Genomic DNA, 56,426 nt, shown 5'->3' with positions numbered 1-56,426 from the left:
TCTAAACCAAGGTAAGGTTCTGCGTTTTGTGCCGCAAACATGCACGCGAAGCTCTTGTTCGCACGTAAGAGCCGTCTTTGACTGTCAAAGATACAAAGACCTTGAAGCATATTATCGAGCGCTGTTTCAAATAGCACATTCTGCTGAGCCAGTTGCCGCTCCTGCGTACTAAGCTGCACATTCTTAGTATGTAAGCTAAGGCGGAGGCTGTCACGCTCTTCCACCGCACGTTGCATTTTTGCGGCCGCTCTGGCGATGTCCCCCACTTCATCCGAGCGCTGCGTCGCTTTGATATCCCGTCCATAATCCCCCTCTGCAACGGCCGCAATAACGCGTGTTACATCTTTGAGAGGCTTTGCGATGTTCCGAGCAAATGTTACTGCAGCGAATATTGTAAACACAATGACGATGACGCCAAGTCCAAGCACCCGCTTGGTGGTTTTTGCAGCTGACGCATCTGCAATTGCGCGCAGCCTTTCTTGAAACCTTTGCAGCTCTGCAAAGGTTTTCATCGTACAAAAATTTAGGTCAAAGCTGCGCTTTTCACAAAGAACAAAGTAATCGCCAATCCGCGTCAACTTACCCGTTGCCTGTTCGGGATATTGAAGGGCTTCGTTGTTTAGGCTTCCACCGCGTGTATCCGCAACGATTTTTCCATTATGGATTAAAACGGCGTCGACATTGGCAACATCTTTTAAATCCATGAGGAGTTCTTGGTGAAAACGGAACCATCGCTGAGCGACAATGATTGCCAGTAGGTTTTTGTCGGCATCAAGAATTGGCGCAATAATCATCTCTGAGAGCGCCCCCTCCGGTATGCCCGGCAGCAGTGAGCCCACCCTGTCATTGGCCACTAGGCCAAAATACTCCAGAAATTCATTTGTGCTGTTTCTGCGGATTATTTGGGCCAGCTCCTCGAAAAACCCGAAGGCCCCTAGCTGTGTCGCCACCTCCGCAGGCGAGATAAACTCTTTTGACGTTCCAAGTATCTGCCCTTCACTATCAAACACAATCATTGCATCGATAGTGGAGCGTAACTTGTGATCGCGCAGCACCAATGAAGTGCTGAGGTAAGAACCAGAGTCCAACGCAGACAAAAAATCGGGCTCCCGCGCCAAGGCGCTGACTTCGCGCGCCGCACGGGACATTTCTAGATTAAATTTTGAACTCAAGAACGAGATGTTACTTTGCTGAAGCCTAGAGAACTGCTGCCGCGCGAGTTCCTCCAAATTCAAAGAGTGCTCCTTGAAGGCATTCTCCAATTGATAGGGAACAAGAATTGACAGCCCTGTAAAGGTTATCAAGATCAGCAGGATCGCAGAGCTTGCAATCTTGATTGTGATTGTAGGGCGGTAGGCAGGCAAAGCGCAGTCTCCAAGCGCGTTTTCCGCTTTTTGCGGTATAGTTGCACCAAGGAATTACCGTAGGGTTAGAATTGTAAGAAAAGCTTAAAACTTCTCTTAGCCGGGCACAGACTGCTTCCCTGAAAATTGCTGATTGAGACAATTACGAATGCTCTCACTGTCCTCTATCAAGTTGGCCAGTGACACGCTTCCCAACTCACTCATAAAGAGGTCGAGCGCATTCTTTAGCACAAGACGAAACTGGCAAACCTCTTGCAGGGGGCAAATGTCTCTTGAGAGGCCTACATTTTCGTTACACCCGAAGCAGGGCGTCAGTAAAAAATTTTCTTCAACATGATGCACAAGCTTGCCAACATTTATGGAAGATGGAGAAAGAGCCAGCATCAAACCACCCAAGCGACCTCTTCGCGACTTAATGTAGCCCGCCTTACTTAGTATCTGAACGACTTTTGCAACTTGGGGTCGAGGCGTGCTGCAGGCAATTGTCAGCTTATCAATTGTCCACTTGTCGCTACGTTGTACAGCCATAAACATCAAGATCCGCAGAGCGACGTCAGCCATGCCAGTGAGTTTCATCCCGCACCTCTTGATTGTGTAATTTCTACTTCAAATTTATAAATATTCTAAGTATTTTATTAGGACGACAGTTTGCAAATTATAGTGAAATCTTCATTCCAAATATTCATTGATTCAAATCAAGGATACTTTTTCTAGAAATGTAATAAACTTGACTGAACAAACTATTATTAACCCCAAATAGTTGAAGTGATATATTTACAGTCATTCCTCTTAGTTGTTTGGTTGTTATTCGTTGCTCTTTGACTGTCTATCTCCAGTATAATTTTATGAAAACAGATATCTCAGAAAGACTCAAATTTCATGGTATTACACCAGAGGATCTAAGTTACCTCGCGGACCATGCAGCTGGATTGCGTAGGGTCGTGCCGCAGGCTCTTGATGTATTCTACCAACACGTACAAAACTTTGAGGAAACAGACAGGCTTTTCAACTCTGGTAGCCATCGTGATAAGGCCAAGAGCAAACAGCTTTTACATTGGGAGCTCATCTGTACGGGTAAACTTGATCAAGACTACGCGGAGTCTGTACTCAAAATTGGAGAGACGCACAATAGGTTGGGGCTCACACCAAGATGGTATATCGGCGCTTATAGCTTCTTGCTTGCAGAGATGCTTCGTGGCTTAGAACGCCAATTCAAAACCACGATCACTGGCGGAATTAGCAGATCGGCAAATCGTCTCAGCCGCGTTCTAACTCAGGTTGTTATTCTGGATATGGATCTTGCAATCGAGGTATATGAGCAAGCAGCTCAACGGGATAGACAATCCCTCATTGCTTCTGTGGCAGGTAAGCTGGAAGCTTCAGTTGGGCAAGTTTCCGAAAAGATCAATGCCTCGGCGCAAGATCTATACAGCGTTTCGCAGAGCCTGTCGTCAGCTGCGGAACAGACATCACAATCGTCAAAGAACGTCGCATACGCTTCCGGAGAAGCTAGCAGCAATGTCTCTATGGTTGGCGCGGCGGCTAATGAGCTAACACTCTCAATCCGAGAAATTGCGGAGCAGGTGTCAAAGGCAGCGGAAACCGTCGATGAAGCTGTCGGATTATCCAGTGCGTCAATTGCACAGGTCAGCGAGCTGGACAAGATGGCCGATGAAATCGGCAACATAGTCGAGCTTATCAATCAAATCTCCTCTCAGACCAATCTCTTAGCGCTTAATGCAACCATTGAAGCAGCTCGTGCTGGTGAGGCAGGCAAGGGCTTTGCAGTGGTTGCACACGAGGTGAAATCCCTTGCCGAACAGACAGCCAATGCAACGGTGCAAATTTCAAGCGAGATTGGCGCTATTCAAGACGCAACGACGGAAGCGCGCAACTCCATCGAGAGTATTGCAAGCATAATCGAACGCATTAGCGGGATTGCTCAAGCCATATCCGGAGCTGTCGAAGAGCAAGGCGCCGCCACTTCTGCGATCACGCGAAACATAGATGAAGCTGCAAAAGGCACCGAAGCTGTATCAGCAAGTATCCAAGAGGTTAGCAAAGCTGCAAGCTCTACTGGCTCAACGGCGACTGGTGTTCTGCATTCCGCAGAAGGACTTAAGGCGCAGAGCGAAAGCTTGCGCAAAGAAACCACAGCCCTCCTTACCAAACTTGCGCATGAGGCATAAAGTGTGAAGCGGACTTAACTGCGCCACATGCTGGCTCTGCCAGCTACGGCGGTAAAAATGGACCGGCAAGCGCAGCTGCCGGTTCCGCTTGCTTACTAAGGCGCATCCATGCTGAACATATTTTTCAGGTCTGTCGCCAGAAACTCTTGGAAGCTTTGCGACGGAAAATTGCGGGGCACCACCTCTGAAATTCTGTCTCGCCAGTACTCTAGATACAGCGGTGCAAAGCAGTAGCTTTCACGCAGCATTTTCGCCTTTGTTTCTCTGAGAGAATTTGGGGTAAGCTGCGCCCAGTTCTCCACCTGTAAAATCGGTAGGCCGTCGTAGAGCCTGCTCAAGCTAGACCGCTTGACGATTGGCACTGACCCAAGCAAAACGGCCTGCCAAATTGCAGCACCATCGTGCCCTGCCTCTTCGGGTAGGACAAAGAAGCTATCAGCCATTGAGACCATAAACTTTTCGTAGGTTGTCTCTCGCGACGTACGCAGCACTGTTCCAGCAGGAATGCGCTGGCGGTAGTATGCTTCGGTGGATTTCGCGGCATCAATAACCGTAGTGTTTTGTCTCATTTGCAAACTGGTTTTAGAAACAAGGCTTATTGAGGGTGGGCGTTGCTCTTGAGCTGTGAGTTCTCTTCGCAGGTATAGTGTTTTTAGCTCACACGCTACCGGAGAGGCGAAATCGCCCTGATCACAACGGACGTTCCCGAGCAAAGCAGAGTAGTAAGGACCTGTTGGCAATGGGTGCATTTTTGGATGTTCGATCGCTAGATTTTGCCCATACCACTTACACAGGTGCTCGTTGTTAGCTAATGCCTCAAAAGCTCCTGCCCCTATCTTCTCGGGTGTCACCAGCTCCTCTTCGCAACTGGTTACAAGCACTGTCGGGGTTTTGAGTTTAGGGAGCACCGTTTCCGCAAAGCTTCCAATTAGGCTACTGGGCAGATGCAGCGCTTGAGGACCATTGCCATGGTGTTGCATCTGCTTTTCTAACGCGCGCAAATCACCAGCCGTCTCAATTAAAATGTCGCAACTACGGGAAATGCCATCAATGGTTGCATACAAGCAATCACGTTTGTGGCTGTCTCCAATCGAGAGTTGATAGGCCGCCTTCTTCATGAGCGATAGTATGTATGTACTTTTTACCACAACGATGCCTTAACGCAATAACCTTGCGTCAAGCAAAGCACTTATCTGTTTTATCGACAATATCTTAGTTATCTGTGCAGAAAAGCGACGGGATGAGGCGCTACGTAGCCCTAGATATCGCCGAGGCCCGCATCGCGCGCAGCTTTTTCCTTTTCTGGTGTCCAGCCGGCGCGCTCCCGCAGCCACTGAAACGCCGTATAGAGCGTGGGAATCAGGAAAATCCCGAGCGTGAACGACGTTACCATCCCCGCCAACACCGGCACACCAACGGCGATCATCGCACCGGCACCGGGCCCCGTCGATAATACCAGTGGCACAAGACCTGCCGAAAACGCCAAGGACGTCATCATCACAGGGCGAAAGCGCAGACGCGCGCCCTCGATGGCAGAGTCAAACAGGCTTAGCCCATGCGTGCGCTTCTCCAGTGAAAACTCGTTCATTAAAATTGCGTTCTTACCCGCAAGCGCAATGAGGATAACCAGCGCAATCTGCGCATAAACATCAAAAGCCAAACCAAGCAACCAGATTGCAGCCAACGCGCCAGCTATTGCAGGTGCAACAGAGAGCAACACCGGTATGGGTGTGTTCCAGCTTTCGTACAAAGCGACAAGAAACAGATAGGCAAATAGGAACGCCAATGAAAGGACGATGGTTGTTTGGCCAGCCGCCTCTTGTTGTTCAAGGGCCAAACCGGTCCATTCAAAAGCGTAACCCTCAGGAAGGGTATCCTTACTTACTGCCGCCATTGTCGTCATCGCTTCACCCAACCCTGCGCCCGCCGGGGCGTTGCCGTTGAAGCTGACAGCGCGGTAGTTGTTGTAGCGGGTGATAGCGTTCGCGCCGCGTGTTAACACAGTTTGCAGCACCGAGGACAGTTCAACCATCTCGCCGGTGTTGGTGCGGACATTAATTTTTCCAATATCGCCTATTTGCGAGCGAAAGCCTTGTTCCGCTTGCATGCGAACGGTCCATGTCCGGCCGTAGAGATTAAAATCATTGATGTAATAGCCACCAAGTGTCGCTTGCAGCGCTGTGAAGATACTGGAGATCTCAAGACCCAAAATCTGGGCTTTGTCACGATCCAGCTCGATATGGATTTGCGGGGTCGCGGCATCAAACGTTGTGAAAAAGCTTGCGATATTAGCTGTTTGGTTTGCCGCGACGGTGAGAGCCTTACCAATGGCCTCTAATTCTGTCGGATCCTGCCCTTGAAGGGCTTCCATTATGTATTCAAAACCACCGACAGAACCGAGGCCATCAATTGCCGGAGGGTTTACAGGGAAATAGGTTGCATCTGGTAGGGAGGAAAGTTGCGGGTACATCCTGTAGATAAAGGCAAAGGACGAGAGTGCCCTTGTGCTCCGCTCTTCATAATCTTTCAGCTTCACAAAAATGACACCCGCATTAGATGTGGTGCCACCACCGCCAAGCAAGTTGTAGCCCGGTACCATCGTGGTTGCGAACACGGCGGGATCTTTACGGATGATGTTGTCGGCCTTAATCATGGCCTCTTCCGTGCGGTTTAAAGATGCCCCGGGAGGTAGGTTCACCAAGACCATCGCATAGCCTTTGTCCTCGGCAGGAACAAAGCCATCCGGGGTGAACTTAAGCACCAACACTGCAAGGCCCGCAAATGCGACAACAGCGACCACCGAGAAGGCCGACAGATGCACTGTCCGCTTGATGAGGCCGGCATATGTGTGGCTGAGATTGTCAATGGCCGCGGTTATTTTAGCCATAAGACCCGTCAACTCACCCGGACGCATGAAAATCGCGCAAAGAGCCGGAGACAAGGTTAAAGCGTTGATGGCTGACAATACCATCGCCGCGGAAATCGTAACCGCAAATTCCCGGAACAAAACCCCAGTCGAACCGGGGAGAAAGGCGACAGGAACAAACACAGAGAGCAAGACAAAGGTGATCGCCAGCACCGGCCCTGCAATTTCAGAGACTGCCTTACTTGTCGCTTGGGACGGCAACAAATCAGGCTCTTCGTGCATAATGCGCTCGACATTCTCTACCACGATAATCGCATCATCAACGACAATGCCGATGGCCAAGACAAGCGCCAGAAGAGAAATCGTATTTGCTGTAAAACCAAGCATGTATGACACGGCGACTGCGCCGATAATGGCCACAGGAACCGCGATAAGCGGAATAACTGTTGCGCGCATGCTGCCCAAGAAAACATAGACAACAATGGTCACCAGAACAAACGCCTCGATCAGCGTATGTAAGACCTTCGAGATCATTTCATTCACAAACAGCGAAGTATCGAAAACGGATATGTAGCTGAGGTCCTCCGGGAAGCGCTGTGAAAGCTCCTCCAGACGCTTGTTGACGCGCTCGGCAACGGCCACAGCATTAGCACCGGGGGAGAGGAATATCCCGATCATCGCTGAATCCTGCTGATTAAAGAGCGCAACCGCATCATAGGATGCTGAATCCAAATCTATCCGCGCAACATCTCTAAGGCGCACGAAAGATCCATCTGTATTGGCGCGCAGGACAATATTGCTAAATTCCTCTGCGGAATTAAGGCGGCCTTTCGCTGTCACGGTGAATTGTAGCTGCTGGTCCTTCGAGACAGGCGCAGAACCGACACGGCCAACGGCGGCTTGCTTGTTTTGCCTTTGCACGGCGTTGATTACGTCTTCAGCAACCAGCGAATAGGACCGTAACTTGTCTGGATCGATCCAGATACGCATCGAGTAGTCTTGCGCACCCATAACTAGCGCATCGCCAACACCGTTAAGGCGTTTTAATTCATCGATAATATTGATCGTCACAAAATTTGAAATAAATAGGCCATTATGGGTTTCTTCGGGAGATATAAAGGCGAAGGCCATGAGCATGTCGCCTGCCTTTTTTTGCACTGTTATCCCGAGATCCCGCACCTCTTGAGGCAGCTTAGATTCAATTGCACTAATGCGGTTTTGCACGGTTACCGAGGCAATGTCAGGGTCGGTAGTGAGATCAAAATAGACGGTAAGCGAGTAGGTGCCGTCACTTGCGCTTGATGACTTCATATAGCGCATACCATCTACGCCATTCACCGCCCCCTCTATCGGCTGAGCGACACTTTCTTCTACTGTCTTTGCATCGGCGCCGATGTAAGTCGCGGCAACCTGCACTGTGGGCGGAGCGATGGTGGGATACTGCGAAACTGGGATAACGGTAATCGAAATGAACCCGATCAAGACAATCAGGATCGAGATCACCAACGCCAACCGCGGGCGACGAATAAAGACATCATAAATCATCGCTTATTGCCCCGCGAGCTTGGGGTTTACAGGTTGACCAGGTCTCACCTTTTGAATGCCGTTGGTGATCACAAGGTCTCCTTTTTTCAGCCCCTCAGAGACCACCACGAGGCCGTTAATCTGCTCGCGTATTGTGATGCGCTGCTGCTGCGCGACGTTGTCTTTGTCGACCATAATGACGAACGGCCCCTTCTGATCGATAAGCAGCGCCGCCTGCGGAACTGTAAGCACCGGCTGGGGATCTTTCTGACTTACGCTAATGTCGATCAACTGGTTATCAAAAAGCAGGCCATCAGGATTAGCGAACAGGGCTCGAGCGGTAACGCTATCGGTGCTCGCATCAGCAGCAGCGTCGAGATAGTCAATTTTGCCGGAGTGCTCGTAGGTGGTTCCATCTGTGAGAATGATGTTTACCTTGAGTTTGTCCGAAGAATCGAGACCTTGTTTCTTTCCCGCGAGCAAAACGGCTTGCGGCACGGGAAATGCCACACGGATCGGATCCATGGAGGTGACTGTTGCCAGTGTGCCGCTTTGCGCTGTGACGTAGGCCCCAAGCTGGTAGTTGCTTTTGCTGATGCGCCCTGTGACCGGAGCAGATATTTCCGCGTAGCTGAGATCTAGTTGAGCAAGGTCCAAATCGGCTTTGCGTAGCTCAAGTGTTGCCTCGGCTTCTTGTAATGTTGCGCGGGCCGTATCCAGCTCAGACACCGAGATGGTGTCTTTTTTTACCAGCGTTTCTTTCCGTGAAAAATCAACCTTAGCGAGATCTACTTGTGCTTGGGCCGCATCCACACTGGCCTTGGCGCGATCAACGGCAAATTTATAGGGTGCTTTCTGGATCGTATAGAGCAGATCCCCCTCTTTAACGAGCTGCCCTTCCTTAAAGCTTACCTTGTCGAGAAACCCCCCAACGCGTGCAATCAGCTCGACCCTGTTCAGCGCTTCAGTGCGCCCAGCGAACTTTTTTGCAGAGTCGATGGTTTGCATTGAAGCTGCTTCAACAATTACAGCTGGCGGGGGCACCTTGGCAGCGGCATCTTTCTCCTGTGCAACCGCACCCGAGCCCAAAAACAACGCCAATACAAATGGGGTAATGCGCTGGCATATCGTTATCATTCGTTGCTTCTCCGCGCTAGAGCACCGGTTTTGCATTCGATCCTAGAAGCCGGAGGTAACTAATTGTGTAATGGTGATCTATGAATTCTAGGGGGTTTATTGGCTATTTCGGTGCGGCTTTGTTATCTGTCGATGCGATTTGCTAGATTGGAATGCAAATCAATTTGCGCTTGCCTTGGCGTGGCTTACCTTGCCAAAGAGCGGTGATTTGAAAAAACTGGAATTGGGAACGTAGCATGCAATTGGAAGAACAAGGGTGGCGCACATCACTTCGACGGCTGTATTTTGGCGCGGATGAGCCGGGCCAGCACTGGCGCATAGCATTGCTATTATTTGACCTTGTTACGGTTTGCTATTTCCTTGTCAGCTCTCTCATCGACCTGCCTCGATCTTTCATCGTCGTGGATTATGTTATCGGCGCGATATTGCTTTGTGACTTGCTGGCAAGACTAATCATAAGCATTCGCCCATTGCGGGCATTGCTTAGCTTCCACATACTAATTGATGTTCTGGTAATTATCTCTTTATTCGCAGCGCTTTACATAGAGAACCTTGGCTTTTTGCGCGTTGTAAGGATGCTGCGCCTGCTGCGCTCTTACCATGTTCTCAAAGAGCTGCGGGAGCATTTCAAGTGGTTCAAGCGACACGAGGACATTATCTCGTCTTCAATGAACCTGCTTGTGTTTATCTTCGTGGTAAGTGCGGTTGTCTTTGTCTTGGAAGTCCATGTAAATCCGAGCATTAACAACTTCTTTGATGCGCTGTATTTCACTGTGACCACACTGACAACGACCGGTTATGGCGATATCACGATGACCGATAGCGTCGGCCGACTGCTGACAATCTTGATCATGGTGTTTGGGGTAGCTTTGTTCTTGCGCTTGGTGCAGACGATTTTCCGCCCACAAAAGATCAAGGTTACCTGTAAGACGTGCGGGTTAAAACGCCACGATCCGGATGCGGTGCATTGCAAGCATTGCGGGGCAACAATCCATATTCCCAATGAGGGGGATACACTTTAATGAATCAAGTTATCTGATCATCTCAAGCAGCTGGTCGAGCGAATGAAACACGCGCTCAGTTGGCGCGGTATTCTTGGGTTGATCGACAAGGTAGAGAGGTAGAGAGAGGTGGCGTGCTGCGGCAATCTTGTTGTAACCTGCGCTACCACCACTGTTTTTTGCCAGAACAGCATCGACCCGCAAGGATCTCAGCAAGTGGATCTCATCTTCGACACGCGTGCGCGGCTTCTCGATTATCACTTGGCATGTGTCGGATACCTTGGCTTCCAACTCGGCATCAAGTGCCCGAACGACCCAGAAAACGTCTGGTCTTGATGAGAGGCGCGCAGCTTCCTTGCTGCCAATGGCAGAAAAGACACGCGCGCCTGCCGGTAAAGCTGCGATGGCTTGCGATAGATCAGCGAACTGGTACCAAGTATCTGCGTTGCTTGGCTGCCAAGGTGGACGGGTTAGCCTTAGGTACTCAACATCGCTGGCTTCACAGGCATGACGTGCATTGGCGGTTATTTGCGTGGCAAAGGGGTGCGTTGCATCGATCAGCGTGGTTATCTGATGCTCTTGCAGATATTTCTTTAACCCCACAACGCCACCAAAACCGCCGCTGCGCGCTGTTACAGCCAGCGGGAGTGGAGCTTTTGTAGCCCCTGCTAGCGAGGCGGTTGTTTCGACATTGTCACATAGTGCGAGGCGGTCGATTAGCTCTCTCGCTTCCTTTGTACCTCCAAGGACTAGGAGTTTTTTGCTCACACTCCCTCCTTACGGCAAGGGGCTGAACCAAGCTGTTTCCCTTGTCTGTCAAATACGAAGACTTCTACCTGTACAGGTGCACCTCTAAGAATTTTTTGGCTGGCTTCCTTTGCACTCTCGGCGATTTCATCCCCCAGATTATAGCCAAGCTCTACCGCTTGGTCGCTAATTTGCTTCACCGTGTTAGCCTGTGCGGCCTGTGCGGCAAGCTCAGCTGGGGCACTGCGCTGCGTTAAAAAATTCGAGAGCGCTTTGAAATCCACTTGTGAGCGGGCGGAATGCAGATCCATCGCCCCTTGGGCCAGCTTGAGGAGTTTGGCAGGACCACCTGCCAAGGTCAGACGGGGAACAGGGTGCGCCCGCAGGTATTTGAGTAGTCCACCTGCGAAGTCACCCATATCCAGATAGGCGTGTTCTGCCATATCCGGATAGACTTGCCGCAAGGCGTCTTCGGATGTTGCTCCAGTGGCCGCAAGCACGTGTTGTATGCCACTTGCCCGCGCGACATCAACCCCGCGATGAATAGAGGCAATCCATGACGCGCAGGAGAATGGCCTCACAACACCTGTTGTGCCCAAAACGGATAGCCCGCCGACGATACCCAGCCGCGGGTTCATGGTTTTGAGTGCAAGCGCCGCACCGCCTGCGATGCTGATTGTAACCTTCACATCTAATGGGGCATCGGGGCCAATCACATCTCGCAGTGCTTGTTCGATGATCTTTCGCGGCATCGGATTGATCGCGGGTTCTCCAACAGGGATAGGCAACCCGGGCCGTGTGACCCTCCCTACCCCTTCGCCTGCGCAAAACTGCAAGCCACTGCCCGCTGGCAAAAGATCCACCCGCGCAGACACATGAGCGCCGTGGGTCACGTCAGGATCATCGCCTGCATCTTTCACTATGGTTGCCTCAGCCCATAGCGGGCTCTCCCCCTCCCCGGCCAGCTCGCTGCATAACGGGAAAAACGGTTCATCACCGCGCGGCAAACATATGGAAACAGGATCAGAAAATTCGCCATGCCGCAGCCGAGTGAAGGCAGATTTGGCTGCGGCGGCGGCACAGGCGCCCGTTGTCCAGCCACTGCGCAGAGCTGAGGACGCATTGCCGCGCTCTTCCATTTGCTTTTGCCTGTTTGAACTCATGAATTTGTTATAGCGCAGGCAGGTAAAAAACCTAGATGCAAACCATAGGAAAGATTGGAATTCCTTAGGTTTATCGGATGTGATGACTTGGCGATGCTGCTTGGAACCGGTAAAGTCTCTCTATGGAATTTGAAGATGCTTTTCCCCTTTCCGATTACAGCTTACCTACGCTAGACGCTGGGTGGGTGTGGCTGGCTGGTGCTGGCCCCGGCGATCCGGGCTTAATGTCTGTGCATGCGTTAAATGGCCTGCGACAAGCCGAGGTTATTATTTACGACGCACTGGTAGATGAGCGCATTTTAGGCTGGGCTTCAAGCGCTGCCACGCTTGAATATGCTGGAAAGCGCGGCGGCAAACCTTCGCCCAAGCAGCGCTCCATTTCTCTGCGGCTGGTGGAGCTGGCCAAGCAGGGCAAAAAGGTCTTGCGGCTCAAAGGCGGAGATCCATTTGTCTTTGGCCGTGGCGGGGAGGAAGCGCTGGCCCTTGTGGAGGCAGAGGTGCCTTTTCGCATTATCCCGGGCATTACCGCTGGTATCGGCGGCCTTAGTTATGCCGGTATTCCCTCCACGCATCGCGGTATCAATCAGGCTGTTACGTTCTTGACCGGACACGATCAAAACGGCCTCACGCCCGATGCGCTAAATTGGGAAGCGCTGGCGCAGGGCTCCCCCGTTTTGGTGATGTATATGGCGATGAAGCATCTTGCCACCATACGGGATAAACTGTTGGCAGGCGGGCGGCGCCCAAAAGAAGCAATGGCCTTTGTTTGTAATGCTTCTTTGCCATCACAAACGGTGCTGGAAACAACATTGGGCCGGTGCGTGGAAGACACCAAAGCAGCAGGTATTTGCCCGCCAGCGATTGTGGTTGTCGGCGAAGTGGTGCGTTTGCGCAATGGCCTTGACTGGCTGGGAGCCCTCCACGGGCGCAAGCTTGAGGCCAATCCTCTTGCGCAACCTCCTGCAGATGCGCCAGCTGAGGCGGCACAATGATGCCTGCAAAAGGGCTGATGATCGCCGCGCCTTCATCTGGCGCCGGAAAAACAACTGTAACACTCGCCTTGTTGCGCGCCTTACGTAATGAGGGTTACTGCGTCCGCTCGGCAAAATCGGGCCCAGATTACATAGACCCTGCATTTCACTCAGCGGCCAGCGGTGCGGCATGCATTAATCTGGATGCCTATGCGATGGACGGCGCACAAATCCAGTCCCTTTCTCGCCAACACTGCAAGGGTGCGGATGTTTTCCTGCTAGAGGCGGCAATGGGGCTGTTTGACGGGGCTGCCAATGGCGGCGGCTCCAGCGCCGATCTTGCTGCATTGCTAGGCCTGCCAGTTCTGCTCGTTATCGATTGCCAGAAGCAAGCTCAGTCCGTCGCTGCCCTTGTGCATGGGTTTGCAAGCTATCGCGCGGATGTGCGGATAGCCGGCGTCCTACTCAACCGCGTTGCCTCGCCAAAACACGAAGCCATGCTGCGCATGGCCCTTGCGCCCCTCGCCATACCTATTGTTGGAGTAATTTACCGTGATTCAGAGCTCGGCCTGCCTAAGCGCCATTTGGGGCTGGTGCAAGCGGGAGAGCACGCCAACCTTGAGGCTTTTTTAGAAAATGCTGCCAAGAAGATAACCCAGCAAGTTGATTTACAGGGGCTTTTTGGCACCAGCCGCCCGCTGGCGCAAGCACCAGTCCCGGCCGGGGCTAACGGGATATTGCGCCCATTGGGACAACGGATTGCAATTGCGCGTGATGTTGCCTTTGCCTTTTGTTATCCGCATGTGCTGCGGAGCTGGCAGCAACAGGGGGCGGAGCTCTCTTTCTTCTCCCCTCTTGCGAATGAAGCCCCCAATATAGCTGCCGATGCTGTCTTTTTACCCGGCGGCTATCCTGAGCTGCATGCCGGTCAACTGGCCGGTGCCCATGTTTTTCGGCAGGGTATGAAGCGGGCTGCCGAGCAAGGAGTGGTGGTCTATGGTGAATGCGGCGGGTATATGTGTCTTGGCGATACGCTTGTTGACAAGGATGGCCACGCCCATGCGATGCTGGGGTTATTGCCCCTGCAAACCAGTTTCCAGCAGCGCAAACTGCATTTAGGCTATCGGCAATTACACCTCTGCGCCAATAACTTCCTGCCATGGAAGAGGGCGCTTATGGCCCACGAGTTTCATTATGCCAGCACTGTGGGCACTGGCAATGCCCCAGCTCTATTCACTGCACAAGATGCCACTGGCGCACACCTTGCAGACATGGGCTTGCAACGCGGTCGCGTTGCCGGCTCTTTTGCGCATGTAATATGCGAAAAGACGCGAAAAATGTGAGGGGCGGAACGCCCCTCGCCGCTTACTTTCCCCTTTACAGCGCTGGCTTAGGCTGTAGCTTTTTTCTTCGGGCGCAGCACATGCACATGCTGCGCATCATAAAGCGCGCTGTCGCGAAATTCTTGCCCAGCCTTTAAGGCAGGACCGACGAAGATCAACGCTGTCCGTGTAATCTTCTTCGCTTTGACCTTGTCTTTTATGGTTGCCAATGTGCCATGAATGAACTGTTCATCGGGCCAGCCCACACGGTAGGCAACAATCACGGGGCACTGCTCGCCGTATAGCGGCGCAAGTTGCCGGTGAATTTCGCCCAGATTGCGCACAGAAAGGTGAATGGCCAGCGTGGCGCCGGATTTACCCAGTGTAGTAAGATCTTCCCCCTCCGGCATTTTTGAGGATTGCATCGCTGTACGCGTCACAATAATTGTCTGCGCGACTTCCGGTATGGTAAGCTCGGTCTTTAACGCGGCGGCTGCAGCAGCAAACGCTGGTACACCCGGCGTGACATCATAGGGTATTCCCAAAGCATCCAGTCGGCGCATTTGCTCAGCTGTGGCACCATAGATTGACGGGTCGCCAGAGTGAACCCGTGCGACATCCTCGCCTTTTTCATGGGCTGCGACAATTTCATCAATAATCTCATCCAGCGTCATCGGCGCGGTGTCGACAACACGGGCACCTTCCGGCGCTGCTGCAACTATCGCCTCAGGCACGAGCGAGCCAGCATAAAGGCATACAGGACAGGATTTGATCAGGTTTAGGCCACGAACGGTGATCAGATCTGGATCTCCAGGTCCAGCCCCAATGAAGTGTACGGTCATAATTTGGCTTCTTCCTTTGTCTGTTCCTGCTCCAGTTGGGCATCTATTTTTTTTGCGTAACCCCGCGGGGTGTAGACAAAACAGCCGTTACCGCCAGTTTTTGATTGTGAGCTGCCAACGAGCACAGTGGTCAGCATATCCACTTGATCAACCTCTAAAGCGCCTAGGCAGGTAATAGTGAGCTTTTCCTGTGGCCGACCGATATTACTGCCAAGGACAACAGGCGTTTCAGCGGGGCGATACTCCAGCAACTTATCTCTAGCCCATGCCAATTGCGTGCGCCGGCGCATGGAGACTGGGTTGTAAAAACCGATGGTGAAATCACCTTGGGCAGCGCCTGTCACACGCTGCTGAATTGTCTCCCACGGGGTTAGCAGGTCTGAAAGCGAGATCGCGCAGAAATCGTGTCCCAGTGGCGCGCCGATGCGGTTTGAAAGTGCCACCATAGCTGACACACCTGGCGAAGAAGCTACCTCGATACGGCGAGCCGCATCGCTCACACCGCCATTGTTCTCATCGCGGTCCAACAGCTCGTAAACAAGCGCTCCCATTGCGTAGATACCGCTGTCGCCCGAGCAGACCAGAGCCACATTGCGCCCCGTTGCTGCACGTTCCAGAGCAAAGCGGACCCGCTCCTCCTCAGCACCTAAAGGGAATGCATGGCGTTGTTTTCCTTTGATGAGCGGCGCTACCAAATCCAGATAAAGGCCGTAGCCAACGACTTCATCGGCCGCGCTGAGCCACTGTGAGGCCTCTGGCGTACGCCAATCATCACGCCCCGGACCAATGCCCACAACATGCAAGCGGCCACGGGCGCGACCAATACTGTTGCTGCTGATCGGCGTTTGACAGGAGGCAATCGCAATTGTCGCATTTGCGGTTTTTTGCTTTGGCAAAACCAAATGCCCATTTGTACCGACAGCGGCAAGCGCAGCGCCTTCACTCACGCCGTGGCAACCAACCTCAGCGAAAACCACATCGGATGGGTTTTGTAAGCGCGAGGCTTGCTTTTCCAGTTCTACCGCTGAAAACACACGCAGGGGAATGCCATATTTCTGCGAGAGCCCGTTAAAGGCCGTTTCATCAGCTTTCAGATCAATCGACGTAAAGGCTGCCACAGCGCCGATGGCTATGTTTGCTCGCTCAAGTGCGCTAAGCAGCAGGGCTTCCACTTCCTCCAAAGGGCAGCCGCGCGCACAACCAAGACCAACAATATGGGTTTTGGGGTGAATAATCAGCTCACCGTCCGCCGCGGTTTTCGCTTGTGGTGTCACTGTGAGCTGCTGCGACCCACTGTCGCTGATTGGTAGATCGCTGCCAACAAGCCAGCCAGCTTCCCCATTGATTTTCAACTGCTCTCCAGCAAGCAGCGCCGCCATCACAGGCTTTGCAGCTTGCGGATTGCCTATGCTGTAGCCCTCTGGCACTTCATCCAGCGCCGCAGAAAAGGCTGTATCTCCTGCGGTGGTAATTGCCGCTGTACCGTCCAATGCTTCCGCAAGTTGTTTTGCTAGACGATTGGCACCATGGTGACCACCCAGCAGTGGCACAACGGCAGAGCCATCCTCGGAAACAGCCAAAACGGGGGGCTCGCTCTGTTTGTCACTTAGCAGCGGCGCAAGCGCGCGGATGATAATCCCCGCTGCACAAACCCCGATAATAGGCCGGCCGGCCTCAAACAAGCCGCGCATATGCTCTGCTGTGTTGGAAAAGGTCAGATCATACTCTGCCCCACTCTCGCCTTCGCGCAAGAATCCGTGAATAAGTGCGGCGTCCAGCTCCTGCGCTATTTTGCGCGCGGTTTGGAGGGCGACGGGCGAGACAACTAGGATTGCCGGGGCAGTTGCCATGGCTCTTCTCCCTTGTAGATAAGAATAACTGAGAAATAAGGCGCTTTTTCCGCCTTTAGGTCTGCTAACGGCATTACCCGCATATTTGGCAGGCTTGCCCGCTCGACATAACCTGCTGTGTGCAGAAGATCCATTTCAGCCAGCAGCGCTTTTAAACGTGGCAGGTGGCGGCCAACTTTCATAATGGCGACCGCTTCTGCGGCCTCGATCAACGGACGGATTCGCGCGTTTTCCAGTGGCCCGGGCACAATGGTAAGAACATCATTGCGCGCAGCCAGCGGACGGCCAAGCGCGGCTGCACAAGCTGGCACAGAAGAGACGCCGGGCACAACTTCGCAGGGGAAGTCGGCGGCCAAACGCTCATAAAGATACATAAAGGAGCCGAACAGGAATGGGTCTCCCTCGCACAGCACCACAACATCTTTGCCTTCGACCAGATGAGATGCGATGATTTTTGCGGCTCTATCGTAAACCTCTATGGCTGGAAAACGGTCTGTCCGCATGGGCATTTCCATGGGAATTTCTTCAGTGCCAGCGCCAATGGCCTGCGCCGCAATTTCGCGGGCAAAGCTGGGCACACCAGTAGCGGCTGGATAGGCAATCACCGGAGCTGCGGCGATAAGGCGGTGGGCTTTGAGCGTCATCAGCTCCGGATCACCCGGGCCAAGGCCAACGCCATACAAGGTCCCTATCATTGTTTGGTCCAATTCCATTGTGTCACTGTCATCAGCGGGCGCCAGCCGGTGAGTGTTCCAACTGGGCTTGCCCGCGAGACTGCAAGGCGGCTCAACTCGCCGCCATATTTTTGATAGGCGCTTAGCAAGATGGCCTCCCCCTCAAGAGTTACCGCATTGGCGACGAGACGGCCCGATGGCTTCAGCCGTGCGCTACACGTCTCGATCATCTGCGGTGCTGTAAGGCCACCACCAATGAAGATTGCGTCCGGCTCTGGCAAGGCGTCAAGGCCCTCTGGTGCGCGGGCCTCAAGCAAGTGTAGTTGCGGCACGCCCAGCGCCGCAGCGTTAGCCAACGCCCGGGCCCGGCGGGTTGTATCCGGCTCCAGCGCATAAGCGATGGTGCGCGGCGCGGCGCGCAACCACTCAATGGCGATTGAGCCGCACCCTGCCCCCACATCCCAAAGGGTTTGCCCGGGCAATGGGCGCAGTTTTGCCAAGGTAACCGCGCGGGTTTCTTGCTTGGTCAACTTGCCATCATGATTGAAGGCGGTATCCGGCAGGCCCGGCGTACGACCATAGCAAGGCGTAAAGGCGCCTGCCTCCAGCTCCACTGCGACAATGTTCAGATCTGCCACATTTGCTGTAAAATGCTCAGCCAGATCTGAATGTAGATTTTCCTTTGGCCCGCCCAGATGCTCCAACACTGTCAAGCGTGAGCGGCCATACCCTTCATCAACCAGCAGATCTGCGATTTGCGCGGGGCTTTCGCCATTTGCTGTCAGCAGCAAGAGCTTGCCGCCGGGGTAAAGCGCGGCCCGTAAAGCATCTAAGGGGCGGCCATGCACGGAAAGACAGTCAACCTCTTGCAGGCCCCAGCCCAGCTTGGCTGATGCTAGCGAAAACGCGGAGGAATGCGGCAGGCACAGCATTTCTTCAGCCGGAATATGCCGGGATAATGTCGCACCAATACCAAACCACTGCGGGTCACCTGTTGCCAGAACCACCACCGGAGAGCCGCGCCGTTTTCCAAGCGCCTCTATGCCTGCTTTAAAGGGCGAGGGCCAAGGATGTTGTGCCGCCTTGGTGTTGCCAATCAACTGGAAGTGACGGGCTGCACCGTAGATATGCTGTGCATTTTCTAACGCAGCACGGGCAACATTGGAGAGGCCAGCGGGACCATCCTCGCCAATGCCTACGATGGTTAGCCATGGTGTAGGCAGGTTGGGTGCAGGCAGGTTGGCCATTAGCCCTGTTCCTTTCTCGGTTGCTCTTCTGGCAGACCCGCGGCCATGGCATTTACCGCAGCTGCGGCTATGGCAGAGCCACCGCGCCGTCCTAAAAGCGTGAGATAGGGCAGCCCCAAGCTGTTTGCCGCCAAAGCAGCTTTTGATTCTGCCGCACCGACAAAGCCCACAGGAAACCCGAGAATGGCAGCGGGGCGCGGGCCGCCACGTGCGACCAATTCCATTAGATAGAACAGAGCCGTTGGCGCATTCCCAATGGCCACAACAGCGCCTTCCAACCGCTCGTGCCACAGCTCAACAGCCGCCGCCGAGCGCGTATTGCCGATGCGGGATGCAATGTGCGGTACATCCGGCATATTCAAGCTGCAAAACACCTCGTTTTGCGCTGGCAGATACCTTCGGATGATGCCATGAGCAACCATCTCCACATCACACAACACAGGCGCGCCCTGACGTAAGGCAGCATGGGCAGTGGCAACCACGCCGGAGCTGAAGCGCAGATCCGCTGGCAGGTCTGTCATGCCACAAGCATGGATCAGACGAATGGCAACCGGATGCAGATCCGCTGGCAGGTGATCCATGTTGGCCTCCTGCCGGACAATCTGAAAGGATGCCTCGTAGATCGCTTTTGGATCACGGATGTATTGATAGTTCTCGCCGCTGGTATCGCTCACGAGGGCCTCTTTGTCCGATGCTCTTTCAACATCGAGCGTGGCCCGTGCGGGTGATCTGCATGTGGATACGGATGATGGTGATGGCCGTGGTCGTGATCATGGGCGCGATCGTGGTGGTGATGCCCGTGGGCATGGTCGTGACTATGCGTATGCTCGTGCGCGTGGTCATGGTGATGATGGCCCGAGACATCCTCTCCAAGCGCTGCTTTATCGCAAGCTCCTGAGCACGTGGTATCACACAGCTTGCATTCGGCTTCATCGCCGAGGCCTTCCACATGGTGGTGGTGGCTTTCTTGCGGCGAGCCGATTTCGTCTTCAAACCCCAACACCTGTTCGCGATATTTGCAGAGCTGGCAATTCATGTTGTTTTCGCCGCCGAGAATCTCAGCAAGGCGTTCTGCCATAGTATCGAGCACCAAGGGATGATCGTTCAGATAGCTTGCCTTGATGAATTCGATTTGTGGATGCGCCGCTGCCACTTCATCTGCAAAATTGTAGATACGCTGCACCAATACCCCGTTAAACAGGAAATACGGGAAAACGATGATGCGCTTGTAGCCTAGCTTTGCCGCATGCTCCAAGCCCGGCTGAACAAGCGGAAAAGTCACACCAGAATAGCAGGTTTCCGCCCAGCCAAAGCCCATGCCCTCCCAGATCAGCCGCGTGATTTTCGCAACATTGGAGTTTGCATCGGGATCTGATGCACCACGCCCGACCACCATAAGAAGCGTATCTTCATTGGCCACTTCGGTTGGCGCTGCATCTATGGCTTCTTGAATACGGGCGCTGGCAGCACGCACCATGCGCGTGTCAACAGCCAGTTCTCGGCCGTAGTCGATAGTGATTTCGGGATGCTTGGCCTGATAGGTGTTCAGCACAGACGGGATATCGTTTTTCGCGTGGCCAGCAGCGAACAGCATGCCCGGCACAGCCAAAATACGCGTGCACCCCTGAGCGCGTAGCTCATCCAGCCCGGAATGGATCACAGGGTTGGCAAATTCCAGATAACCGTAGTCTACCGGCACATGAGGGAAACGGGCACGCATGCCCTCTGACAAGCGCGCAAATTCGCTCACAGCACCTTTGTTTCGGCTGCCATGGCCACAAACCATGATGCCGATTTTTTCGTTATTCGCAGTGTATTCAGGGATCATTTAAACGGCCTCGGCTTCACCGGCTTCCGGTGTGGCTGCGGTGTCTTCTGCGGTTTCTTCTACTTCTTGTTGCTTGGTTTTTTTGCGCTCACGCGCAACAAGGCCAGCAAGAATGGCCGCACCTGCCAACGCAGCGGCACCGACCCAGTGGGCATGACCTGCCAATTCGCCAATATGGCCGCCATGGGCGAATGCCACCGTTGGCAGTGTAGTAAACACACAGCTCAAAAAAGCACGGGAAGAAAAGCTCATCAGTATCTCCGTTTGCAGCCAAAGAAGGACAGTTGCCCCACAAGGCGTGGCTATAAGAGACGTCTGGTGATTTTAAGAAAGGCCAATGCAAGGCAACGCGCATCAAGCGCAATCGCATATTGCTAGACAGCTCCAAATTAAGTCCCCGATTTGGGTCAACCGCTTTTAGAATCTCTTTCAGTCCATCACAGGACGCCGTCGAATTTCACCGCCACGCTATAGACAGAGCCTGACAAAGGCAAGCCGCGTTTTCTTGTTTTTTGGTTTAAGGCGTTTAGTGCCGTCTGTCGTGCCATAAAATCGCAAATACCTAGTTGATTTAAAGGGAAAAACCAGCAAAGCTTCGGTCAAAAGTAGCGTGGCCTGTGCTGCCAAAGGCGCACAGACCTGCCAGACAAGGAGGAAGCTGATGAAAACCGAGATTGTCCTTACCGCGGTGGCGGAAGACCGGCCGGGGCTCGTGGGCGAGATTTCCGCAGTTGTTGCTGCCCATGGAGGCAACTGGATTGACAGCGCTATGACGCGCCTTGGCGGCCAGTTTGCGGGGGTCGTGCGTGTTGGCGTTGCGCAGGAAAGTGCCGCGGCGCTCGAAGTAGCACTAAGTGCGCTGGATAAAAAAGGCATCAGCATCGGCCTGCATGCCCACGAAAACGAGAGCCAGCTTATCGGCTCTGTGGCCTCTCTTTCGCTCATAGGACAGGACCAACCGGGAATGATCTCGCAGGTTTCCGCCGTGTTGGGTGCGCACGGCGTCAGCATTGACAGGTTGGACTCTCTGGTGGAGCCGGGATCGATGAGCGGTGAACCGATGTTTAAGGCCACTGCACAGATCATCCTGCCAGAAACGCTCGACATGGATAAACTCCTCGAAGCTCTTGAGGAAATTGCCGGCGATCTCATGATCGAGATCGAGCAGGATGTAACAGAGGGTTAACGCCTCTTGCGCCTTAACGATCTTAAAGAGCAACGTGAAAACACGCTGGATTTCACGCTGCGGCTTTAGTAGGCTGGGGTGTTTTTTGTGCAAAACGAGGCACCCCCTATGCAACATTCTGCAACGCCCGTGGTAACAGCGGTTCGAGGCCATATTCTGCAGTTCGTCGGTTCTCCATTTTGCGAAGACCCGATGTCGGTTCTGCGCGATTACAGCGACGGGCTGGTGGTTATTCGTGACGGCAAGATTGCAGAGGTCGGAGACTATGCCTCGCTGCGAAGCGAGCTGCCCGAGGGTACGCAGATCGACGATCACTCCGGCAAATTTGTCATGGCTGGCTTTGTCGATTGCCATGTGCATTTTCCGCAGGTTGAAGTCATTGCCTCCTACGGCACTCAGCTCATCGAGTGGCTAAACAAGTACACCTTCCCTGCCGAAAGCAAGTTTGGCGACAAGGAGTATGCCCTTAAGGCTGCGGATGTTTTTCTTGCTGAAAGCTTCCGCAATGGCATAACCAGCTCTTCGGTTTATTGCACCATCCATCCTGAATCTGTTGACGCATTGTTTGAGCGGGCCGAGGTGGTGGGCGCACGTATGGTTGCTGGCAAGGTCATGATGGACCGCAACGCACCGGACACGCTGCGCGACACCGCTCAGAGCAGCTATGATGACAGCAAGGCGCTTTTGCAAAAATGGCATGGGCGGGGACGGGCGATCTATGCCATTACACCGCGTTTTGCGCCCACTTCGACACCTGAACAACTAGAAGCTGCGGGAAGCTTATGGCGCGAATTTCCCGAGGCGCGCTTACAAACGCACACCAGCGAGAACAAAAAAGAAATTGAGTGGGTGCGAGAACTTTACCCGAATTCGCAGGACTATGTCGGGGTTTATGAGGATTTTGGATTGCTTGGCAAGGGCTGCGTACTGGGCCATGGCATCTACCTCAGTGAGCGGGAAAAGCAGGTGATTAGCGAAAGCGGCACAGCAGTGGCGCATTGCCCAACGTCTAACACGTTTATTGGATCCGGGCTGTTTGACGTTGATGGCTCGCAGCGCGGCGCGCACCCTTTCCGCACCGGTTTGGCGACCGATGTGGGCGGAGGCTCCTCCTTCTCCATGCTTGCCACCATGCGCAGCGCCTATGAAGTGGCGCAGTTGCGCGGCTATTCTCTCCATCCGGCGCAAGCCTATTACTTGGCGACGGTTGGCTCTGCGCAAACGCTGTATCTGGAAGACAAGATCGGCAACCTTCAGGCAGGTATGGAGGCTGATCTTGTGGTAATTGATCCGCGTTCGACGCCCCTTATTGCGCATCGGATGGCCTATGCCAATGATCTGATGGAGGCGCTGTTCATTCAAATGATCCTTGGGGATGATCGCGCCATATCGGCCACCTACGTGGCGGGGAATTGCGTGCATCAACGGGGATAGCGGGTTGCTACGGGAGCTGTTTTTTGGCGGTTTTACAATGCACCGCCCTGCCAGCGGGTGAGCGTGTGTTTGGGGTCTATCCCGAGGGAGTTGATGCCTCTGGCTGCCACTTCGGTGATCAATTGATCCAGCGAAGCTAGGCCAGCATAGAACGGCGGTACGGGCGGGCAAACAATTCCGCCCATGCGCGTTACCTTCAACATGGCTTCGATGTGGCCTTCATGGAGCGGTGCTTCGCGCGGTGCGATAACCAGCTTGCGCCGCTCTTTCAGCGCAACATCCGCTGCGCGGGTCAGCAGATTATCGGTCAGCGAATAGGCTATTGCCGAAAGCGAGCGCATAGAGCAAGGTGTCACAATCATTCCGCTGGTTTGGAATGAACCCGAGGCAATGGGGGCGAGCATATCCTGCGCATCGTAAGTATGCTCAGCCAGTTCGGACAGCATGGCAATGCCATGTGTGCCCAGCTCATGCGTGACGCTGGCATGGGCTCCGCCGGAGAACACTAGGTGCGTTTTCACCCCGAGATCTCGCAATATTTCCAGCGTTTTTAAGGCAAGGCATGCACCAGAGGCCCCGGTAACGCCAACAACGACAGGTGCCGCGGCCGGTTGCTCGCGGATTTGCGCTGGCAAGCCTGCTTGCGGCACTGAAACATCGGAACGGCTCACTGGCTTTCCCCTTCATCAAGGCTCTGGTGTGGTTTTGACCCGCTTTTAGGTACCGAGGCGGCCAGCCCTTGCGGGAACAACTCATCCCAGCGCGCCTCGACAGATTTGGTCAACTCTTCTGGCATGCGTAGCACCTGTGGCCATTCTCGCGTGGTTTCCACGCCGATTTTCGTCGTGGCGTCAATTCCAAGCTTACCGCCCAAACCCTCAACAGGAGATGAAAAATCAAGTGTGTCAACGCTGGTACGATCCAGAATGACAAGATCGCGCGAGGGGTCCATGCGGGTTGCAACAGCCCACATAACATCCGACCAGCTGCGGCAGTTTATGTCTTCATCTACCGCTATGATCAGCTTTGTCATGGTAAACTGTGGCAAGAGAGACCACATGGCCATCATGGCGCGGCGAGCCTGACCGGCATAACTCTTTTTAAGCTGCAAGACGGCAATGCGATAGGAACATGCCTCTGGAGGCAACCAGAGGTCTAGCACTTCGGGGATTTGCTGTTTCAGCAAGGGTAGGAAGACATCATTCATGCTTTGCGAGAGGACGGCGGGTTCGTCTGGCGCGCGGCCGGTAAACGTACTCATGTAAAGCGGGTCCTTTTTCGCGCTGATGCGGGTGAGGCGGTAAACGGGATAGGGCTCAACGCCGTTGTAATAGCCTGTGTGATCGCCGAACGGGCCTTCCGGCGCGGTTTCCTTTGGTTCGGCATAGCCTTCCAGAACAATTTCAGCTGATGCGGGCACATGTAGCGGCAGCGTTTTGCAAGGCATAAGCTTGGGCCTGCTGCCAGAAAGTAGACCGGAGATCATCAACTCACTTACATCCGAGGGCGTTGGAATAACCGCGGAGAGGATGGTGGCCGGATCAGCACCAATGACAACAGCGACGGGCATTTTCTCGCCCCGCGCCGTCCATAGGCGATGGTGTGCGGCCCCGCCCCGCATGGCCAGCCAACGCAGAATTGCCGTTTCCTTGCCTGTCACCTGCAGGCGGTAGATGCCCAGATTATAGAGGCGTGGATCATCTGGCCCCGGCGGGCGGGTAATGACGATGCCCCACGTGATGAGAGGTGCTGCGTCTTCTGGCCAACAGGTCTGAACGGGCAATTGCGATAAATCCAGCGGGAGATCATGCAGCGTATTGCTGGCGCGCTTTCGGGGGCGAGAGGCCAGAGCGGCTTTTGCCAGCGGCAAGGCCTCAAGCAAGCCGCGCAGCCCTTGGGGCGGTTTGGGCGCACGCAAGAAGGCCATCAGCTCACCCAGTTTGCCAAAATCTTCCGGCGCGCACCCTAGCCCGGCAGCGACACGACTTTGCGTGCCGAAAACATTTGTTAGTAGCGGCATTACCGCTTTGTGTCCTGCGCGGTTCTGTGGGTTTTGAAAAAGCAAAGCGGGGCCTTGGCGCTCTATCACCTGCCGGTGGATTTCCGTCGCCTCCAGATGCGTGCTGACCGGAGCCGCCACCTCGACAAGATCGCCGCGCGCTGCCATAGCGCTCGTGAAGGCTTGTAGCGTGGGGAAACGGGATTCACTGCGGCGGTACATATCGAATTGTTTTATCCACTTATGCTCACGAGAGGCTGAGGGGTATTGCGTAGACACTTTTAGAAAGGAGCCAGACGCGTGCTGGCATTTTGCTGTTTTATTCGTTTGCAGGGAGTTTGCTGTTTCGTCGTTGACCTTCGTCAATGTTCGTCTCTGCGGGGCTTACTAACACAAAGAGCGTACCGCATTCTCAAGGAGGCCGCGCATGAGCGAGCTGCCGCGCCGAGGGGAGTTCCCCCTTACCCTACAAAAAGCACTGGGCTTCTTGCCTGCCCCGCCGCTTGGCTTTGTGCTGACGAAAGCCGTGCGGCTTCTGGCGCGACGTCGACCAGACCTGTTTGAGCGGCTGGACCAATACAAGCGGGCGCATTTTGTCATTGATCCGGTTGATTTGCCGCATGTGTTTAAACTGGTCCCCAATGGCGTGCATGCGAGCGTTGAGTTGCTACCACGTGCCAAAGCCCCACAGGGCGCTGCCAGCATTCGAGGCCCGTTGGTTGTGCTGCTTGGTCTTGTGGATGGCACGTATGATGGCGATGCGATGTTCTTCTCGCGTGATCTGGTGATCGAGGGTGACACGGATGCAGTGTTGGCGCTGCGGAACACCATGGAAGAAGCCGATTTAACACCTGCAGAGCTGATGGGCCTAAGCGGCGCCTTGCAAACCTATGCCGATAAGGCGGCAAATGCCTCGCTGCGTTCGCTGCGGCGTTTGCTCAATGCGCCGCAGGCCGGTTGACGCGCTGCGCTCTTTCAGGCGCGCAGCTGTCTTGTTCGTTTTGCCCTAATCCTAGGAAGTCCCATGTCCTTGCAAATGACCAATACCCCGAAAACAATGGAGCTGGTGTGCCCCGCAGGAACGCCTGCTGCCTTAAAAGCTGCCGTTGATGCTGGGGCCCACACCGTTTACTGCGGGTTTCGCAATGAAACCAACGCACGCAACTTCCCCGGCTTGAATTTTTCGGTGCGCGAACTGCGAGAGGGGGTGCGCTATGCGCATCAACGCGGCACCAACGTGCTGGTAGCGGTTAACACCTTTGCGCGGGCGGGTGATGTGGGCATCTGGACAAAAGCTGTCGATGATATCGCAGCTTGCGGGGCTGATGCGATTATTGCCGCTGATCTGGCCGTGCTTGACTACGCACTCAAACACCATCCACAAATCCGGCTGCACCTATCCGTGCAAGCAGCGGCAGCGACGCCCGAGGCGATCAACTTTTATGCTGAAACCTTTGGTGTGCAACGTGTGGTGTTGCCGCGGGTTATGTCGGTCGAGGAGATCGAAAAGCTAAATGCCGAGATCGACGTGGAGACAGAGGTTTTCGTGTTTGGCGGACTGTGCGTGATGACAGAAGGGCGGTGCTCGCTGTCATCTTATGCGACCGGGAAATCCCCTAATCTTACTGGGGTTTGCTCGCCTCCGGGAGATGTTTCCTACGATGAGGAGGGTGACAAGCTGTTTGCCCGGCTGGGCGGCTTTACTATTGATGGGTTTAACGCTGGTGAAAGCGCTGGTTACCCAACCCTTTGCAAGGGGCGGTTTAACGCCAATGACGAGACTTCCTATCTCTTTGAAGACCCAGTGAGCCTGAACGCTGCCGCCCTCCTACCAAGGCTGAAGAAGGCCGGGATTACCGCCCTCAAAATTGAAGGGCGCCAGAGAGGCAAGGCCTACATATCGCAGGTGGTTAAAGCCTTCAGGCAAGCGGTGGATGTGCTGGATGCCGGCGGCAATGCAGAGGCCGAAGTTTCTGCCATGCTGAGTGCGATGACAGAGGGTGGGCGCGAGACCACCGGTGCCTATAAAAAGATCTGGAGATAATCATGAGCGCCATAGAACTTGCCCTCGGCCCGTCTTTTTTTAACTGGTCTGCCGAGTATCTGCATGATTTTTATGCCCGAGTTGCTGATGAAGCGCCGGTGAGCCGTGTCTATATCGGTGAGGTGATCTGCGGGAAGCGCATGCCGTTTAACGACAAAGCATGGCCGCAAGTGATCGAACGTTTGGAGCGCGGTGGAAAGCAGGTGGTGCTTTCGACAATTGCGCTGCCTGTGACCAAGCGTGACCGCAACTCTATCGCCGATTTGTGCGAAATGGACATGCTGGTCGAGGTGAACGATGTGGCCGCGCTTGCCAAGCGTGCGGGCAAGCCATTTGCCGTTGGGCCATTCTTTAACGTCTATAACGAGGGCGCGGCGCAAACTTTGATTGACCGCGGCATGGAGAGCCTGTGCCCGCCTGTGGAGTTGCCGCTAAGCTCTCTTGCCACTATTGCCAAGGCATGTCCGCAGATCACGACGGAATTGTTTGCCTTTGGCCGTCTACCGCTTGCGGTCTCGGGGCGATGCTACCATGCGCGGGCGCATAAGCTACACAAAGATAGCTGCCAGTTTATCTGCGATCGTGATCTGGATGGCATGGATGTGGACACGCTGGACAACCAGCAATTTCTGGCTGCCAATGGCATTCAAACTCTTTCCCATAGTGTCCAAGCGCTGACTATGGCTGCCGATGAGCTTCGGGCCAATGGGGTCGGGCGCCTACGGCTGTCACCCCATAGCATTGACATGGTGAAAGTCAGCGAGGATTACGCGGCGATGCTGGCTGATCGCATCAACAGCGAGGAGCTGGAGGCGCGCCTGCGCAGCTTGCCTCTACCGGGGGCGTTAGCGAATGGCTATGTGGGCGGCAAGCCGGGCCATTTGTGGGCTGATTAATGATTGAGGGCGCGGTGTACGCGCCCTTTTCACAAACTAAGCTGCAGGCTGCTAAGCAAACTCGCTCTGTTGCAGGTAAAGCGATAACAGCTCGAACTGGTCTTGCAGATGGCGCAAGTGCAGCTCTGCGGCATGTTCGGCTTCTCTGTTGCGAATTGCCAAATAGATCTGCTCCAACTGCTTTGGCTGGTACAAGGGCCGGCTCATTGCGGTGGCAAACTGCAAATGCAGGCGGTGACTCTGATCGCGCAAACTTGTCAGAATGCGCAGCATTCGAGAGTTACCCGCGATTTGCGGTATATGCTCGTGGAAGTGGCGATCTGCCAAGGTCCAAGAAAGCATATTATGCAGCTCGATGGCCGATTGCATCTGCTTGATTGCTTGGCTTAGCTCTTCCAGCTGCTCTGATTCTTGCCAGTTTAGCGCTGCCTGACGAACAGCAACGGTTTCCAGATTGAAAAATAATTCAAAAAGCTCTTTCAAGTCTTGCTGGGAGATCGGCAACACCGTCATGCCGTGGCGGGCGCGCACTTGGACAAGCCCGTCGCGCTGCAACAGGAGCATGGCCTCTCGAACCGGAGTGCGGCTCATTCCCAAATGTTCCGCCGCTTCGCGCTCAAGCATCTGAGTGCCGGATGCAATCTCGTTAGAGAGGATAGCGACTTTTAGCTTCTTATAGGCGAGTGCCGTATTTGACGATTGATTATGCATCGGCGTATATCACTGGTTAGTTATACGTTTAACCTACACCTGCTAAGTGCATCTGTCGAGGCGGGATCCCGCAGAACCTTCTCAAGCGGTTTTGTTTTCAGGCATAAAAACTAAACAAAACCGGAGATTTCCTGCAAGCGGTATATTACGCGCACGCCAATGATAGCCTATACGACTTTCGTCGATGCATGAAAGATCACTTGGTCCGCGGTACCTTTTGGGCGGACCAAGTGTTCTACATATCAGGCCTTGCCTAGCTCTTTGGCGTGCAACCAATCAGCGTGTTTTGGGGCTTTTTTGGTGCGGCTCCATTCTTCCAGCATCTCCCACTTAACGGCATCAAGGCGCTTTAGTTTTTCCTCTTCTGCCGGATCCGGGCAAGCAAGCTCGACACGATGGCCGTTTGGATCGAAGAAATAAATGCTATGGAAAATAGAGTGATCGGTGACACCGAGCACATCGATGCCATTGCCCTCCAGCTTTTCCTTAAAGCCTATTAAAGTTTCCCGGTCTTTCACTTTAAAAGCGATATGCTGCACCCATTCTGGTGTGTTGGGGTCCTTGCCCATCTCCGGTTTGGTTGGCAGCTCAAAGAAAGCCAGTACATTGCCATGTCCCGCATCCAAGAAGAGGTGCATATACGGATCTGGTTCATGGGTTGAGGGTACACGGTCCTCAGCGATGGCGAGGATGAAATCCATGTTCAGGTTCTTCGTGTACCACTCTACGGTTTCTTTTGCGTCTTTGCAGCGATAGGCCACATGGTGAATTTGTTCCACTTTCATGTCATCGTCCTCCTCACGATGGGGTGCCAGCAGCTTTGGCTAGACGAAATGCCTCGCTAAGCACGTCCCGGGCACCAATATGATTTGCCAGAATAAGCACAAGGCGCGCGTTCAAAGCGGTGCTTTGCGCTTCGCTCAGGCCCTCATGTGCGTTTAGCAGCTCGTTGTAGAAGCCATCCGGATCGATAATGTTTGGCTTGATTTCCAGCTTGGCGCTTGCAATCGTCATTGAGCGACCTCCTTGACTCTCTGCCCTATGGCTGTGCGCAAGGCCTGTGTGATTGCAGCCTCGCTATAGCTTTCAAAGCGTGCTGCGATGTGCTGATCTGGCCGGATGAGGTAGACTGCCTGCGCCGCCTCCCCCAAGTAGCGCTCGGCCAGCAAACTTTGCTCGCCAGCTGCGGTGGTCAGGCACAGGCTCGCAACAGAAATGCCCTCAATCTCGATAGAAGCGGGCAGATCAACATTAATCCCAAGAAGCTGGAAGTTATTGCCCAACTGATCAAGCAGCCAAGCCTCTCCTAGCGGAGCATCGCTGGCAGGGCTGCCCGGCCTGCTACGCCTTGGCATTTTTTCACAATCGGCACCATTGAGCTGTGAGCCATCATAGGTGCTTGGTACAGAAAGACGGCCGGAATTTACCAAGGGCCGTGCAAACGCAGCTTTCTCAGAAAGCTGTAGCACTGCGTCACGGAAAGTGCGGCTCATCGCAGATTTTGGTGTGATAAAGTCTGTTGCCCGGGAGGAATTGAGAATATTCTCATCCGCAGCCAAAATGCGCTCATCGTCATAGGTATCCAGCAGGGCTGCCGGTGCCTTGCCATCTATCACCAGCTTAAGCTTCCAGCACAGGTTATCAGTATCTTGCAGGCCGGAATTTGCGCCGCGGGCACCGAAGGGGGAAACCTGGTGAGCGGCATCACCTGCGAACAAGACACGCCCATGGCGGAACTTCTCCATGCGGCGACATTGGAAGGTATAGATTGACACCCACTCGAGCTCGAAGTCTACATCTTCGCCCAGCATGGCCTTCAACCGGGGAATGACGTTTTCCGGCTGTTTTTCCTTCTCTCGGTCGATATCCCAACCAAGCTGCAGATCAATCCGCCAAACATTGTCGGGTTGTTTATGCAGCAGTGCAGATTGCCCTTTGTTAAAGGGTGGATCAAACCAGAACCAACGTTCTGTCGGGAAGTCGGCCTGCATCACCACATCTGCAATAAGGAAGTTATCCTCGAACACCCGGCCAACGAAATCCAAGCCAAGCAGGGCGCGAATTGGCGAGGCAGCTCCATCACAAGGGATGAGCCAATCGGCGCTCAAGGTGTAGGGACCTTCCGGTGTTTCTACTGTTAAATCAACCCGCTCGCCCGACTGAGCAACTTTGGTAACCCTGCTTTTGCCGCGCAGTTCGATAGGTTTGCCTTCCGCCTGCAGATCGCGCAACCGCTCCACCAGATATTGTTCAAGGTAGTATTGCTGCAAGTTGATAAAGGCGGGCCGCTTGTGGCCTTCTTCCGGCAGAAGATCGAAGGAATAAACCTGGCGATCTTCAAAGAAGACCTTGCCCATATTCCATTGCACGCCTTTTTCTACGAATTTGTCACCGCAGCCAAGGCGATCGAGAATTTCCAAGGGGCGCTTGGCATAGCACACGGCGCGCGAGCCCCAGCTAACGCGGTCATTCTCATCCAGCACCAACACCGGCACATCTTGCTGGGCAAGATCAATTGCAGTAGCAAGACCGATTGGCCCCGCTCCGACAACAACCACCTGATGATGTGCTGGCTCGGCGCTATCCTGATCTACTGATCGCTCATAGGGGTACAAAGGGATTTCAAATATATGCGTCATATGCGCTGCCTCCCAACAGCCACCTTCCTGCAGGTCCGCTAGCCCTGCAGGGCCTCCCAAAGCTCGCGATCACGATCAGCTGTCCAAATGCGTGGCGTATCGATATCCAAGGCCTCGTCATAGGCTCTGGCCACATTGAATGGCAGGCAATGCTCGTAGATCGCGTAGTCTTTAAACTTGGGATCACACTCAGCACGGACAGCATCCCATGCCTCTTTAAGCGAACCACCACGCAAAGCCACTTGGGCGGCGGGTTTGTAGGTTGAGGTGACAAAATCCTTGGTAGAATCGAGGGCCGCATTGACCATGCTCTGCCCAACAAGCGCATCGCCGCGCCCTGGGGCTATGGCATCCAGATTAAACCCGCGGATTCGCTCCAGCGTTGTTGGCCAATCATGGAAGTGGCCATCACCGCAGTAACAGGCCGAGTGATACTCGACTATATCGCCAGTGTACATCACGTTTTCATCTGGCACGTAGGCGACAATGTCTCCTGCGGTATGTGCGCGCCCAAGATGCATGAGATCAACGCGACGATTGCCAAGGTAAACTGTCATCCTGTCGTTGAATGTGGTTGTTGGCCACGTCAATCCCGGGATGCTCTCATGGCCCTCAAACAAGCGCGGGAAGCGCTCGAACTCGCTGGCCCAGTCTTCCTTACCGCGCTCGGCAACCATAGAGCGGGCCTTTTCTCCCATAATGATTTGCGGCGACCCAAATGCTGAGGCGCCTAACACACGCACCGCGTGGTAGTGCGTGAGCACCACATGGCTGATGGGCTTATCGGTGACGGAACGGACGCATTCAATCACCTTGTTCGCCAGCTTCGGGGTGGCTTGCGCTTCGATGATCATGACGCTGTCATCGCCGATAATCACACCGGAATTAGGATCTCCTTCGGCTGTGAAGGCGTAGAGATCGCGGCCGACTTCGGTGAAGGAGATTTTCTTCTCGGTCAGATCGCCAGCGGATGCGAAAGTTTTTGCCATTGTTTAGGCCTCTTGCGTTAATTTACTAACCGGCGCATGAGCCGGGGCTGGTGTGATTGTGCCTGAGCAGGAACCAAAGCCGATGCGGTAGCCATTGCCCTGTGCCCAGCCGGTCAGAGTGACCGTGTCGCCATCCTCAAGGAAAATGCGCGACGTAGCATCGGCTAATTGCAGAGGCTCCTTACCACCCCATGTCAGCTCCATAAGCGAACCGAACTCGCTCTTTTCAGCGCCGGAGATTGTGCCGGAGCCTAGCAGATCGCCTGTGTTCATCTTGCAGCCGCCAATGGCGTGATGCGCCAACTGCTGGGCGGCCGAATAATACATGCGGTTGTAGTTGGTTCGGGTGATGCGGGTGGGTGATGCAGCGCCTTCGGGCTGTAAATAGGCCTCCAGCTCGATATCGTAGAGCATTGGGCCGGGTTCGTGGAGGTAGGGCAGCAGCTCCTTTTCGCGCGGAGGTGTTGCGCAGCGAAACTCTTCAAGGGCCGCTTTGGTGACTACCCAAGGGCTGATAGTGGTAGCAAACGCCTTTGCCTGAAACGGCCCCAGCGGCTGGTATTCCCACCCCTGAATATCTCGGGCGGACCAATCGTTGAGCAGCACATACCCGAAGATCATGTCATCCGCCTGCTGGACGCTGATAGGCTCGCCCATGCGGCTTGGCGTTGCAACAACAGCGCCCATCTCCAATTCCATATCAAGGCGGGCGCATGGCTTGAACGATGGCACTTCTGCCGTTGGTGCCTTGACTTGACCTAGTGGCCGACGCACATCATGCCCAGAAGCGACAACCGTAGAAGCGCGGCCGTTATAGCCGATCGGGATATGCAGCCAGTTGGGCGGCAGTGCATTTTCCGGCCCGCGCAAAATGCTGCCAATATTCATGGCGTGCTGTTTTCCGGCGTAGAAATCAGTGTACTCAGCCACTTGGAAGGGTAGGAAAAGCTGTGCCTCAGCCATCGGCACAAGCGCACGCTCGCAGTGAGTTGAACTTTCTCTTAGCACTGGGTTGCCGTTTTCACGGAACAGCTCTTGCAAGCTAGAGCGCACATTATCCCATGCCGCTGCGCCTAGAGACATGAAGGCATTGAGCTGCGGCTGATTGAATACCGGCTCATCGGCGGCTTGCACGAGACCTTCAGCTTCCAGAAATGCCAGATCAATAATGCACGAACCAAGGGCGACGCCGCAGCGTGGTTCCTCCCCTTTACGCGCAAAAACGCCATAGGGAAGGTTCTGAATTGGGAAATGGCTATCCGCTTCGTTGGCGGAGAGAACCCAGCTTTGCATATCTCACCTAAAATAAGGTTGTCAGGACGTGTGTTGGTGGCGTGGAACTCATGAATATATGCGAGCGCAAATTCACGTTGTCGTTCACGCCATAAAATTAGTTTCATATGTAACTTTGTCAATTACTTGCGCGATCATTTTGCAGTTTTTTCGATACTACTTTAGTTCAACGTATCCTTAAATCATTGTTTATATTATGTTTATCATATTGAATTTTGAGAAAATGATAAATTGACTTTTAGTTTCACTTGATACTATCAATGGCACAATATAAGTATGCATAAGTACATTGCACGGTATCAACGGGCCACAAATGGCGCTAACAGACAGAAAAAGAATGAGCGAAGCTTTCAATCTTGCCGGTTTTTTTCCCTATCAGGTGCGGGTGTTTTCAACTGTCATCAGTGAAACCATCGCGCAGGTTTATGGCGCGAAATACGGACTTAGCGTGAGTGAGTGGCGCACCATGGCAATCTTGGGCAGTCATCAGGCTTTGTCTGCTAGCGAGATTGTTGCCCGGTCGAGTATGGACAAAGTCAGTGTTAGCCGCGCTGTTCAGAGCCTTCGCAAGATCGGATATCTCAAACGGGATATCGATGGGGATGACCGTCGCAAATCCGTATTGCGATTAACCGAAGACGGGCAAGCTGTGTTTGCTTCGCTCATCCCTCTGGTTCGCGAAGTGGAAAAAAAGCTGCTGGAGCCACTTGAAAAGGGCGAACGCGCACAATTGGCACAGCTAATGCAAAAGGTGCAGGCACAAGCTTTTGCCTTGCAAGGAGAGTTGCGCAGTCAAGAGGCTGAGACCCAGGACACCTAATTAGGTGCGGGCGCTTGCTGCAACCCATGGGGGAGGATAATGAGCGGGATCACACTTTACGATTACTGGCGCTCCTCTGCCAGCTACCGCGTTCGGCTTGCGCTTGCCGTTAAAGGGCTGGAGTATAGGACGCATCCGGTAAATCTGCTGGTGGGCGCACATAAAGCAGCGCCGCATCTACAGCGCAATCCGCAAGCTTTTGTGCCAGTTATGGAGATTGAAGGGGTGGAACTCACCCAATCTCTGGCGATTATTGATTATCTTGAGGAGCGGTTTCCCACGCCGGCCCTCTTGCCTGAAGACTTTCTTGAACGGGCACAGGTGCGCGCCCTTGCGCATGCCCTGGCCGTTGATATCCACCCGGTTTGTAACTTAAGCATCGTGAAGGAAATAGCTCTGCTAAGCGATGCAGGCGATGAAGCAAAGAAGGCATGGATGCAGCGCCATATTCGCCGCGGCCTCTGCGCCTTTGAAAAGCTGCTCGAACGCGGCAAGCCGGGGCGCTTTTGTTTTAAAGACAGGATTGGCTTAGCGGATATTGTGCTGTTGCCGCAGATCTACAATGCAGACCGATGGAGCGCAGAACGCAGTGACCTACCGCTTATTTGCGGGATCGTCGAGCGATTACAGCAGGAAGAGGTCCTGCAAGCAGCGGCGCCACGTGAACCGTTGGGCACCACGACGCACTAATTAAGTACGCATGGATGTTTTGCGAGGATAGCCGAGCGATTTAATCTGGTGGAATTTGCGATTGAATGCGCAACAGCGTTTTGCGGCGCTACAACACTGGCCTAAAGTGCACTGGACCCAATTCCAGACACCTGAGCTTGCCATGATAACCAAACCCCGCCATTTTCTTGAGGATGTCTTTGCCCATGCAATTGCAGCGGCGCAACCAAGCAAGCGCCTCCCTGCTTTTTTACCGGAGCCGCCTGAGAATGGCCGCACTCTCGTATTTGGCGCTGGCAAGGCAGCAGCAGCCATGGCCCAAACGCTGGAGACCCACTGGAACGGCCCTTTGAGCGGTTTGGTTGTCACCAGCTATGGCAGCCGCAGCCCTTGCCAGCATATCCAGGTGGAAGAAGCGGGGCACCCTATTCCCGATGAGGCAGGTGCACGCGCTGCGACGCGCATGCTTGAGCTGGTGCAAGGACTGAGTGATCAGGATTTGGTTATTTCTCTGATCTCCGGCGGTGGCTCTGCCTTGCTGCCGCTGCCGCAGTACGGACTGTCTTTGCAAGAAAAACAACGCATTAGCAAAGACTTACTAAAAAGCGGCGCACGCATTGGCGAAATTAATTGCGTACGCAAACACCTCTCCCGCATTAAAGGTGGGCAGTTGGCGGCCGCGTGCGCCCCGGCAAGACTGGTGAATTTGATGATCTCCGATGTGCCGGGCGACGCCGTGAGTGACATCGCTTCGGGGCCTACTGTTGGCGACCCGACAACTTGCAGAGACGCACTGCAAATTATTGATCGCTATGGCATTTCTATCGGCTCACCTTGGCGAGAGGCTTTGCGAAAAGGGCAATTTGAAACAGTCTCGCCAAATGATCCCCGGTTAGCCCGTGTTACGAGCCACCTTATTGCCACACCGCAGCAAGCGCTGGAGGCAGCCGCAGCCTACGCAGAATCGCAGGGGGTGGCCACCTACATCCTTTCTGATGCTGTGGAGGGTGAGGCGCGTGATGTTGGACAAGTTCATGCCGCGATTGCCCGGCAAGTTGCTAAACATGGGCAACCCTTTGCACCGCCATGCCTGATTTTGAGCGGAGGAGAAACCACAGTAACTGTAAGCGGCAAAGGGCGCGGCGGACGCAATGTAGAGTTTTTGCTCTCCTGTCTGCAAGCTCTTGGTGGAATGGAAGGTGTTTACGGCCTAGCAGCAGATACCGACGGGATCGACGGGAGAGAGGCGGTTGCAGGTGCCGTGTTTGGGCCAGACACATTGGCCCGGGCTTTCTCACGTGGGCTGTTGCCGCAAGCGGCTCTGGACAACAACGACGCGCACCATTTTTTCGAGGTGCTTAACGACCAAGTGATCACTGGAGCGACTCACACCAATGTCAATGATTTCCGAGCGCTACTTGTGCTTGAAAGGTTATAGCGCCTTGCACTTTCGACAATCTCATTGTTAAAATCATCACCAAAGTCGACTTTTTTGTAAATTTTGCTAGGTTTTAACTTATAATTCTTCAAAGTTAAGATCCCGCTGCTAAAAACGCGGAGGGACCCGATGGCAAAAGATATTATTTTGATTGGTGCGCCAATAGAGACAGGCACGCATCTGGCTGGTTGCCGAATGGGACCGGATGCACTGCGCTGTGCCAAGCTTGGCGAAACTCTGGAGGCTCTTGGCAATCTGGTTTGCGACTGGGGCAACTTACGGGTCGTGCCTGAAAAAGGGCCCGTACACCCCAACAAGGCCATTCACGATCTTGACGAAATCGTTGCGTGGACCAAGGCCCTACAAAAGAAAACAGCAGAGGCAGCCCGGGGCGGCAGCTTCCCGATTATCATGGGGGGAGATCATTCTCTCGCTATGGGTAGTGTAAGCGGGTTGGCGCAAGTGGCCAAAGAGCAGAATCGGCCATTTTATGTACTCTGGCTTGATGCACATCCTGATTATCATATGCTTGAAACCACGAGGAGTGGCAACTTGCATGGCACTCCCGTTGCTTACTACACAGGCAGAGCAGGGTTTGAGGGCTATTTCCCGCCGGTTACAGCGCCGGTTTCTCCAAAAAACATATGTATGATGGGCCTGCGCAGTGTAGACGATGCAGAACACGATTTCCTGCAGGAGGACGGCGTGTTGGCCTATGACATGCGGGCAATAGATGAGCAGGGAGTTTCGAAGCCTCTGCAAGATTTCTTAGAAAACGTAAGAGACACCAACGGGCTCTTGCATGTTAGTTTTGACGTTGACTTTCTTGAGCCAGACATCGCCCCTGCGGTTGGTACGACGGTGCCCGGCGGCGCCACTTTCCGCGAAGCTCACCTGATCATGGAGATTCTGGCGGACAGCGGATTGGTTAGCTCACTTGATTTGGTGGAACTTAATCCATTTCTAGATGAGCGCGGTAAAACAGCAAGCCTGATGGTTGATTTCGTCGCCAGCCTATTTGGCAAGCGTGTGCTGGATCGACCAACCCGCCCTGCACATGGGCCGTTTATGTCATAATTGTAAAGCGACACTGCCAAAGATGTCGGATAGTCAGCTTTACACAACCATTAGGTGTATATAAGTGTAAAGCAACCTCATAATGTTGCTGGCTCCGCTGCCCCGCCGCTAGAGGATACCCTCTTTACCCCTTAAGCAGCGGAGCCCACCCTTTCCCAAAAGACAAATGAGCGCGTATTCTCAATAGAGTTTTACGATGCGTCGCTTGAGGTTATTTCTCTTCATCTATGCTCTGTGTTGTCCCTGCGGGATTTACAGATTGCACAAAGCTGGCTAGGAAACGCTACCTTTACCAACAAGAGCCTCTCCGTATGTTTGCGCCAGCCTGTAAGAAGATCTTTTTTGATACCGTTGAGTTGTACAAAGTTCTGCTAAAGGCCATGGTGCCGACAATTGTTCTTGTCAAGTTTGCGGTTGAGATCGGGGCGCTTGACTATCTTGCGCAGCTTCTTGGGCCCGTCATGGGGGCGCTGGGGCTTCCCGCAGCCGCGGGTATCGTCTTTGCTTCCGGCTTGCTGGTTAACAACTATGCCGCCTGCGCTGCTCTGGTGGCAATCCTCCCCTTCACACCGCTCTCTGTGGCTCAGGCAACCGTGTTGCTTTCCATGGTTATGTTCGCCCACGCGCTGCCAGTGGAACAAGGGATTAGCCGCAAGGCTGGCATTAGCTTTGTATTTTCGTCCGGTCTCAGGTTTCTTACCGCTATTGCTTACGGCGCATTGCTTCACTTCATCTATAGTAGCACGCAGACCCTACAACATCCGCTCGACCTTTCATGGATGACGGTGAACACCGGCAGTGAAGACCCCCTGACAAGCTGGGCCCTCTCCAACGCATCCCTGTTGTTCTCGCTGTTTTGGGTGATTTTAGCGCTGGTTGCACTGCTGCGCGTGCTGGATCATTTCAAAGTGACCGAGTTTTTAGCGCAGATATTTTCGCCATTTCTTAGCATTATGGGCATCAGCAAAGCCGCAACTAACATCACTATGATTGGGGTGTTGATGGGCCTTTCTTACGGCGGAGGCCTGATCATCAAGGAAGCTAAAGAGGGCCACCTCGGAGCGAGGGATGTGGTGCTTTCCCTCTCCTTTATGGGCATCTGCCACGGATTGATTGAAGACCCGTTGTTTATCATGGCATTTGGCGGGCATTGGAGTGGTGTTGTCGTTGGCCGATTTGTGTTCTCAATTGTGGTTATGATTGCGCTTAGCCGACTGCTGGCTCTGATTCCTGACAGCACCTTCGAGCGGCTGTTTTATCGCCCTTCAAAAGACACTACAGCGAGAGAAGCAACCTAGGCCCGTGTCAAACGGTATTGCTGCCGATAAGTCGAGGGACTGATACCCAGATGCCGTTTAAAGTGATGACGCAGTGTAATCGCGCTGTTGAAGCCTGCATGAAAAGCGACCGCATCCAGCCCCATATCGTAGTGCGTTTCTAGCAATTCCTGCGCTTTTTGCAATCGGAGGCCGCGGATCCACTCCCCAGGAGGTTGGCCCAAGTGCTCTTTAAACTTGCGCAGAAAGGTACGGCGCGACATGCCAGCATGCTCAGCCAACTCCGCAATCGAGTAGGCCTGTTGCAAATTGGCTTTTTGATACTCGATTGTTTCCTGCAGCCGTTTTGAAGGGTTTTCGGGCAATACCGGCTGCGAGTGAACTTGGACTTGAAAGCCTTCTCTTAGAGAGGGAACCACTAGTCGCTTGGCAACTGCATTTGCTTTTGCTTGACCATAAAACAGGCGGGTTATGTGCAAGCACAAGTCCAACCCAGCCGCACTGCCGGCAGATGTTAAAACAAAGCCACACTCGACATAAAGTGTGTTGGCCTTGTAGTTTATTTCTGGGAAGGAAGCGATAAACTCATCGGCATAACGCCAGTGGGTTGTCGCGGACTTTCCGTTCAGCAACCCTGCTTGCGCCAAGAGAAACGCCCCTGAGCAGATGGAGGCGACACGGGTACCCTTGGCTGCAGCGTCTTGCAGCACCGCAATTAAATCCGCTGGGGGCTTTGCGGCAAGATCCCGCCAGCCGGGCACGATTATAACATCCGCATCTTTCAAGGCAGCGCGATTGGGCTTGGCGAAGAACTCCATTCCATTTGAAGCGATCAGTGGCGCTGGATCGACAGCGACTGTTTCAAAACTGAACCAGTCACCTGCAAACTCTGGCCGCGGGAGGCCAAAAACCTCATAGGCCATGCTGTATTCGAAAAGGCACAGCCCCGAATAAGCCAAAGCGACAACACGGTAGGTTTTTGCCACACCTGTTCTCCAACATCATCAAGATTGGCACTATCCTATCGAATAATGCATTTTGCGCCACTCATTTTACATGGGCATCATGCTTATGCTCTGTTCATCAACTCAAAAGATGGAGAGACCAATGGGCAAGGCAACTGAGTACCCCGCAGCAGATTCGCTAAGCGCAGCAGCACATTTTTCTAAGTTGTTGGCATTTGAAACCGACTGCAGTGATGTACACCAAGACCTAGAAACCGGAGCAGGCGACTTTATTTTGCTTGATGTGCGCGGAGAAGATGCTTTTGCTACCGGGCACATTGAGGGCGCAGCCTCGCTTCCACACTCCCAGATTTGCAGCAAGGCAATAGAGCCATTTAGTGCCTCTGCCTTATTGATCGTTTATTGTGCAGGGCCGCACTGTAACGGAGCAGACAAAGCGGCGCTTAAACTGGCAGCGTTAGGGAGAAAAACCAAGAAGATGCTCGGGGGCGTACTCGGTTGGCAGTCAGAAGGATTTGAACTGGTGGATGGCATCTAGCTTTCTAGCTTAGTACGCCCAAAAAGGAATAGTTGCCCGCCGATAGTAATCAGCGGGCAACTAGAAATCACTGCTTCTTATTGAAAATGCGGCCAAAAATGAGAGGGCCGTGACGATTTTCCATAATAGCGGTGATACGCCAAGCGACGTTTGGATGGGAGCTACCAAAGTTGGCGATCAAGCTCCAGAAGCTGCCTTTGTTTACTTGTTCGCAACGATACTCCTGCGCATTCACATCAAGGTTATGGTGTTTTCCAGCGGCAAGCATAAACAACCCGCGGCAATCATGGTCGCCTGTAAGCTTGTAACCGACTTTGTCGCAGCCGTATTCCGCAGCACGTGACATTGGCAGACCAATCAACCACGCAATTCCGGGCAGCATCGAAAGCGTGCGGAAAAATGCATAGAACAAAGTGACATGGCCGAAGCGGATATGACCCAGCTCATGACCAAGGATAAAGCGCAGGGCTGTTGGATCTGCCCCGTTGAGCGCCTTGGTTACAACATCCGAATACACCATGCCGTATTTGCGGTAGCCGGGGACACAGGTTGCATAGGCGTTGATTTGGCCATTCCCGTTAATCATATAGAGCTCGGGCGTGACCTTCATGCCAAGCTCATCAGCAAGCTCTTTCCAATGCTTGTAGAGCTGCGGAAATTGACGCTCTGTCACATGGATTGCGTTTGAGCGCGCGTGGCCATAGCCCTGCCCAAAGCTCCAGAACATAAACAGGATAAGTCCAATCGGCGCTATCAACACATACACAGTGTCTAGCTCTTCAAGGGTTTCGACCAGCTCTCGCTCTTCCTGATCCAGCGCCTGCCAGATTTGCGGGTCCGTCATTTCTTCCGCTTCAGGATTATCAAGCCGATACTCTACAATTTGCTCTTGCTTCAACTCTGCAACAAGCTCTTCACCCCCCAGTGAAAAACCCAGTGTCACAAAGAAAAACACTACTGTCAGGATAACAGAGAGAAAAAACAGCGGACGCTCCTTTGGATGGCGGAGCTTTTTGATGTCTTTATCACAAACAGAACACATTTTACCTACCTCTTTTCCAAGGTTCTACGCGTCTAAGCCAGTGCCTGTTGTGCTTTAGGGAACAGTCATCTAGTTGAATGTGATCACCCTACCAGATTTTTTGTAATTATTTTTCACTATTTGTCGTTATTCAACCACACAATCATTGCGAAAACCTACAATCACAGACATAATCACTGTTGTTGATGTGAATTTTTTTCAAAAGGATGCTTGGAGAATATGCAACAGGTCGTAGAGTGGATCGCGGCAGACTGGGGGACTTCCAATCTGCGTGTTTGGATAGTCGATCAGCAAGGCAGCGTGATCGCTGCCCACAGCTCCGCAAAGGGCATGGCCGCTCTTACCAGAGATGAATTTGAACCCGCCCTTCTTGAGCTTATTGAGCCTTATCTGAGCCCCGAGCGATGCACTCCCGTGCTTGCTTGTGGCATGGTTGGGGCAAAGCAAGGATGGTGCGAGGCGCCTTATACCGCCGCCCCCTGCCAACCCGGCAGCCTTACAGGTGCGGCAAACCCCGACCTCACCGACAAGCGCATAACTGTCAAAATTCTACCGGGCGTTAAACAGAACAGCCCTGCAGATGTTATGCGCGGCGAAGAAACGCAGATTGCTGGCTTTCTTCGAGATATGCCCGAGTATCACGGCTCCCTTTGTTTACCTGGAACGCATAGCAAGTGGGTTGAAGTTGCCAATGGCCGCATTGTAAGTTTTGCGACGTTTATGAGCGGAGAGATGTTTGCTTTGCTCGGCTCGCATTCAGTTCTACGTCACGCTGTAGAAGATGGCACATGGGACCGGCGCGCATTTGTTGAAGCAGTTGGAGATAGCTTTACCGCACCAGGCGCAACAACCCGAGCGCTGTTCTCGATACGGGCCAGCTCACTTTTGCACGGTGTTTCGCCAACGCATGCTCGCTCTCGCCTTTCCGGACTGCTGCTTGGGGTAGAGCTACATGGCGCAGAGCATTATTGGCGCGACCAGAACGTACATCTAATCGGTGACCCTAGTCTATGCGAGAATTACCAAGTCGCATTGAGAGAAGTCGGTAAGGAAGCCGGAATTGTTTCAGGTGAAGCCCTTGTATTATCAGGCCTTCGTTCTGCATTTAAGGAGTTAACAGCGTGAAAAGAGAGATAATTGCAATCCTACGGGGTGTACAGCCCCATGAAGCCCTAGAGGTAGGAGCAGCTCTGGTGGAAGAAGGAATTAACCAGATAGAAGTGCCGCTGAACTCGCCTCAGCCGCTGAATTCCATTGCCCGTTTGGCAGAGGTGTTTGGCGATAAAATCATGATCGGAGCTGGCACCGTTTTAACGCGCCAGAATGTAGAGGACGTTCGCAGCGCAGGTGGATCTTTTGTCGTTTCGCCTGACTGCAACGCCGAAGTAATCACGGAAACCAAAAATGTTGGAATGCGTTCCATTCCCGGTGTCTTAACGCCAACAGAGTGTCTTACAGCGTTACGATACGGCGCGGACGGGCTTAAGTTTTTTCCCGCCTCGATTATCGGGCCAAGTGGGTTTGCCGCTGTTTCAGCTGTACTGCCAAAGGGCACCAAAACCTATGCTGTGGGCGGCGTGGGCCCGGCGAATTTTGCTGACTGGTTTGCAGTGGGTGTTACCGGATTTGGCATGGGCACTGGCATCTACAAACCCGGCATGAGCGCAGATGATGTGCGCAGGCGCGCCAAGGCTATTGTTCAGGCCTATAACAAAAATAATCTGTGACATTACTTTTCAAAACATCTTGAAGCTGCACTAGAATATTAATTCAACATAATTTAGATTTACAATTTACTATTACTATACTCCCTCTCAATACGAGGCTATTTTATATGAAGAACTTTTTTTCGATTTCCTTTGTTTTTATCATCCTCATTGCAGGCCTAATAGGTGTGTTCACACTTTTGTTTGCCAACGATCGCCAATTCGTACCAAACATACTTTTATCGACCGCAGCTGCTGCTTTCTATAGCCTGGTCGCCCTGTCATGCATCTTTCATTTTGGAGGAAGCATTCACAATCTTGCTATAGGTGGGCTTGCATTATGCTGCCTTGCTCTAGCTCACGCTCTCTACACTTCTTGGTTCGGTGATGCAGGAAACAACGTAATTCAAAATAGAATTGCTCTAGGAGTAGCTTGTTTAGCCCTACTTTATGTTAACCTAGTTCTGCTGATAAAACCGCGCAGCGTCCGCGTCCGCGTCCTTATTGCAATCGCAGTTGGTAGTGTCGCCCTAGATATATTCATTGCTATACCAAGTATATACTCTCCTCTATCTAGCGGATTTGTAGTTATTGGTATTCTCACGATAATAGCCACGTGCTCCACTATTGCAGCAGTGGCACTGAACCTATCTATACACGATTAATGTATTGAGAATGAAAAGCATGGCGGAGAGTGAGGGATTCGAACCCTCGGAACGCTTGCGCGCTCAACGGTTTTCGAGACCGCCCCGTTCGACCACTCCGGCAACTCTCCGCGTATGGTGTGATCGTGTGGGCCGCACAATAGCCAGCGGCTACAAAAATCGCAAGGGGTGAGAAAGACTTACACGCTTTTCCCACAAGCGCGGTGGTTTTGACAAGCCAAAGTGCGGGCGCGCAGTTATACCGCCCGCCCGCACACTCTTTTCCAAGCTCAAGCGGATTGAACTTCCTGCAGGAATTCATCTATCTTGCGCGAAAGTTCCTCGGCATTTTTGGAAAGAATATCCGCCTGCGAACCAACATTAGTAGCAACTTCGGCACTGTCCCCAATAGACGCGACCACGCCGGACATCTCTTGCTCACCTGTCTGCGACTGAGTCGAGGCCTCGGCGACCGAGCGGGAAATCTCTGCAACCGTCGCCGATTGCTGTTCAACTGCAGCGGCCACTGCTGATGATGACGTTGCAAGCGAGCCCATCATATTTGTCACCTCAATGATGGATTCGACTGCTTCACCAGACGCCGTCTGGATCGACGTAACCTGCTGCGAAATTTCCTCTGTTGCAGTAGCCGTCTGGTTTGCCAAACTCTTTACTTCAGAGGCAACAACAGCAAAGCCTTTACCCATCTCGCCAGCACGTGCAGCTTCAATTGTCGCATTTAGTGCCAACAAGTTGGTTTGATCGGCGATGTCCTTAATCATCTCCACAACTTCACCAATACGTTGCGCGGCATCCGATAGCGTCGTCACTGTTGCAGATGTCGCCTCGGCCTGTTGCTGAACCTGAGCAGCCACTTGATTTGACTGATTTGCCTCACCTGCGACCTCGCGAATGGACAGCGAAATCTCTTCACTTGCCGAGGCTACGGTTGCGACACTCTGTGTTGCCATAGAGACAGCCTGACCTGCATTGGAAGCCTGACTGGAAACCGCATCTACAGATGTTTGTAGTGTTGCAGAGGCATCTCGCAGAGAGCCGACAGACTTGTCAAACTGACCGATTGACAGCTGCACTCCAGTTTCGAAGCCAGCGACGGTTTGGCGCAGCTGCTTTTCTCGTTTAGCGCGGCGCTCGTTTTGCTGATCACGTTCGATGTTAAGGCGCTCACGCTCGCGCGCATTTTCCTGAAAAACAAGTAGTGTACGCGCCATCGCGGCGAACTCGTCTTTACCCTTAGTGCCTTTGATCTCATGATCAACGGAGCCATTAGCAAGACTGATCATCTCCGAACTCAGACGACGGAGAGGTCGCGTAATGAAGAAGCCGACAACCAGTGCCAAAACAAGAATCACAAAACACGAACCAAGTGCACCGATGACAAATACATGGCGGAAACTAGAATAGGCTTCGTCAAACTCTGCCTGCGCCTTTGCTGCACTTTTTTCCGCATTTCGGACCAGTGAGCGCACAGCCGGCGTTGCCGCAGAAATGTGATTGTTGGCGCGCTGACGCAGAGCTGCTGCCTTTTTACGAAGGCCATCAATACTCTCAACAGCTCCGACATAGGCATCCCATTTTTCAGTAATTGCCTTTTTGGCCTCCTTGGTAAGGGCAATACCAGCGACTTTGCTTGCGCCTTTTTTCAAGGCCGCATCAAACTGTTCTCGCTCTTTTTCGAAGCCTTCGGCAACAACCGACCAGTTCAACTTATCCATTTGCAGACTCACAATTGCCAGCGAGGATAATGAAGGGTTCATGGGGTTTTTGCGACGCTGCGCTTGCACTTCCTTTTGCAAAGCCGCACTGGCAGCATAGACCGCGCCTTTAGCACCCTCAGAATTACTAAAGCCGATTTCAGTGACGGTGTCTACTGAGTACGCAAAAGCTTCAAGGTAGGCATCGATTCGCTCTTCGATTCGATCCAGCGAGCGTCGCTCACCCTTACCCATGCTAAGCTCTTTAACCTCAGCCACTTTCTTGTGTGCACTATCAACCGCGACCTGGGCTAGCTGCTTTGCATATAGATCCGGCGAGGCCTCAAACTCAGTATTGATGAGACGAAGTCGCTCGGTGATAGAACCAATTTCAATAGCATCTCTGGCGATTTCGCTATAAATCTTCGCCTTTTCACGGCTAAGCTGGTTTTGCTGCTGGAGGTCATTAAACAATACAATTGCGATTAACAATACCGCAACTGGTAGCAATCCCAACAACATAATTCTTGTCACGACTGAATAGAGCCAAGTCAAAGAACCCAGCTTTTTTATTAGTGCACGCATTCACCCCACCCCTAGAAGTCTGTCGCTTCCTAAATATAGACCATCGACGCTTTCATAACAGAATTTTCAACAATCGAGGGTTGAATTTCATCTATTTGTCTTGGATTTGCACCATTATTTCCCTCCATTTGCGGAGAAGCAATATTTTATTTTTATTAAGACTCTGCGATTTTTTAAATAAAATTCTAAACGACAAGCAAATTAGTCGCTTGTGAGCAGCGTGATTTCTTCAAGGCTCGTTTTGATGAAACAGTTTCAGGTATTGAGCGTTTGAACCTGTTTAGATGTGATCGCGTTGCTCACCACAGACCAATATTTGGTGGCGTATGCTTTTGCTCTTTATGAGGCCTGTTTGATTTGTAGGGAAAGTCCCTTGACTCCCGCTGTTTAGAAGGTATATTCCGCGAGCTTTAATTTAGCGGGTTCGCCCGCTTCATTGCGCTGCTCGAGGCTACTTTCTGGTTGCACGCTCTCATTACTCAAAATTCCAGAGTTTTGGACAGATTGTCGATTACTCCTGAAATCCGATGGGACGACTACAGCGGGAAAGGCCAAAGACCGCCACAGCGCGGCGCCGAAGAGCGCGCGTATTAATAAAAGGACGTGAACAATGTTCGCAGTCATCAAAACCGGTGGCAAACAGTACACCGTTGCTGCTAACGATCTTCTGAAGATCGAAAAAGTTTCTGCCGAAGCTGGCGAAACCGTCGTATTCGACGAAGTTCTGGTTGTTGGTTCTGAAGGTGATACCACCATCGGCGCCCCTACCGTGGAAGGCGCATCTGTAACCGCAGAGGTTGTAGAGCAGGGTCGTGATCGCAAGATCATCATCTTCAAAAAGCGTCGTCGCCAGAACTCCCGTCGTCGCAACGGCCACCGTCAGGCTTTCACCACCGTTCGTATCTCCGAGATTTTGACTGGTGGCGCAAAACCGGCTAAAAAAGCAGCAGCCAAGAAAGCTGAAGCAGCTCCTGCAGGTGCAGACGACCTGAAGAAGTTGAACGGCCTTGGCCCAGCAATCGAGAAAAAACTGAACGCAGCTGGCCTGACCACCTACGCTCAAGTTGCAGCTCTTTCTGCTGACGATATCGCCCGCATCGAAGAAGAACAGGGCCTGAAAGGCCGCTTCGAACGCGACAACTGGGTTGAACAAGCTAAGGAACTGGCTGCTAAGTAAGCAGTTCAGGACACGCTTAAGAGAAAAAACGAGGTTTCGTTATGGCTCATAAAAAAGCTGGCGGTTCATCCCGCAACGGTCGCGATACCGCGGGCCGTCGTCTAGGTATCAAAAAATTCGGTGGTGAAGTTGTTGTAGCTGGCAACATCATTGCACGTCAGCGTGGCACAAAATGGCACCCTGGCAATGGCGTTGGTATGGGCAAAGACCACACCATCTTTGCAACCGTTGATGGCAATGTTTCCTTTGCAACCAAACGCAATGGCCGAACTTACATTAACGTGATGCCAGTGGCGGAAGCCGCAGAGTAAAGCCGACGTGATCAAATCAAACCGTCGGCGTCTCATCGACCCGGCGGGATGAAGATCCGGCACTAGATCGAAAGATCAAAAGGGAAGATGGGGCGCCATCTTCCCTTTTTTCATTTCTACCTGCCGGAGAATTATCATGGTTATCGAATACGAGGAAATCCCAGAGGAAAGCAGTTGCATTGCGGCCGGGTTGCCGCAGGACACCGCGCGTCTGCGCATCGACACAGCGCGCAAGGATGATATGGCCGACATCCTGTTTTTGGCCAATAACCGCAAGATTGCTGAAGCGCTTTCCAATATGCCGCATCCCTTCTTGCTTGAAGACGCCAAGGCAATTGTGACCCGCTCCCAGCAGAGCGGTCAGCAGCAGGCGCTCTTCGCGATCCGCATGAAGAACACTGGCCGGCTTATTGGTGCAGTGGGCTTCTCCCCCTCCCTTGATGAGCCGGGTGCCTTACATTTGGGTTACTGGCTTGGTGAACCGTTCTGGGGCGTTGGCTTTGCAACAGAAGCGGCGCAAGCCGTGATTGACTACGCGTTTGAAGCGTGTGGTCACGATGAGCTTGTCGCCAGTTGCCGCTTGACCAACCCTGCGTCCAAACGTGTGCTAGAGCGCTGTGGCTTCCAATTTCAGGAACAGTCCATGGCGGCGTGTATGGCAGCCAGCGGGCGCGTTGCTGTCGAACGTTTCAGTTTAAAGCGCAGCACATGGAAAGCCTTAAAGCGCTGGGGGGCGCGTAATAATGAGAGAGCAGAAGCCTTCGCGATTGCATGATGTGCAACTACGCAACCTTCGAGCTGCAGATCTTGAGGTGTTCTGGAACTTGGGCTCTTGCAATTATAACGTGGTGCGCTGGCTCACCGGCGCACCGTGGCCGCCTCAGCGTAGCAATGCCGAAGATTTCTTTTCGCAGCTCTCCAGCGCGCCTTACCCGCTCGCTCCCATTCGCCGCGCCATTACGGTAGACGGAGCATTTGCAGGCACCATTGAACTCGCGTTGCCTGGCGACCTTGATGACCTCCCGCAATTGCCAACACTTGGCTATTGGCTGGGTGAGCCGTTCTGGGGCAAGGGCTTTGCCAGCCGTGCTGTGCGTCTAATCCTGCAGCAGGCGTTTGCAATTGAGGGTGTAGGCACAGTTGCTGCGCGCGCATTTCAAGATAACGCCGGTTCGCTTAACGTTCTTTCCAAGACTGGATTTAAGATAGTTGGGGCCTGCGAGCGCTACAGTAAAGCCCGCGGAGAAACCGTGGCTTGCCATATTTTGATAGTTACTCATGACGATTTTCTTGAAACAATAGGATCATAGATATGCAAAGCACTTTCACTGAAAATCTGGAAACTTCACGGTTGCTCTTGCGCGCGCCTGAAGAGCGGGACATTTCCAGCTTCCATCAATATCTCTCCGACTACGCAGTCTCCAGCATGCTTGCCAATGTCCCGCATCCATTCACACTGGAAGATGCACGAAACGGTTACCTTGCCTCGCTGGAAGAACGTAAAAGCGGCGACACACTGCGCTGGGTGATTGATAATGGCTCGGGTATGATTGGCCTTATCGTGGCGAAGGAATTGAACAGCGGGAGCGCGCATCTGGGCTACTGGCTGGGACCGCCATTTCATGGCCTTGGTTACATGCGCGAAGCGCTGGCGCGCGTGCTTGCCTATTTGTTTGACGAGCGCGGCATGAAGAGCGCTTCGGCTTGTGTGTTCGTTGATAACGAACGCTCTGCCAATGTGTTGCTACGTGCAGGTTTCACTATTACAGGCAGCTGTGTCAGCCCTAGCCTTGCCAGAGGTGAGGAGAACCTGCCAGACCAGATATTCACGCTCACACGTTCCGAATATGAAGCCATTAAATTACAATAGCTTAGTATCATTTTGGAGGTTTATTTATGTTTCCGATTATTAAGACAAAACGCTTTATTCTACGCCCGTATGAGCCCGAGGATGTTCACCGCGCCCATGAATACTTGAGGGACTATGACATCTCGAAGATGCTCATTCCGGTCCCCTATCCTTACAGCCTTAAAGACGCGCAAGAGTGGATAGATTTTAATCTCAGCAGCGATCCTAGCGAGGCGCGTAACTGGGTTATTGACGATGGCAGTGGGCTGATTGGCACTGTTGGCGCACGCAATTTGAAGGGTAAGACCTCCTTTGGTTATTGGGTTGGCAAGCCGCATTGGGGCAAAGGCATTATGAGCGAGGCAAGCCGCGCCGTGGCGGCGCATCTGTTCGTCGAGATGGAGCTTCCCAAGCTGTATGCAGGCGCCTTTGAGGAGAACCCGACCTCGCAGCATTTGCTGGGTAAGCTCGGCTTTAAAGAAGTCGGACGGGAGCTTGCCCTGAGCGCGGCGCGCGGTGAAGAGCAAATCCCGCACATTCTCTACGAGCTACCACGCGAGGTGTTTTTGTCAGAAGTGCTTGACAGCACCGCCCGCTAGCTCTTTAACAGCCTGCAAGCGTGCCTTGCAGGCACTCCCCTATCTCGGCTTGGCCGCTTCCGCCCATTATGCCAGCTCGGCAAAATGGTCACCTGCTTAGGAGCGTGGCCCGCCGCAACACAGAACAAGACTTAAGAGACAACAATGAAATTCCTCGATCAGGCAAAGATCTTCGTAAAATCCGGCGACGGCGGAGCAGGTAGCGTCAGTTTTCGCCGTGAAAAATATGTGGCGGAAGGCGGCCCTGATGGCGGCGATGGTGGCCGTGGCGGCGATGTTTGGGTTGAATGTGTCAACGGGCTGAATACGCTGATAGACTATCGCTATGCCCAGCACTTTAAGGCCAAAATCGGCATGCATGGCATGGGCCGTAACCGCACAGGCGCAAAAGGCGATGATGTGGTGCTGCGTGTTCCGCAGGGTACCGAGATCCTCGAGGAAGACAATGAAACCGTTATCGCTGATCTGACAGAAGAGGGGCAGCGCCTCTTGTTGATGCGCGGTGGCAATGGCGGTTTTGGTAACGCCCACTTTAAAACATCGACCAACCAGGCACCGCGCCATGCCAACCCCGGCCAATCGGGCGAAGAAAAATGGATTTGGCTGCGTTTGAAGCTGATTGCGGATGCAGGTTTGGTGGGCCTGCCGAATGCTGGCAAATCGACCTTTCTTTCTGCGGTTTCTGCCGCCAAGCCCAAAATAGCCGATTACCCGTTTACGACCATTCACCCAAACCTTGGTGTTTGTGAAATTGATGGCCGTGGCTTTGTGCTAGCCGACATTCCGGGCCTTATTGAAGGGGCACACGAGGGCACCGGCCTTGGGGATCGCTTCCTTGGCCACGTGGAGCGTTGCCGCGTGTTGTTGCATCTGGTTGATGGTTCGGGCGAAGAAGATCCGGCAGACGCATATCGCACCATTCGCGCAGAGTTGGAGGCCTATGGCCACGGGCTCGACGAAAAGCCCGAGATTGTCTGTCTTTCAAAAGCTGATGCCCTCTCGCCAGAACTGAGAGAAGAGCGCTTTGCAGCGCTTGAGGCCGCTTGCGGGCAGAAGCCTTTGATAATTTCTTCTGCCTCAGGCGAAAATATCGATACAGCACAGCGGATGATTATTCGCGAGATTGATCGCGACAAGCAAGAAGAGGCCAACAGCGTGCCTTCTGCAAAAGATGAGGGGTGGGCGCCTTAATGATGCGCAAGCCAAGCGACTATTCCCGCATTTGCGTTAAAATCGGCTCCGCGTTGCTGGTGGGTGACACCGGCCTTAAGCGCGCATGGCTGGAAGCGCTCGCTGATGATTTGCAAGCGCTTAGCAAAGCTGGCAAAGAGGTGCTGGTGGTTTCATCTGGCTCAATTGCGCTGGGTCGGCGGGTGCTTGGCCTTGCCGATGGCCCGCTTAAGCTGGAACAAGCGCAAGCGGCGGCCTCTGTGGGGCAAATTGCGCTGGCACAGGCTTATCAGGAAATACTCGGCGCACGCGGTTTAACGGCAGGGCAAATTCTGTTGACCCTGCAAGATACCGAGGAGCGGCGCCGCTACCTGAACGCACGCGAAACCATGGGCACCTTACTGAAACTCGGCGCTGTGCCGATTATCAACGAGAATGACAGCGTTGCCACCAACGAAATCCGTTATGGTGACAATGACCGGCTTGGCGCGCGCGTGGCGACAATGGCCGGAGCCGATTTGCTGGTGCTGCTTTCGGATGTGGACGGGCTTTACACCGCAGCCCCGCAGAAGGATCCGAACGCCGTGTTCTTGCCGGAGGTGTTGCAGGTAACCCCGAAAATTGAAGCCATGGCGGGCAGCGCAGGAACAGCGATGTCGTCCGGTGGCATGAAAACCAAAGTGGATGCGGCAAAAATCGCGCAAGCTGGCGGCACCACCATGGTGATTGGATCTGGGCAAGTGATGCATCCGTTGCAAGCGCTGGAAGACGGCGCGCGCTGCACTTGGTTCCCGGCTGCAGATTGCCCGGCAAACGCCCGAAAAAAGTGGATCAGCGGCCACTTGAAGCCTACCGGAGCGCTGCATCTTGATGCGGGCGCGCTTAAAGCAGTGCAAGCAGGCAAGAGCCTGTTGCCAGCCGGTATCACGCGCTGCGAGGGCAGCTTTCGCCGCGGCGATGCTGTCCGGCTGGTGGATTGCCAAGGGCGCGAAGCCGGACGCGGCCTGGTGGCCTATGATATTGGTGAGGCCAGCCTTATCATCGGACGAAATTCAACAGAAATAGAAGTTATTCTTGGCCATTCTGGCCGCGCGGAGATGATGCATCGCGACGATCTGGTTTTAGATGCACATGCGGCCTCACTGGCGTAGTTAACCTCTTTGAGTTTATGGGTGAAAACAGCATGACAAGCGATATTAGCACTCTAATGAGAGACATGGGCCTAAAGGCCCGCGCGGCAGCAAAAACACTTGCCAATGCCAGCGCAGAACAGAAAAACAACGCCCTACAAAAAATGGCCGATGCCATCCGCACTGCAGCACCAACTATACTTGCGGCAAATGCCGAGGATGTTGCCGCGATGCAGGCAGGAGGACAAAGTGCAGCCTTTTTGGACCGTGGCACACTGAACGAGGAGCGAGTGGAAGCGATTGCAAGCGCACTGGAGAGCATCGCACTGCTTGAGGATCCCATTGGTGCGGTCATAAGCGAGTGGGAGCGACCTAATGGTCTACAAATTGCACGCGTACGTACCCCGCTTGGCGTGATTGGCGTTATCTATGAAAGCCGCCCGAATGTAACAGCTGATGCCGGTGCCTTGTGTCTGAAGGCTGGCAATGCAGTGTTGCTGCGCGGCGGCTCTGACACCATCCGCTCGAACAAGGCTATTCACGCTGCATTGCAAAGCGGGCTTGCCGAGGCAGGCTTGCCTGAGGATGCCATCCAGATTGTCCCTGTTGCAGATCGCAGTGCAGTTGGCGAAATGCTGAAGGGGCTTGATGGTAATCTTGATGTAATTGTGCCGCGCGGGGGCAAGAGCCTTGTTGCGCGTGTGCAAAGCGAAGCACGCGTACCTGTGTTTGCCCACCTTGAGGGGCTGGTGCATATCTTTGTCGATAAGGCTGCGGACTTGGAAAAAGCAGTAGAGATCGTTGTCAATGCAAAGATGAGGCGCACAGGCATTTGCGGTGCCTTGGAAACACTATTGGTGGATGAGGCGGTTGCGGCCACGCACCTTCGCCCCATTGTGGATGCCCTACAAGCCAAAGGCTGCGAAGTGCGCGGCGATGACGACGTGCAGGCGCTGTGTAGTGGCGTCAATGCAGCGAGCGAAGAAGATTGGTCTACCGAGTATCTGGACGCGATTCTTTCCGTTCGGCTTGTGGGCGGCTTGGATGAAGCAATCGCGCATATTGACCGCTACTCGTCCCACCACACTGATTGCATTATTACCGAAGATGCGCAGGCCGCACAGCGCTTCCTTGCAGAAGTGGATAGCGCGATCGTGCTGCACAATGCCTCGACACAATTTGCCGATGGTGGTGAATTTGGCATGGGTGCGGAGATCGGCATCGCCACTGGCCGTATGCACGCACGCGGGCCTGTTGGTGTAGAGCAGCTCACCAGTTTCAAATACCGCGTGCAGGGGAGTGGCCAGAGCCGCCCATGATTGCATCTGGTGGAAATGCAGCCGCTTTCACGCGTCTGCCCCATGCCGAGGCAGGGAATAGGATCGGCCTGTTTGGCGGGTCGTTTAATCCGCCTCACCCGGGGCACGTGATGGTTGCACATACGGCATTGCAACGTTTGCAGCTGGATCAGGTGTGGTGGCTGGTGACACCGGGCAATCCACTCAAGTCCCATGGCGGCCTTGCGCCGCTCGCCGAACGTGTGTCTGCCTGCGAAAAGCTGGCACAGCATCCGCAAATGAGGGTTTGCGCTGTCGAGGCACGCCTTGGCAGTGCCTACACGGCAGACACCGTGAAGCGGCTACAGGTTATGCGGCCTTCGCTTCAGTTTTGCTGGATTATGGGTGCCGATAATCTTGCCGGTTTCCACCGGTGGCAAGCGTGGCGAGAGATAATGGAGGCTGTTCCTGTTGCGGTGGTAAACCGACCAGGAGCCACCTTATCGCCGCTATTTTCGCCTATGGCTATACGCTATGGGCGTGCACGGTTGAAAGAGGCGAACGCCGCAGCTTTGCTGAAGCGCCCTGCTCCGAACTGGACGTTTTTGCATTGTCCGCTGAACGCGACTTCTTCTAGTTTCCTCAGGGACATAGCTGCACGCCATAAAGTTTCAGGGGCATAACACCAGCAGTTTCGCCTTGAAATATCTCAGTTCATGGCGTTATCCTGCTTGACGAGAGCGCGGAATCTGTGCATTGCAGAGTGCTTTCACAGCAGAAACTGCTTAACTTCAAACCATGGCGAGGGCTTTCAAGCTGACCATGACTACCGATATTGAAGGGACCGATCCTATCGAGCCGCTTCACCCGCACGCAAACGATGCTGATCGGACCGTGCTAGAAACCATCCTCAGCAGCCTTGAAGACTCCAAGGCAGAGGACATTGTCTCACTAGATCTTGCTGGCAAAACGTCGCTAACAGACTTTCTCGTCGTGGCTTCAGGCCGTTCGCATCGTCATGTCGGTGCTGTGGCAGACCACTTGCTCAGCGATCTCAAGGAAGCCGGTTATGGCTCTGCCCGCGTAGAAGGCTTGCCAAACTGTGATTGGGTTTTGGTTGATATTGGCGATGCAATCATCCATATCTTCCGCCCCGAAGTGCGCGAGTTCTACAACGTAGAGCGCATGTGGTCTACCGAGAACGACGGTCCGACACAGTATATAAGCTAGGGTGCTACGGGCGCGTGTGGCAACGCACTCTCCCGCCGCCTACGGTTTTGTTGCGCAGGCTGTGGCGCCCGCCATTGCTTGCCTGCGCTTTTTTTAGAGCTCCTATGAAGATTACCATTGCATGCGTTGGCAAAATGAAAGCCGGCGCAGAGCGTGAATTGTACCAGCGCTATATTGATCGCGCGCGGAAAGCTGGACGCGGCGTTGGCTTTACCGATGTAAAACTGCTGGAACTTATGGAGAGCCGCGCCGGGCGGAGCGCAGAGCGAAAAGCCGAAGAAGCCGCTGCGCTGCTGAAAGCTATGCCTAGTGGCGCCAAGCTAATTGTGCTTGATGAGCGCGGAAAAACGCCAAGTTCAAAAGATTTTGCGCAGAAGCTGGGCAGCTGGAGCGGTCAAGGCACTAGTGATGTGGTGTTAGCCATTGGTGGTGCAGATGGGCACGGGGGAGACCTACTTACCCGCGCCGACCTCAAACTCGCACTTGGTGCGATGACATGGCCTCACCAGATTGTGCGGATCCTGTGCGCGGAGCAAATATACCGCGCGATTACAATTCTAAGCGGCCATCCCTATCACCGCGAATGACCCAGTTGCATATGGGGGGTGCCATCGCTGGTGGTGTCGAGTGATCTGCCCGATTTATCGAGTGTGCAGGTTATGCGGCTGCGGTAATTCGAAAAACTATCAAACGACACAACATCAACCGGCTTTTCAAGCTGCACTGTTATCTGCATGTATTGTCCACCTTGGAGTGTACGAACTGCTAGCAACTGGCCTTTGAACTCTTGGTTGAGATAGGTTCCCGCAACACTCCGCCCGAGCTGTAAGGCCTGAGATTTCTGCTTCTGTACAGTGCCAGCAGCAGCACTGTTCCAATCCTTATAGCCATGTTGGCGCGCAGTAATTTCCAGTGACTGGGAGTGGCTGATCAGCTGATCTTTTTCTGCCAGCGCCGCACGCAAGGATTTTGCGTTATTCTTTAATTCTTGGAGCTTAGGTGCTTGGTTTTTTCGGGTTCTGGTCATTTCCATGCCTCTTTAAGACATCGCCAAAACTGTCAGTTGCTCACATTACCAGACACGCGATCTCTAAATTAAGCATGTTGGATGAACACGAGGGCACCTTCACCATGAGTTGTGAGCGGCGGGCGGCACCAGCCCAGACGAGCATTTGGTATCAGGTGTTGGCGCTAAGTGTCAAGTCGCTGCTGTGGCGCTTGTCTGATGCAATTTTTCGGTCAGCACACCATCTATTTGTGAAGTATGATACACGCCCCTTGTTCGCCGTAA

General features: G+C 53.5%; 56 protein-coding genes and 1 tRNA gene (1 of these 57 only partly in view). 30 read left to right on the top strand and 27 right to left on the bottom strand.

Annotated features, from left to right (window positions below; genetic code table 11):
* A protein-coding gene (locus tag AYK82_RS04115; protein ID WP_068311637.1) for a bifunctional diguanylate cyclase/phosphodiesterase crosses the window boundary here: on the bottom strand, positions 1-1,364 show its 5' end (the start). It extends 1,510 nt beyond the left edge of the window; only the first 1,364 of its 2,874 coding nucleotides appear in the window; the start codon lies at positions 1,362-1,364; its stop codon lies beyond the left edge, outside the window.
* A gap of 96 nt (positions 1,365-1,460) precedes the next feature.
* Entirely contained in the window at positions 1,461-1,940 is a 480-nt protein-coding gene (locus tag AYK82_RS04110; RefSeq protein WP_208976374.1) for an RrF2 family transcriptional regulator, read from the bottom strand.
* A gap of 269 nt (positions 1,941-2,209) precedes the next feature.
* Between AYK82_RS04110 and AYK82_RS04105 the strand changes: the two genes are divergently transcribed.
* The gene (locus AYK82_RS04105; RefSeq protein WP_082733749.1) at positions 2,210-3,553 is read left to right on the top strand and encodes a globin-coupled sensor protein; all 1,344 of its coding nucleotides are present in this window, start codon (positions 2,210-2,212) and stop codon (positions 3,551-3,553) included.
* 95 nt (positions 3,554-3,648) lie between these two features.
* Here the strand turns inward: AYK82_RS04105 and AYK82_RS04100 are convergent, their stop codons facing one another.
* The 3 genes from AYK82_RS04100 to AYK82_RS04090 all read right to left on the bottom strand — a co-directional run bounded on the left by AYK82_RS04100 (position 3,649) and on the right by AYK82_RS04090 (position 9,080).
* Positions 3,649-4,701: a hypothetical protein gene (locus AYK82_RS04100; RefSeq protein WP_156453248.1), complete on the bottom strand. Its 1,053-nt coding sequence runs from the start codon at positions 4,699-4,701 to the stop codon at positions 3,649-3,651.
* Between the two features lie 110 nt (positions 4,702-4,811).
* Positions 4,812-7,964 (bottom strand): efflux RND transporter permease subunit, encoded by a 3,153-nt coding sequence (locus AYK82_RS04095; protein WP_068311633.1) that lies wholly within the window; start codon positions 7,962-7,964, stop codon positions 4,812-4,814.
* 3 nt (positions 7,965-7,967) lie between these two features.
* Positions 7,968-9,080 (bottom strand): efflux RND transporter periplasmic adaptor subunit, encoded by a 1,113-nt coding sequence (locus AYK82_RS04090; protein WP_068311631.1) that lies wholly within the window; start codon positions 9,078-9,080, stop codon positions 7,968-7,970.
* Between the two features lie 236 nt (positions 9,081-9,316).
* Between AYK82_RS04090 and AYK82_RS04085 the strand changes: the two genes are divergently transcribed.
* Positions 9,317-10,102, top strand: coding sequence for a potassium channel family protein (locus AYK82_RS04085; protein ID WP_068311629.1), 786 nt, complete (start codon positions 9,317-9,319; stop codon positions 10,100-10,102).
* Positions 10,103-10,111: 9 nt separating this feature from the next.
* Here the strand turns inward: AYK82_RS04085 and cobK are convergent, their stop codons facing one another.
* Positions 10,112-10,849, bottom strand: coding sequence for a precorrin-6A reductase (gene cobK, locus AYK82_RS04080; protein WP_068311627.1), 738 nt, complete (start codon positions 10,847-10,849; stop codon positions 10,112-10,114).
* On the bottom strand, positions 10,846-11,991 hold the full coding sequence (locus AYK82_RS04075; RefSeq protein ID WP_244265710.1) for a cobalt-precorrin-5B (C(1))-methyltransferase: 1,146 nt from the start codon (positions 11,989-11,991) through the stop codon (positions 10,846-10,848). Before AYK82_RS04075 ends, cobK begins: the two co-directional genes overlap by 4 nt.
* Before the next feature lie 122 nt (positions 11,992-12,113).
* On the opposite strand from AYK82_RS04075, the gene cobA reads away from it, so the two are divergent.
* Positions 12,114-12,983, top strand: a complete 870-nt coding sequence (gene cobA / locus AYK82_RS04070; protein ID WP_068311623.1) for a uroporphyrinogen-III C-methyltransferase — start codon at positions 12,114-12,116, stop codon at positions 12,981-12,983.
* Entirely contained in the window at positions 12,980-14,305 is a 1,326-nt protein-coding gene (locus AYK82_RS04065; RefSeq protein WP_068311621.1) for a cobyrinic acid a,c-diamide synthase CobB, read from the top strand. Before cobA ends, AYK82_RS04065 begins: the two co-directional genes overlap by 4 nt.
* Positions 14,306-14,352: 47 nt before the next feature.
* On the opposite strand, the gene cobM is transcribed toward AYK82_RS04065, so the two are convergent.
* Genes cobM through AYK82_RS04030 form a run of 7 tightly spaced genes read right to left on the bottom strand, consistent with a single transcriptional unit; the run spans position 14,353 to position 20,977 of the window.
* On the bottom strand, positions 14,353-15,126 hold the full coding sequence (cobM, locus tag AYK82_RS04060; RefSeq protein WP_068311619.1) for a precorrin-4 C(11)-methyltransferase: 774 nt from the start codon (positions 15,124-15,126) through the stop codon (positions 14,353-14,355).
* Entirely contained in the window at positions 15,123-16,976 is a 1,854-nt protein-coding gene (cobJ, locus tag AYK82_RS04055; protein WP_068311617.1) for a precorrin-3B C(17)-methyltransferase, read from the bottom strand. Before cobJ ends, cobM begins: the two co-directional genes overlap by 4 nt.
* Entirely contained in the window at positions 16,952-17,671 is a 720-nt protein-coding gene (gene cobI / locus AYK82_RS04050) for a precorrin-2 C(20)-methyltransferase (protein ID WP_172795181.1), read from the bottom strand. Before cobI ends, cobJ begins: the two co-directional genes overlap by 25 nt.
* Positions 17,668-18,897 carry a bifunctional cobalt-precorrin-7 (C(5))-methyltransferase/cobalt-precorrin-6B (C(15))-methyltransferase gene (locus AYK82_RS04045; RefSeq protein WP_068311612.1) on the bottom strand — a complete coding sequence of 410 codons (1,230 nt, stop codon included), beginning with the start codon at positions 18,895-18,897 and terminating at the stop codon, positions 17,668-17,670. The genes cobI and AYK82_RS04045 overlap by 4 nt, the downstream gene beginning before the upstream one ends.
* A complete protein-coding gene (locus tag AYK82_RS04040) occupies positions 18,897-19,571 on the bottom strand; it encodes a precorrin-8X methylmutase (RefSeq protein WP_068311610.1) in 675 nt (224 codons plus the stop codon). The genes AYK82_RS04045 and AYK82_RS04040 overlap by 1 nt, the downstream gene beginning before the upstream one ends.
* Positions 19,568-20,725, bottom strand: a complete 1,158-nt coding sequence (locus tag AYK82_RS04035) for a sirohydrochlorin chelatase (protein WP_068311608.1) — start codon at positions 20,723-20,725, stop codon at positions 19,568-19,570. Before AYK82_RS04035 ends, AYK82_RS04040 begins: the two co-directional genes overlap by 4 nt.
* The gene (locus AYK82_RS04030; protein ID WP_068311606.1) at positions 20,726-20,977 is read right to left on the bottom strand and encodes a DUF6732 family protein; all 252 of its coding nucleotides are present in this window, start codon (positions 20,975-20,977) and stop codon (positions 20,726-20,728) included.
* A 409-nt stretch (positions 20,978-21,386) separates the two neighbouring features.
* Between AYK82_RS04030 and AYK82_RS04025 the strand changes: the two genes are divergently transcribed.
* Together AYK82_RS04025 and guaD are read left to right on the top strand one after the other, a co-directional pair.
* Positions 21,387-21,911, top strand: coding sequence for a glycine cleavage system transcriptional repressor (locus AYK82_RS04025; RefSeq protein WP_068311604.1), 525 nt, complete (start codon positions 21,387-21,389; stop codon positions 21,909-21,911).
* A gap of 108 nt (positions 21,912-22,019) precedes the next feature.
* Positions 22,020-23,345: a guanine deaminase gene (gene guaD / locus AYK82_RS04020; protein ID WP_068311602.1), complete on the top strand. Its 1,326-nt coding sequence runs from the start codon at positions 22,020-22,022 to the stop codon at positions 23,343-23,345.
* A gap of 32 nt (positions 23,346-23,377) precedes the next feature.
* Here guaD and AYK82_RS04015 read toward each other — a convergent pair whose 3' ends face one another.
* Positions 23,378-23,968 (bottom strand): UbiX family flavin prenyltransferase, encoded by a 591-nt coding sequence (locus AYK82_RS04015; protein ID WP_068312017.1) that lies wholly within the window; start codon positions 23,966-23,968, stop codon positions 23,378-23,380.
* Between the two features lie 44 nt (positions 23,969-24,012).
* The gene (locus AYK82_RS04010; protein ID WP_068311600.1) at positions 24,013-25,566 is read right to left on the bottom strand and encodes a UbiD family decarboxylase; all 1,554 of its coding nucleotides are present in this window, start codon (positions 25,564-25,566) and stop codon (positions 24,013-24,015) included.
* 205 nt (positions 25,567-25,771) lie between these two features.
* On the opposite strand from AYK82_RS04010, the gene ubiT reads away from it, so the two are divergent.
* The 3 genes from ubiT to ubiV all read left to right on the top strand — a co-directional run bounded on the left by ubiT (position 25,772) and on the right by ubiV (position 28,284).
* Positions 25,772-26,305, top strand: coding sequence for a ubiquinone anaerobic biosynthesis accessory factor UbiT (gene ubiT, locus AYK82_RS04005; protein WP_068311598.1), 534 nt, complete (start codon positions 25,772-25,774; stop codon positions 26,303-26,305).
* Between the two features lie 96 nt (positions 26,306-26,401).
* Positions 26,402-27,388 carry a ubiquinone anaerobic biosynthesis protein UbiU gene (gene ubiU / locus AYK82_RS04000; RefSeq protein ID WP_172795186.1) on the top strand — a complete coding sequence of 329 codons (987 nt, stop codon included), beginning with the start codon at positions 26,402-26,404 and terminating at the stop codon, positions 27,386-27,388.
* Between the two features lie 2 nt (positions 27,389-27,390).
* The gene (gene ubiV / locus AYK82_RS03995; protein WP_068311595.1) at positions 27,391-28,284 is read left to right on the top strand and encodes a ubiquinone anaerobic biosynthesis protein UbiV; all 894 of its coding nucleotides are present in this window, start codon (positions 27,391-27,393) and stop codon (positions 28,282-28,284) included.
* A gap of 51 nt (positions 28,285-28,335) precedes the next feature.
* On the opposite strand, the gene AYK82_RS03990 is transcribed toward ubiV, so the two are convergent.
* From AYK82_RS03990 to fahA, 6 genes are all read right to left on the bottom strand, one after another.
* Complete coding sequence (locus AYK82_RS03990; RefSeq protein WP_082733720.1) at positions 28,336-28,995, bottom strand: GntR family transcriptional regulator; 660 nt, start codon at positions 28,993-28,995, stop codon at positions 28,336-28,338.
* 242 nt (positions 28,996-29,237) lie between these two features.
* Entirely contained in the window at positions 29,238-29,780 is a 543-nt protein-coding gene (locus tag AYK82_RS03985) for a VOC family protein (protein WP_068311592.1), read from the bottom strand.
* Between the two features lie 13 nt (positions 29,781-29,793).
* Positions 29,794-30,009, bottom strand: a complete 216-nt coding sequence (locus tag AYK82_RS03980; RefSeq protein WP_068311590.1) for a DUF2783 domain-containing protein — start codon at positions 30,007-30,009, stop codon at positions 29,794-29,796.
* Positions 30,006-31,634 carry an FAD-dependent oxidoreductase gene (locus AYK82_RS03975; RefSeq protein ID WP_068311588.1) on the bottom strand — a complete coding sequence of 543 codons (1,629 nt, stop codon included), beginning with the start codon at positions 31,632-31,634 and terminating at the stop codon, positions 30,006-30,008. The genes AYK82_RS03980 and AYK82_RS03975 overlap by 4 nt, the downstream gene beginning before the upstream one ends.
* Before the next feature lie 38 nt (positions 31,635-31,672).
* Complete coding sequence (locus AYK82_RS03970; protein ID WP_068311586.1) at positions 31,673-32,623, bottom strand: MBL fold metallo-hydrolase; 951 nt, start codon at positions 32,621-32,623, stop codon at positions 31,673-31,675.
* 3 nt (positions 32,624-32,626) lie between these two features.
* Positions 32,627-33,916, bottom strand: coding sequence for a fumarylacetoacetase (gene fahA / locus AYK82_RS03965; protein WP_068311584.1), 1,290 nt, complete (start codon positions 33,914-33,916; stop codon positions 32,627-32,629).
* A gap of 337 nt (positions 33,917-34,253) precedes the next feature.
* Between fahA and AYK82_RS03960 the strand changes: the two genes are divergently transcribed.
* The 5 genes from AYK82_RS03960 (at position 34,254) to AYK82_RS03940 (ending at position 39,218) form a co-directional block, all read left to right on the top strand.
* Positions 34,254-34,736 carry a MarR family winged helix-turn-helix transcriptional regulator gene (locus tag AYK82_RS03960; protein ID WP_208976373.1) on the top strand — a complete coding sequence of 161 codons (483 nt, stop codon included), beginning with the start codon at positions 34,254-34,256 and terminating at the stop codon, positions 34,734-34,736.
* A gap of 39 nt (positions 34,737-34,775) precedes the next feature.
* Positions 34,776-35,426 (top strand): maleylacetoacetate isomerase, encoded by a 651-nt coding sequence (gene maiA / locus AYK82_RS03955; RefSeq protein ID WP_068311580.1) that lies wholly within the window; start codon positions 34,776-34,778, stop codon positions 35,424-35,426.
* Positions 35,427-35,568: 142 nt separating this feature from the next.
* Complete coding sequence (locus tag AYK82_RS03950; RefSeq protein ID WP_068312015.1) at positions 35,569-36,843, top strand: glycerate kinase type-2 family protein; 1,275 nt, start codon at positions 35,569-35,571, stop codon at positions 36,841-36,843.
* Between the two features lie 129 nt (positions 36,844-36,972).
* On the top strand, positions 36,973-37,920 hold the full coding sequence (gene rocF, locus AYK82_RS03945) for an arginase (protein WP_068311578.1): 948 nt from the start codon (positions 36,973-36,975) through the stop codon (positions 37,918-37,920).
* Positions 37,921-38,231: 311 nt separating this feature from the next.
* The gene (locus AYK82_RS03940; protein ID WP_208976372.1) at positions 38,232-39,218 is read left to right on the top strand and encodes a nucleoside recognition domain-containing protein; all 987 of its coding nucleotides are present in this window, start codon (positions 38,232-38,234) and stop codon (positions 39,216-39,218) included.
* Here the strand turns inward: AYK82_RS03940 and AYK82_RS03935 are convergent.
* Positions 39,215-40,183, bottom strand: a complete 969-nt coding sequence (locus AYK82_RS03935) for a helix-turn-helix domain-containing protein (RefSeq protein ID WP_068311576.1) — start codon at positions 40,181-40,183, stop codon at positions 39,215-39,217. The two genes, AYK82_RS03940 and AYK82_RS03935, sit on opposite strands and share 4 nt — an antisense overlap.
* 121 nt (positions 40,184-40,304) lie before the next feature.
* Between AYK82_RS03935 and AYK82_RS03930 the strand changes: the two genes are divergently transcribed.
* Positions 40,305-40,700: a rhodanese-like domain-containing protein gene (locus AYK82_RS03930; RefSeq protein WP_068311574.1), complete on the top strand. Its 396-nt coding sequence runs from the start codon at positions 40,305-40,307 to the stop codon at positions 40,698-40,700.
* Positions 40,701-40,767: 67 nt separating this feature from the next.
* Here the strand turns inward: AYK82_RS03930 and AYK82_RS03925 are convergent, their stop codons facing one another.
* Complete coding sequence (locus tag AYK82_RS03925; protein ID WP_068311572.1) at positions 40,768-41,742, bottom strand: M48 family metallopeptidase; 975 nt, start codon at positions 41,740-41,742, stop codon at positions 40,768-40,770.
* Between the two features lie 219 nt (positions 41,743-41,961).
* Between AYK82_RS03925 and AYK82_RS03920 the strand changes: the two genes are divergently transcribed.
* From AYK82_RS03920 to AYK82_RS03910, 3 genes are all read left to right on the top strand, one after another.
* Positions 41,962-42,867, top strand: coding sequence for a 2-dehydro-3-deoxygalactonokinase (locus tag AYK82_RS03920; protein ID WP_068311570.1), 906 nt, complete (start codon positions 41,962-41,964; stop codon positions 42,865-42,867).
* Complete coding sequence (locus tag AYK82_RS03915) at positions 42,864-43,469, top strand: 2-dehydro-3-deoxy-6-phosphogalactonate aldolase (RefSeq protein WP_068311568.1); 606 nt, start codon at positions 42,864-42,866, stop codon at positions 43,467-43,469. The genes AYK82_RS03920 and AYK82_RS03915 overlap by 4 nt, the downstream gene beginning before the upstream one ends.
* A 107-nt stretch (positions 43,470-43,576) precedes the next feature.
* Positions 43,577-44,113, top strand: coding sequence for a hypothetical protein (locus tag AYK82_RS03910; RefSeq protein WP_068311566.1), 537 nt, complete (start codon positions 43,577-43,579; stop codon positions 44,111-44,113).
* A 20-nt stretch (positions 44,114-44,133) separates the two neighbouring features.
* On the opposite strand, the gene AYK82_RS03905 is transcribed toward AYK82_RS03910, so the two are convergent.
* Positions 44,134-44,223, bottom strand: a tRNA-Ser gene (locus AYK82_RS03905).
* A gap of 159 nt (positions 44,224-44,382) precedes the next feature.
* The gene (locus AYK82_RS03900) at positions 44,383-46,392 is read right to left on the bottom strand and encodes a methyl-accepting chemotaxis protein (protein WP_068311564.1); all 2,010 of its coding nucleotides are present in this window, start codon (positions 46,390-46,392) and stop codon (positions 44,383-44,385) included.
* 610 nt (positions 46,393-47,002) lie between these two features.
* On the opposite strand from AYK82_RS03900, the gene rplU reads away from it, so the two are divergent.
* From rplU to rlmH, 12 genes are all read left to right on the top strand, one after another.
* Positions 47,003-47,569, top strand: a complete 567-nt coding sequence (gene rplU / locus AYK82_RS03895) for a 50S ribosomal protein L21 (protein WP_068311562.1) — start codon at positions 47,003-47,005, stop codon at positions 47,567-47,569.
* A gap of 41 nt (positions 47,570-47,610) precedes the next feature.
* Positions 47,611-47,880, top strand: coding sequence for a 50S ribosomal protein L27 (gene rpmA, locus AYK82_RS03890; protein ID WP_068083430.1), 270 nt, complete (start codon positions 47,611-47,613; stop codon positions 47,878-47,880).
* 136 nt (positions 47,881-48,016) lie between these two features.
* A complete protein-coding gene (locus AYK82_RS03885) occupies positions 48,017-48,655 on the top strand; it encodes a GNAT family N-acetyltransferase (RefSeq protein ID WP_068311560.1) in 639 nt (212 codons plus the stop codon).
* The gene (locus AYK82_RS03880; RefSeq protein ID WP_068311558.1) at positions 48,624-49,190 is read left to right on the top strand and encodes a GNAT family N-acetyltransferase; all 567 of its coding nucleotides are present in this window, start codon (positions 48,624-48,626) and stop codon (positions 49,188-49,190) included. The genes AYK82_RS03885 and AYK82_RS03880 overlap by 32 nt, the downstream gene beginning before the upstream one ends.
* Positions 49,191-49,192: 2 nt before the next feature.
* Positions 49,193-49,750, top strand: a complete 558-nt coding sequence (locus AYK82_RS03875) for a GNAT family N-acetyltransferase (protein ID WP_068311556.1) — start codon at positions 49,193-49,195, stop codon at positions 49,748-49,750.
* Positions 49,751-49,776: 26 nt separating this feature from the next.
* Positions 49,777-50,328, top strand: coding sequence for a GNAT family N-acetyltransferase (locus AYK82_RS03870; protein ID WP_068311554.1), 552 nt, complete (start codon positions 49,777-49,779; stop codon positions 50,326-50,328).
* 144 nt (positions 50,329-50,472) lie between these two features.
* On the top strand, positions 50,473-51,519 hold the full coding sequence (gene obgE, locus AYK82_RS03865; protein ID WP_068311551.1) for a GTPase ObgE: 1,047 nt from the start codon (positions 50,473-50,475) through the stop codon (positions 51,517-51,519).
* Complete coding sequence (gene proB, locus AYK82_RS03860) at positions 51,519-52,649, top strand: glutamate 5-kinase (protein WP_068311549.1); 1,131 nt, start codon at positions 51,519-51,521, stop codon at positions 52,647-52,649. Before obgE ends, proB begins: the two co-directional genes overlap by 1 nt.
* 32 nt (positions 52,650-52,681) lie before the next feature.
* Complete coding sequence (locus AYK82_RS03855; protein WP_244265709.1) at positions 52,682-53,947, top strand: glutamate-5-semialdehyde dehydrogenase; 1,266 nt, start codon at positions 52,682-52,684, stop codon at positions 53,945-53,947.
* Positions 53,944-54,588, top strand: coding sequence for a nicotinate-nucleotide adenylyltransferase (locus AYK82_RS03850; protein WP_068311545.1), 645 nt, complete (start codon positions 53,944-53,946; stop codon positions 54,586-54,588). Before AYK82_RS03855 ends, AYK82_RS03850 begins: the two co-directional genes overlap by 4 nt.
* Before the next feature lie 139 nt (positions 54,589-54,727).
* On the top strand, positions 54,728-55,135 hold the full coding sequence (rsfS, locus tag AYK82_RS03845) for a ribosome silencing factor (protein ID WP_082733747.1): 408 nt from the start codon (positions 54,728-54,730) through the stop codon (positions 55,133-55,135).
* A 104-nt stretch (positions 55,136-55,239) separates the two neighbouring features.
* Positions 55,240-55,722 carry a 23S rRNA (pseudouridine(1915)-N(3))-methyltransferase RlmH gene (gene rlmH, locus AYK82_RS03840; protein WP_068311543.1) on the top strand — a complete coding sequence of 161 codons (483 nt, stop codon included), beginning with the start codon at positions 55,240-55,242 and terminating at the stop codon, positions 55,720-55,722.
* On the opposite strand, the gene AYK82_RS03835 is transcribed toward rlmH, so the two are convergent.
* Entirely contained in the window at positions 55,710-56,162 is a 453-nt protein-coding gene (locus AYK82_RS03835; protein ID WP_068311541.1) for a glyoxalase superfamily protein, read from the bottom strand. The genes rlmH and AYK82_RS03835 overlap by 13 nt on opposite strands.
* Between the last annotated feature and the right edge of the window lie 264 nt (positions 56,163-56,426).

The sequence above is a fragment of the Polycladidibacter hongkongensis genome, from assembly GCF_001561995.1.
GTDB lineage: Bacteria > Pseudomonadota > Alphaproteobacteria > Rhizobiales > Stappiaceae > Pseudovibrio > Pseudovibrio hongkongensis.
The sequence above is the reverse complement of the archived record's forward strand: the minus strand, read 5'-3'. Positions and strand labels throughout refer to the sequence as shown.

Coding starts and splice junctions, on each gene's coding strand:
- AYK82_RS03910 (WP_068311566.1), top strand. CDS start 43,577: ATGAAGAACTTTTTTTCGATTTCCTTTGTTTTTATCATCCTCATTGCA.
- ubiV (WP_068311595.1), top strand. CDS start 27,391: ATGAGCGCCATAGAACTTGCCCTCGGCCCGTCTTTTTTTAACTGGTCT.
- AYK82_RS04010 (WP_068311600.1), bottom strand. CDS start 25,566: ATGTACCGCCGCAGTGAATCCCGTTTCCCCACGCTACAAGCCTTCACG.
- ubiT (WP_068311598.1), top strand. CDS start 25,772: ATGAGCGAGCTGCCGCGCCGAGGGGAGTTCCCCCTTACCCTACAAAAA.
- AYK82_RS03940 (WP_208976372.1), top strand. CDS start 38,232: ATGTTTGCGCCAGCCTGTAAGAAGATCTTTTTTGATACCGTTGAGTTG.
- rlmH (WP_068311543.1), top strand. CDS start 55,240: ATGAAGATTACCATTGCATGCGTTGGCAAAATGAAAGCCGGCGCAGAG.
- rocF (WP_068311578.1), top strand. CDS start 36,973: ATGGCAAAAGATATTATTTTGATTGGTGCGCCAATAGAGACAGGCACG.
- AYK82_RS04030 (WP_068311606.1), bottom strand. CDS start 20,977: ATGAGCTTTTCTTCCCGTGCTTTTTTGAGCTGTGTGTTTACTACACTG.
- obgE (WP_068311551.1), top strand. CDS start 50,473: ATGAAATTCCTCGATCAGGCAAAGATCTTCGTAAAATCCGGCGACGGC.
- AYK82_RS03985 (WP_068311592.1), bottom strand. CDS start 29,780: ATGAAAGTGGAACAAATTCACCATGTGGCCTATCGCTGCAAAGACGCA.
- fahA (WP_068311584.1), bottom strand. CDS start 33,916: ATGCAAAGCTGGGTTCTCTCCGCCAACGAAGCGGATAGCCATTTCCCA.
- AYK82_RS03885 (WP_068311560.1), top strand. CDS start 48,017: ATGGTTATCGAATACGAGGAAATCCCAGAGGAAAGCAGTTGCATTGCG.
- rplU (WP_068311562.1), top strand. CDS start 47,003: ATGTTCGCAGTCATCAAAACCGGTGGCAAACAGTACACCGTTGCTGCT.
- AYK82_RS03850 (WP_068311545.1), top strand. CDS start 53,944: ATGATTGCATCTGGTGGAAATGCAGCCGCTTTCACGCGTCTGCCCCAT.
- AYK82_RS03925 (WP_068311572.1), bottom strand. CDS start 41,742: ATGTGTTCTGTTTGTGATAAAGACATCAAAAAGCTCCGCCATCCAAAG.
- AYK82_RS03980 (WP_068311590.1), bottom strand. CDS start 30,009: ATGACGATTGCAAGCGCCAAGCTGGAAATCAAGCCAAACATTATCGAT.
- AYK82_RS04045 (WP_068311612.1), bottom strand. CDS start 18,897: ATGGCCAACCTGCCTGCACCCAACCTGCCTACACCATGGCTAACCATC.
- AYK82_RS03870 (WP_068311554.1), top strand. CDS start 49,777: ATGTTTCCGATTATTAAGACAAAACGCTTTATTCTACGCCCGTATGAG.
- cobI (WP_172795181.1), bottom strand. CDS start 17,671: ATGATAGGGACCTTGTATGGCGTTGGCCTTGGCCCGGGTGATCCGGAG.
- maiA (WP_068311580.1), top strand. CDS start 34,776: ATGAGCGGGATCACACTTTACGATTACTGGCGCTCCTCTGCCAGCTAC.
- AYK82_RS03975 (WP_068311588.1), bottom strand. CDS start 31,634: ATGACGCATATATTTGAAATCCCTTTGTACCCCTATGAGCGATCAGTA.
- AYK82_RS04025 (WP_068311604.1), top strand. CDS start 21,387: ATGAAAACCGAGATTGTCCTTACCGCGGTGGCGGAAGACCGGCCGGGG.
- AYK82_RS03880 (WP_068311558.1), top strand. CDS start 48,624: ATGAGAGAGCAGAAGCCTTCGCGATTGCATGATGTGCAACTACGCAAC.
- AYK82_RS03950 (WP_068312015.1), top strand. CDS start 35,569: ATGATAACCAAACCCCGCCATTTTCTTGAGGATGTCTTTGCCCATGCA.
- AYK82_RS04075 (WP_244265710.1), bottom strand. CDS start 11,991: ATGAGTTCAAACAGGCAAAAGCAAATGGAAGAGCGCGGCAATGCGTCC.
- AYK82_RS04105 (WP_082733749.1), top strand. CDS start 2,210: ATGAAAACAGATATCTCAGAAAGACTCAAATTTCATGGTATTACACCA.
- AYK82_RS03920 (WP_068311570.1), top strand. CDS start 41,962: ATGCAACAGGTCGTAGAGTGGATCGCGGCAGACTGGGGGACTTCCAAT.
- guaD (WP_068311602.1), top strand. CDS start 22,020: ATGCAACATTCTGCAACGCCCGTGGTAACAGCGGTTCGAGGCCATATT.
- AYK82_RS04035 (WP_068311608.1), bottom strand. CDS start 20,725: ATGATCCCTGAATACACTGCGAATAACGAAAAAATCGGCATCATGGTT.
- AYK82_RS03900 (WP_068311564.1), bottom strand. CDS start 46,392: ATGCGTGCACTAATAAAAAAGCTGGGTTCTTTGACTTGGCTCTATTCA.
- cobJ (WP_068311617.1), bottom strand. CDS start 16,976: ATGGCAACTGCCCCGGCAATCCTAGTTGTCTCGCCCGTCGCCCTCCAA.
- AYK82_RS03875 (WP_068311556.1), top strand. CDS start 49,193: ATGCAAAGCACTTTCACTGAAAATCTGGAAACTTCACGGTTGCTCTTG.
- proB (WP_068311549.1), top strand. CDS start 51,519: ATGATGCGCAAGCCAAGCGACTATTCCCGCATTTGCGTTAAAATCGGC.
- rpmA (WP_068083430.1), top strand. CDS start 47,611: ATGGCTCATAAAAAAGCTGGCGGTTCATCCCGCAACGGTCGCGATACC.
- AYK82_RS03930 (WP_068311574.1), top strand. CDS start 40,305: ATGGGCAAGGCAACTGAGTACCCCGCAGCAGATTCGCTAAGCGCAGCA.
- AYK82_RS04090 (WP_068311631.1), bottom strand. CDS start 9,080: ATGATAACGATATGCCAGCGCATTACCCCATTTGTATTGGCGTTGTTT.
- rsfS (WP_082733747.1), top strand. CDS start 54,728: ATGACTACCGATATTGAAGGGACCGATCCTATCGAGCCGCTTCACCCG.
- AYK82_RS03990 (WP_082733720.1), bottom strand. CDS start 28,995: ATGCATAATCAATCGTCAAATACGGCACTCGCCTATAAGAAGCTAAAA.
- AYK82_RS04110 (WP_208976374.1), bottom strand. CDS start 1,940: ATGAAACTCACTGGCATGGCTGACGTCGCTCTGCGGATCTTGATGTTT.
- AYK82_RS04095 (WP_068311633.1), bottom strand. CDS start 7,964: ATGATTTATGATGTCTTTATTCGTCGCCCGCGGTTGGCGTTGGTGATC.
- AYK82_RS03960 (WP_208976373.1), top strand. CDS start 34,254: ATGAGCGAAGCTTTCAATCTTGCCGGTTTTTTTCCCTATCAGGTGCGG.
- AYK82_RS04085 (WP_068311629.1), top strand. CDS start 9,317: ATGCAATTGGAAGAACAAGGGTGGCGCACATCACTTCGACGGCTGTAT.
- cobM (WP_068311619.1), bottom strand. CDS start 15,126: ATGACCGTACACTTCATTGGGGCTGGACCTGGAGATCCAGATCTGATC.
- cobA (WP_068311623.1), top strand. CDS start 12,114: ATGGAATTTGAAGATGCTTTTCCCCTTTCCGATTACAGCTTACCTACG.
- AYK82_RS03855 (WP_244265709.1), top strand. CDS start 52,682: ATGACAAGCGATATTAGCACTCTAATGAGAGACATGGGCCTAAAGGCC.
- AYK82_RS03835 (WP_068311541.1), bottom strand. CDS start 56,162: ATGACCAGAACCCGAAAAAACCAAGCACCTAAGCTCCAAGAATTAAAG.
- AYK82_RS03970 (WP_068311586.1), bottom strand. CDS start 32,623: ATGGCAAAAACTTTCGCATCCGCTGGCGATCTGACCGAGAAGAAAATC.
- AYK82_RS04065 (WP_068311621.1), top strand. CDS start 12,980: ATGATGCCTGCAAAAGGGCTGATGATCGCCGCGCCTTCATCTGGCGCC.
- ubiU (WP_172795186.1), top strand. CDS start 26,402: ATGGAGCTGGTGTGCCCCGCAGGAACGCCTGCTGCCTTAAAAGCTGCC.